Genomic DNA, 57,671 nt, shown 5'->3' on the forward strand with positions numbered 1-57,671 from the left:
AAGGGCATCACCAACCTGCATGTCCCGTCGGATGTGATCATCGACGCCTCGATGCCTGCGGTGATCCGCGCGGGCGGCAAGGGCTGGGATGAAACCGGCGCCAAGGGCGACACGAACTGCGTGATCCCCGACCGTTGCTATGCGCCCGTCTATGATGAGGCGATCAATTTCTTCAAGGCCAATGGCGCGCTGAACCCCGCCACCGCCGGTGCCGTGGCCAATGTCGGCCTGATGGCCCAGAAGGCCGAAGAATACGGCAGCCACCCCACCACGTTCCAGGCCCCTGCGGACGGGACCATCCGCGTCGTGCTGGCCAATGGCGAAACGCTGCATTCGCATGACGTCGAAGCGGGTGACATCTGGCGTGCCTGCACCGTGAAAAAAGCCCCGATTGAAAACTGGATTCAGCTGGCCATGGATCGTCAGCGCCTGACCGGGACCGAGGCGATCTTCTGGCTGGACGCAAACCGTGCGCATGATGCCGAGCTGATCAAGTACGTCACTCCGGTGCTTGAGGCAGCGGGCGTGGCAGACAAGTTCCTGATCATGGCCCCGCGCGAAGCAACCCGCCAGTCGCTTGAGACCATCACCGCGGGCAAGGACAGCATCGCCATCACCGGCAACGTGCTGCGGGATTACCTGACCGACCTGTTCCCGATCCTCGAGTTGGGCACCTCGGCCAAGATGCTGTCGATCGTCAAACTGATGAATGGCGGCGGCCTGTTCGAAACCGGCGCCGGCGGCTCGGCACCGAAACACGTCCAGCAGCTGGTCGAGGAAAACCACCTGCGGTGGGACTCGATGGGTGAGTTCTGCGCCCTGGGTGAATCGCTCAACTTCCTTGCCGATAGCCAAGGCAACGCCAAGGCAGGTGTTCTGGGTGCCGCAGCCGAGGCGGCAACGCAGGGCATTCTGGACAACAACCGTTCGCCCAGCCGCAAGGTGGGTCAGCCCGACAACCGCGACAGCCACTATTGGTTTGCACGCTATTGGGCCGAAGCGCTGGCCGCACAGGGTGATGACGCCGGATTGGCGGCTGAATTTGCCCCGGTCGCAGCCGAACTGGCCAGCAAGGAACAGCAGATCCTGTCTGAACTGGCAGCAGCGCAAGGTGCGGCGGCGGATCTGGGTGGATACTATCACACCGACCCGGCCAAAGCCGCGCAGGTCATGCGCCCCAGTGCAACGCTGAACGCGATCATCGGGTAACCGAACGACAAGGCCCGGCCGTAAAACCGGCCGGGCCTTTCAATTTTACCGCGACCAAGAATTTCACCGGCCCCCGGCCGCGCCCCGAACCGGTTTTCATTGCATTTCCCGTAACTTGTGATAACACGAGCCATGTTGGTTCGTATCATTTTAAGTTTTTGGTCATGAGTATTCCACGAACGGGTCATGCGTTTGCGACGGCACCCAGAGCCTGCCCGGGCCGGGTTGTCTTTCACGACACTGACGTTACGCAATTGGCGGGCCGTTTTGTGGCCTCCGTCATTGTAATGACACGAAGAATCTCGAACTATTGTCTGCAACATCTTCCCGAGGCGGAAGAGTAACACCCTGACGCCTGCGCTTTCTCTGCGCGGGTCAAAGGGCGTTTGCCAAAAGGATGTTAAGATGGGGAATACGAGGAAAGGCGGTGGTGCCGCGACGGTATTGTGCGTGCTGCCCGCGCTCTACCTGATCGCGATTGTCGCCTATGCGCTGATGAATTCCGCCGAATACGCATCGGGCACCGCGCGGTTGGCGCGGTATGTCGTGGTACCCGGCCTTCTGGGGCTCGGGCTGCTTTTTGCCGCGCTGCGGATGGGCCAGGAAAATCGTTTGGTTGTCGGCATTTGCGCCTCATCGCTGTTGGCGGCCCTGTTCGGGTTCGAAGCTTACCTGACGGTCAAATCCCTGCCGGGTCGGTTGGGAATGGTCGGCATCGTGGGCGAAGGGCAAGAGACCGATCGGTTTAGGCAGAACATCCCGCCAACCTATACCGTCAAGCGCCTGAATAACGAACGCGGCCTGACGTCGATGGATGCCGCCATGCTGTCGCCCCTGACAGGCAGCGACATTTTCCTGTGCGCGTTGAACGGGCGGCCGGTGTCCTATTCGCCTGACCGCTATGGTTTCCGCAATCCCGACGCGGTGCATGACCGGCCAACCGAGATTCTGTTGCTAGGGGATTCCTTTGCCGAAGGGTTCTGCCTGGAAGAGGGCGACGACCTGGCCAGCAAACTGCGCAATCATGTGCCGGGGTTGATCAATACCGGGCATCGCGGTGCCGGACCAATGTACGAGCTGGCAATCCTGGGCCGCTATGGGCCCAAGTTCCGGCCCGATGTCACTGTCATGGTGTTTTTCTCGGGCAATGACTGGAAGAACCTGGGCCGCGAACAGAATATGCCGTGGCTGGCAACCGCGCTGGACCCGGATACAGATTTTGGCCCGATTGACCGTTCGGACCCCGAAATCGACATTGCGCGGGACAAGTTCGCGCAATGGTGGGGTGGAACCACGCTGTCCTGGCGCGACTATCTGCGCAAGCAGCGGGTCGTGCGCAACTTTTTCGCATTGCAGAAAACGGCCGAGATCCTGGGCCTGCATTACCCCAAGGCGGCGGACCCGCTGCCGGTCTACGACGACGTTCTGAAACGGGCCGCTCAGATCGTTGGGCAATGGGAAGGTGAACTGGTCGTGGTGTTCATTCCGCCCGTCAGCCGCTATGTCGGTGTGTTGCCGCAGGACTTTGTCCACGACCCGTTGCGCAACCATGTCAAAAAGGCAGCCGATGCTGCCGGGCTTCAGGTCATCGACCTGACCGAGGTTTTCGAAGCGCAGGACAACCCCCGGTCCCTCTATGCGCCCGACGCGCATTTCAACGCCAAAGGTTCGGCGGTTGCAGCCGATGCAATCGTGGGGGTTCTGCGCGACCGGAACCTTGTCAAATAGGGGCGCGAGAATGGAACCGCAAAAGGCCAGTACAGACAAGAGCGTCCAGACCATCGCTGTCCTGTCCGATATTCACGGCAATGCCGATGCGCTGGCTGCGGCGATTGCCCAGATGGACCGCTCGGCGCCCGACCTTATCGTTGTTCTGGGTGATCTTCTGACCTATGGGGTGCAGCCGCACGCGGTTCTGGACGCGGTCGACCGGCTGGCGGCGCGGGGCAATTGCGTTTTCATCAGCGGCAATCACGATCAGTTCTATTTCGACCTGGACCGTGGCGCGCCCGATTTCTATGCGTCGATCCCGGAATTCGTTCTGGAATCGGTGCGCTGGACCCATGACCAGCTGTCGGATGCACCGGCGCTGGCGGAGCGGTACCCGTGGCAAGCGCGCCATGCGCTTGACGACATTCTGTTTTCCCATGCCAACCCCTATGACTACGGCGACTGGTCCTATGTCTCGAAACCCGACCAATGGGCGGATGCCGCCGAAACCCTGCGCGCGCAGGGCTACGGCATCGGCATCTTTGGCCATTCGCACCGTGCCTTTGCGGTATCGGTTGACCCTCAGGGCGCGGCGACGCCGGTCGAGCTGAACCAGTGGTTCACGCCAAGGCCCGACAGTGTACTGATCGCGAACCCCGGAACAATCGGTCAGCCGCGCGGCACCGGGTTCAGTTACCTGATGATCTACCGCGATGGTCCGAAAATCAGATTTGACCTTCCCAAGATCGATTTCGATCGGGCAAGGTTCTGCAAGGCTATAGAAAACGCCGACCTGTCCGCAGGCACCAGGGAAAAGCTTGTATCGTTTATGGAGAAGTGAATTGATCACGGTATTGGTAACAGGGGCAGGCGGCGGCGTCGGCCAGGGGATCATAAAATCGCTCAGGCTGATTTCGGATTTGCCGCTGCGGATCATCGGGGCGGACATGGCGGCGCAGTCGGCGGGTCTTTATGCCTGTGACAAGGTGTACCTGGTCGAAGGGTGCCGGTCGCCGACATACCTGGATTCGCTGGCCCGGATATTCGAGGCTGAAAAGGTCGATTACTATATTCCCGGCACGGATATCGAACTGGCGCTGTGCGCCAAACATCGCGACGAGATCGCCCGCGATTTTGGCACCCGCGTGGTCGTCAACCCGCTTGAGGCCGTCCTGATCGCCGATGACAAGGCGCGGACAGCCGCGTTTCTTGCTGAAAATGGCCTGCCCTATCCAAAAACCTGGCCGATGACCGAGGCGCTGACCCTGGACGATCTTCCCTATCCGGTCATTGCCAAGCCCGCCGTCGGATTCCGGTCGATCGGTGTCGAAAAGGTCGGCTCGGCGCAAGAGCTTGCGGCCTATCCTGGTGATCCGGAACTGACCATCGTGCAGGAACTGATCGGTGATGACACCCGTGAATTCACCTGTACGATCGTCGGGGTGAACGGGCATTTGTCCCCGGTTCTGGCCCTGCGCCGCACATTGCGGTCCGGCGATACCTATCGCGCATTTCCCGAACGCAATGCGGATGTCGAGGCCTATGTCACGGCCATTGCCGCGAAACTGGGGGTCGAAGGCGCATGCAATTTCCAGCTGCGGCTGGGGTCCGACGGTGTTCCGAAAGTGTTCGAGATCAACGCGCGGTTTTCCGGCACGACGCCGTTTTGTTCGCAGCTTGGGTTCAACCCGGTCGAGTTCTACATCAAGCATGATCAGGGCATCGGTTATGCACCGGAAATCGCCTGGGACCGCGCCGTTCTGCGATATTGGAGCGAGCTTGTTTTGCCGCGCGCGGCGCTGGATCAATTGCAGTCAACGGGTGAGCTTGCGCCCGAGCCCGGCGCGCAGTTCAGCCTGTATGGCGCGGGGTCATGAAAGTCGCGCTGACCGGCGGCAGCGGTTTGCTGGGCCGGCATTTATGTGCCCTGTTGTCCTCTCGCGGGATTGCGCAGGCGCGGATTGACCGCGCCGATTGGGACTTGCGCGACTGGAACAGCGACGCAAGGTTCGACACGGTGACCGATGGTGCAGATGTGTTCGTGCATTGTGCGGCCCTGATCCCCGGCGGTCACAGCGCCGACCCCAGCGCTGCATCGCGGGACCTGTATGACATCAATGTCAGGGCCACCGTGAATATTGCGCAATGGGCAGCGCGCCGGGATATGCACCTGATTTTTGTATCCAGCGGGTCCGTATACAGCGACCCCCACGCGACCGCGATACCCGAGACCGCACCGGTTGGACCGGGGCCGCTGGGCGGTGAATATGCAGCCACCAAGCGGATGGCGGAAATGGCGGTGGTGGAACTGGCTGTGTCGGCGGGGTTGCAGGCCACGATCCTGCGCCCTTCGTCGCTGTACGGATATGGTTTGCCGCAGGACAAATTCCTGATCCGCATGCTGGCCGATGCCGAGGCGGGCGCGCCGGTAACAGTGACCGGCCCCGATAACAGTATCGACTTTGTTCATGCCCATGACCTGAGCCGAGCGATCGTGCAGGCGGCCGAACACCGCGCAACCGGGGTATACAATATCGCCGGTGGCGGCGCGGTTCGGCTGCAGGACCTCGGCCAGACTATTGTCGCGCTTGGAACCGGCCAGCCGGGGCGCTTGATCATCCATCCGGGCAATGAGGCGCCGTTTACGCGGTTCGCCCTGGATGACAGCGCCGCGCGCGCCGCGTTTGGTTACAGCCCGGCCCTGTCCTTGCGGACCGGGTTGGAAATGACGCGTGGCCGGGCGGTCAATCCGCCCGCGCGCTGACCTGCCCGGTCAGTTGGTCAGGCTGGGCTCGGGGCAGGATACATTGTCCGGGGCAAACTGCATCTGGTCCACAAAGCTTTGTTCGATGTCGAACGTGCCTAGCCCGAGGTCTTGCAGATACCCGGCGACGGTCGAGGCAACGACATAATTGCCGATTTCCTGCAAGTGATGATCGGGGCTGCCGAACAGGTCGGTTACCGGTACGTCCATCCGGTCTGCAGCAGCCTGGATAGATGGTGCAAGATCGAACCAGGTGAATCCGTCGGCGTTTGCGGCCTGGTCAATCAGCCCCCGCACGGCGTCGCTGTACCCGACCGGGTCCGACCGGAAGGTCACGTAGTCTTCGCCGACGAATTCCGAGATGCTGGGCAGAGAAAACACGATCAACTGCGCGCCATTTGCCTGAACCGCATTGTTGAGGTCGCTCAGCGATGTCAGGAACAGGTCCGTTTCGGTTTCGGTTGGTTGCGACGGATACAGGTCCTGGTTCATCAGCATTGATTTGAAACGCATCATCAGCTTGCCGACATACAACGTCGCGACCTTGCGCATGACCTTGTTCGCAAAGGTCCCCCGCTGGCCCAGCGGCACGGGGTTTTCCTGCCATTTGCTGAACGTGACATTGTCGATCAGGTCGTTGCTGTTGAACACGAACAGCAAAACCGTGTCATGCGCATAGTTGCCCTGGAATTCCTGATAGGTCGCGCCGTGTTGCAACGTGCCATGCCCGCCAGTGCCCAGGTTCATGAACTGGTTGTCTGCTGACCAGCGGCTGAGAAAGGCAGGAATGGTCTCGGTCTCGTCGGACAGGGTGCCGCGAATGAAGGAATCCCCCAGGACCGGAACAGGCGCTTTGCCGTCTTGTGGCTCGGCAGGGCCTCGGAACCCAAGCTCGTTATAGGTATGATAGGACGCGATATCGTTGCGGTATTCGAAATAGGATTGCTGCGGGCGTTCGCGCGAGAAAACCCGTTCGTTCGCATCCAGCCGGTTGGGTCCACCGGTGCAGAAATAGACGCCCTGGCTTTGCAGCGGCACATTAGCAATCTTCCGGCTGGCATGTGGTTCAAGGTTAAGCGGGTCGAAGACCCGCAGGAATACCTCGATGCAGATCAGCCCGATAACGCAGCTGAACAAGACCAGGAACACGTTTTTGAGCACTGAGAACCACCCCTATTCATATGGTGTGCTTGATAGAAACCTAGATGTCGGTGGCCTGCGAGGCAACGCAAAGCTGCACCTGAAAAGATAGATGTTGCCTACACTGCATGCCTTGTCAGCACCAGCCCTGCCAGACCGGGGCGGGCGGGGGCCGCCGGACCTGGCACCAAAGCGGCGATCGGGGATCGGCAAGGATCGGCAGAAGGTGAATTAAGCATTTGGTGTCGCGGGGAAAACTTGGCATTATGCGGGGCGGGCCCATCCGCGCAAGCGATGCGATGGGCCCCCTGTTTGCCTTGGGTTTTGAGAGTGTCATGCGTTTTTCGAATTGTTCCCTTTCACGATACAATCACTGGATTTTTGCCGGTTTTCTGGGCGCATTGCTGACCGGTCCGGCTTGGGCGGAAAACCAGGGCGACACGGATGTCGCCTTTCCCGGTGCGCAAGGCTATGGCAAATATGCAACCGGATGGCGCGGCGGCGAGATCCGCTACGTCACCAGCATTGCTGATTCCGGCCCCGGCAGCCTGCGCGACTGTGTTCAGCACGATACGGCCGGACGGGTCTGCGTGTTTGCCGTGTCAGGCACGATCGAGGTCGATGAACAGATCAGGGTCTCGCCCAACACGTATATTGCCGGTCAAACCGCGCCCGGTCTGGGCGTGCAGCTCAAGGTGGGCAAGGTTGGCACCTCGGCGCTGATGATCTTTGAATCTCATGACGTTTTGCTGCGCTATATGAAATTCCGGCCCGGCCCCAGCCTGACCCGGTCGCCCTCGGTGGATGGGCTGATCATCGAAAGCAGCTCGAACGTCTATATCGACCATGCGTCCATCGCCTTTGGTGTTGACGAAAATATCAGCATCGGCACCGAAAAGATGGGCAGCGTGGATATTACCATCGCCAATACGATTGCCGCGTTCGGGCTGGACAAATCCTCGCATAATGAACGGCGCCATTCGAAAGGGGCGCTGATCTGCGCCAAGGACGGCCCGAATTCCGATTGCGGGCGGATCACACTGGTTGCGAACCTGTTTGCCCATAACAGGGACCGCAACCCCGATATTTCCGCGACGCCAGAGGGGCCTGTGGATGTCGTCAACAACGTGATTTACGATGCGACCTCGCAGTTTGGCGAATTCCGCAACCTGTATGGTCACAGCTGGATCAACTATGTCGGCAATGTCATCCTGCCGGGTCCCAGCACCCGGGACCGCAACCGCCCTGCCGCGATCGAGGCTTTTCCGGTCGAGCCGGGCAACAAGCTTGAGATTTACGAACACGACAACCTGTATCTGGACAATCGGCTGGACATATTGTGCGACCGCTCGGTCAAGGGGCGTATCGTCGACGAGGATGCGGTGAAGCAACTGGTCGACAGCCCGGCCTTTGACCTGTCGGTGGACCCGCGCCCGGCGTCGGATGTGCTGGATCACGTGCTGAACACGGTTGGCGCCCGGTTCGGACCGGACGGAGAACTGGACAGCCTGGACCGGCTGGTGATCGAAAATGTCCTTCGATGCGACGGTCACCGGATTGACCACCCCGACGAGGTCGGCGGCTGGCCGGACCTGCCCGAGCTGCGTGTCGAGAACGACCGCGACCTGGACGGGATGCCCGATGACTGGGAAACCGCGCGCGATGGGCTGGACCCTGACGATCCAACGGATGCGTGGCAGGACCGCGACGATGATGGCTGGTCGAACCTTGAGGAATACCTGAGTGTCCTGGCCGGGGATATTCAGGCCCAATAGGGCCGACCGGTCAGGTCATCCATTCCTTGTGCCAAAAGCTGTACATCAGCACGAACCACAGGTGGGGGCCCCAGTTGCGGTCTCCGTCCAGATGTTCGCGCCAGCGCCGCTTCAGCACTGTGGGTTCAAAAATTTCGGTGACGCTGTCATTGGTGTCAAACACGCTTTGGGCAACGTCCCGCAGCGGACCGCGCAGCCATTCATTCATGGGCACGCCAAACCCCTGTTTGGGCCGATCATAAAGCTGTTTCGGGATGCGTTTGTCCACCAGCTGCCGCAGCGCGACCTTGCCGACGGTCCCGTCATAGCGCAGCGCGCCGGGGGACCGCCACGCGGCGGCGACGACCCGGTCGTCAAGCAATGGCGCCCGCACTTCCAGCCCGACCGACATCGACGCCCGGTCGACCTTTACCAGAATGCCTTCGGGAAGATAGATGCCTGAATCCAGCATCATCATGGTGTTCACGTCCGTCAGCCCCTCGGGCAGGTCACGGGTCAGATAGGCCCCTTGGGCGTCGGGGCTGTCACACAGCCCTTCGGGGGGTGTCCACAGGCTGAACATCGAATTGTAACGGCTGCGCAGGTCGGGATGCTGGACGATATCGGCAACCTTGGACAGCCTGTCGGGCGTAAGCTGATCGCGCAGCGATGACGGCAAGACCGGTCGCAAAGCTGCCAGCACGGCCTTGCTGACCCCACCGGGCGCGGCGGCCAGCGCGGCGGCTGCGGGGCGCGGCAATTTGCGGGCCAGCCGTTGCATGGCCAGCATCCGCGCATAACGTTCATACCCGCCAAAGGATTCGTCGCCACCATCCCCGGACATCACGACCTTGAGCTGTTCGCGCGCCAGTTGCGAAACCAGCAGCGTGGGAATGGCCGACGGGTCGGCAAACGGCTCGTCATAGACCTGTGGCAGGCTGCCAAGCAGGTCAAAGGCCATGCGCGGCGTCGCGGTGACCTCGTGGTGATCGGTGCCCAGATACGAGGCGATGGCCGCGGCATGGTCGGCCTCGTTGGTCTGGTTGTCTTCGAAGCGGACCGTAAAGCTGGTGACCTTGGACGGGGCCAGTTCCTGCATGATCGCGGTGATCAGCGTCGAATCGATGCCACCCGACAGAAAGGTGCCCACGGGCACGTCGGCCACCATGCGATCCTGTACGGCGCGCGACAGTTCGGCTTCGATCGTGTCCAGCGCCTCGGTCGTGTTCGTGAACGGGTTGGCCAGGCCGTCGGCCGCGCATTGGCGCAGGTCCCAGAAGGTTTCAATGCTGTCGGTCAGGACGCTGGCCGAGGGCGGGGGGGCATCCAGCTGTATCTCGATCAGCGCACCGGCAGGCAGCTTGATGACGTCGGCATAGATCGACAGGGGCGCCGGGACAAAGCCGAACCGGACATATTGGGCCTGGGCCTTTCGGCAGGCCTGCGGCGTGCCGAAATCGGCATGCGCGCGCAGGGCTTTCAGTTCCGACCCAAACAGCAGCGTTCCCGATCTGAGACCGACATACAGCGGCTTTTTGCCAAGGCGGTCACGGGCAAAGACCACGCGGCGCAATTTGCGGTCATAGACCGCAAAGGCGAACATGCCATGCGCATGGGCCAGTGCCTCGCGGATGTCCCACTGATCCATTGCGGCCAGCAGAACCTCGGTATCCGACGTGCCGCGGAACGCGACCCCCATATCCTGCAGCTTTTGTCGCAGGTCGAGAAATCCGTAGATTTCCCCATTATAAACAATCGTATAGCGCCCGCTGGGCGATGTCATGGGTTGTGCGCCGGTCTCGGACAGATCGACGATGGACAGCCGTCGATGCCCCAGCGCAACGCCCGCGTCCGGGTCCACGAATAACCCTTCGGCATCGGGCCCGCGATGCAGGATGCTGTCGCACATGGTCTTGAGCATGTGACGGCCCTGGTCCGCTGCGACCGGTTGAAACGCGAGAAAGCCTGCAATGCCACACATGTTCGGGGTTCCTTATTCAGCTTTCACGGTGACGGGCTGCCTGTGATCGGCGGCGGCGCGGGCCAGGACCAGGTCATAGGCATCCGCGATGGCGGTCAGTGAATAATGCCGTGCGACGCGGTCCCGCGCGGCCTGGCTTTTTTGGCGAAACACGTCCTCGGGCCATTGGGCGGCCTTGATCATCGCATCGGCCAGGGCCTGCGGGTCCCGCATGGGCACGACATAGCCGCAATCATCCACGATCATGGCCGCGTCGCCGACATCGGTTGCAAGCACCGGCCTGCCAAAGCTCATCGCCTCGGCAACCACGTTGGGAAACCCTTCGGTGCGCGACGACAGGACCAGCGCGTCAATTCCGTTGTAGAACGCGGACATATCGCGCAGGTCGCCGCACAGGGTAACGCTGTCGGTCGGGATGCCGGCCTCGGCCATCATTTGGGTCAGCGCCGGGTTGTCTGCGCTGACGCCGTCGCCCGCAAGCACCGCGTGCAGGTCAGGGATGACGCGGCGCGCGCGGCTGAGGGCCTGAAAGAACGTGCCGAAATCCTTTTGCGCGTGAAACCGCGCCGCCAGTCCCAGGGTCCGTACCGGGCCGGGCCGGGGCTGCGGCGCATCCGGCAGAATGAACCCGTTCGGGATCACGACCGACCGGGTGTCCGAAAAGCCGAACTTTTCATGCTGGGTCAAGGCGCGGGTCGAGTTGTAGATGATTGCGTCGCTCAGGCCCGACAGGACTTTGGACAGCCAGACCGCTGCCCGCGTGCTGCGCGTAAAGGATGCCGGGTCATCCAGCGCCTGACGCACCGTCCAGACCACCGGCGGACGGCTCGGTGCCAGAAGGCCAGCAACCAGCCCGACGACCATGGCGTGATACATCCAGCACAGCACCACGTCGGGCTTGTGCGTCCGGATCAGCTTGCGGATTTGCCAGATCGCCCGTGGCAGTGATGCAGGCGACGTGGCCCGCAGCGAGATATATTCGACCTTGTCATTGGCGGCCATCAGGCGACAGCGGTCCGACACTTCGGTCAAGGCGATGACGACGGCGCGTTCTCCGGAATTGGCCAAAAGGCGCGCCAGCATCGCCTGCGCGCCGCCCTGCCCGGAAAAATCGGTGGTGACGTGCAGGATCATGACGCCTGGCCTGCCGGGTTCAGGGGGGTGCCGCAACGGCGGGGATATGCGGTCATGGCCGTCACCATCCTGTGCTTACTGGCCCGCAAGCCGGGTTGCGCTGGCCCGGTTTCCGACATCCACGACCGCCTGCGCCAGGCGGGCGACCTCTTGCTGCGACCGGGCGGGGTCGACCAGGAAGGCCAGGCTTGTTTCGCCAAGCTCATGCGCAACCGGCAATGGCGTGGCCGGGGCCAGCCCCCGATCATGAAACGTCTTTTCGCGGTACATTTCCGAACAACTGCCGGAAAAGGCCGGGAAACCGGCATCGCTGATTTCCGCGATGATGCGATCCCGGCTCCAGCCCGGGGCCAGGGCCTCGGGGCGCACAAAGGCGTAGAACCGGTAATAGGCATGGGTGATGTCATCGGAGGGCATCGGAACACGAAAGGCGGGGCAGGTCGACAGCGCGCCATGCAGCAGATGCGCATTGGCCGTCCGATGTTCGCGCCAGGCGTTCAGACGTTGCAACTGAATTCGCCCGATGGCCGCGGCCATTCCGTTCAGCCGCAGGTTGGTGCCCGGCCCGGAATCATGCAGCCAGCGGAAACCCGGCGGATGTTCCGTGTTGAACACCGTGTCATACCCCTTGCCGTGGTCCTTGTAGCTCCAGATGCGGGACCACAGGTCGCGGTCGTTGGTCACCAGCATGCCGCCTTCGCCGCCGGTGGTGATGATCTTGTCCTGACAGAACGAAAAAGACCCCACGGTGCCGATCGTGCCGACATGTGTGTCCCCGATCATGGCGCCATGTGCCTGGGCGCAATCCTCGATCACCCAAAGGTCATGGGCCTTCGCAAGATCCATGATGCCCTGCATGTCGCAGGGCCACCCGGCCAGGTGGACGGGGATGATGCCGCGGGTCTTTGCCGTGATCAGCGGTGCAATGGTTTCGGGGGTAATGTTCTGCGTGTCCGGGTCGATATCGGCAAAGACCGGGATACCGCCCCGCAGCATGACGGAACTGGCCGAGGCGATAAAGCTGCGCGGGGTAACGATAACCTCGTCGCCCGGTTGCAGGTTCAGCCCGTGCAGCGCCGCGTCCAGGGTCAGCGTCCCGTTGGCGATGGCAATCGCATGGGCGGCGCCGGTATAGGCGCTGTATTCATCCTCGAAGGCGCGAACATCGGGGCCGGTCCACGCGTTGACCTTGCCAGAGGCCAGAACCTGCGCAACCGCGTCGATCTGTTCCTGATCATATACGGGCCAAGACTGCATCATAAACCTCCTGCTAGAGTACCGAACGGACCAGGACGAAACCCTCGGCGGCGGCGCGGTGAACGGTTGCACCCCTTAGGGTGGCAAGCGCGCGCAGGCTTTCGACCGAGCGTTCATGCGGGGCCTGTTTCACCTGGCTGGCAAACAGGGCAAAGGCGTCCAGCTTGCGTTCCAGCGTGTCCGAGATGTCAACGAAGACATTCGGGACAAAGGCTGGCGTCAGGTAAGGCGCGTTCCAGTTTGTTTCCGACAGCGTTTCATAGGCCATGATCGTCGCGGGGTAATCGCTTTGATGGGGCCTGCTGGCGACCAAGGTGGACAGAAAGCTCAGCTGGTGGTCCATGTGGATGTCGCCGGGATGGGGCGCGAATATCAGGTCGGGGGCCAGTTCCGAGACCAGCCGGCCCAGCCCTGCGTTCAACGCGGAATGGGGCAGTTCCGTCAGTTCGGCGGCGGGGAACTCCAGCCAATGCGTCTGTGTCACGCCCAGCAGGTCGTGGGATTTGCGGGCCTCGGCGGCGATCATGTCGACCTGTTCCTGCGGGAACCTGGGCGGTTTGCCCCGCGTCACCACGGCGACATGTACCTCGCGCCCCGCATCGGTCAGGCGGGCGATGGTGCCGCCAACCCCCAGGACCTCGTCATCGGGGTGCGGGGCGACGACAAGAACAGGGCCCTTGCCCGCGCTGAACAAATCCGGAGTGATCATTGCTGGTTCCTTAGTTTCGTGTGCAGGGCAGGCGGTTTTTCCGCCCCGGACCATTCAAGAATATCGATGCAGCGCCCATCGCCGCATGCCACGGTGAACACCTGGTCGTCTATGGCCTGAATCTGGCCGGGCAGGCCGATGTAATACCCTTGGGGCTGCGTGTGGCGCACGCCTGTCATAACGATCCGCGTCCCGTCGGAGGCAAAGGTATAGGCCCCCGGATAGGGCGGACCCGAGGCGCGGATAAGGCGGTGAATATCTGCGGCGGGTTGGGTCCAGTCGATCTGACCGTCCTCGGGCCTGCGGCGGGCGCACAGGCTGACGCCCTGCGTCGATTGCGGCTCGGCCGGGATGTCGCCTTCGGCGATCTGGTTCAGCAACGGCGGCAACAGCCCCGACACCGCGCGCAGGGCGCGGTCATACAATTCGCGTGCGGTCACCGTTTCGGGGTCTACGGCATATCTGGCCTGGGCCGCGATCGGCCCGTCATCGGCACCTTCGCCCAGCCAGAAAAGCGATGACCCGACGCTGGATTCCTGCATCAGCACCGACCACGGAATAACGCCGCGCCCGCGCAGGCGGGGCAGGGCCGACGGGTGGAATCCGATACTGCCGATGCGCGGAATGGCGCGAAACTCGGGGCCGCAGATCTGCGACCAGCCGATAACCAGGATAAGATCGGGTTTGTGATCGGCAATCTGGCGCAGGGTTTCTGGCGCGTTCGTCTGTTCGGTGTACAGAACCGGCACGCCATATTTTTCGGCGGTCGGGGTCAGATCGACATAGTCGGAATGGCGTTTTCCCAGATGCGGCGGAACCGTCATCACGAGGTCCGGCACATGTCCGGCCGCGCAGATCGAGATCAGGGCCCCAAGCGAGGATTCAACAGCGCCGACAAATACAATCTTCACGCGGGTATCTCCTGCAAATCGAAACTGTGGGCGCCGCTGTCGCGCACCCAGCTGGTGGCGGCGTTGATCCGGGCCGTATCGCGCCGTTCGCCGCGAATGGCGACGCCCAGTGTCTCGGCCATGATCCGCAGGTCCAGCGCAAGCGACCGATGCGCGACATACCAAAGATCAAGACACAGCTTTTCGGTATCGCTGAGGTTGGTGTTGCCGCTGACCTGGGCCCAGCCGGTCAGACCCGGACGGACCGAACAGCGATACTGTCCGGCGGAGCCGAACCCGGCAATTGTTTCCGGCAACAGGGGCCGCGGCCCGACCAGGGCCATCTTGTTGCGCAGCACCAGGATCAGTTGCGGCAGCTCGTCGATGCGAAGCCTGCGCAACAGCGCGGTGGCGCGTGTCTGCCGGTCAGCATCCGGCAAAAGCACGCCATCAGCATCGCGCGTTTCCTTCATGCTGCGTAGTTTGAACAGCTGAAAATCTTGCCCGTTCCGGCCGGACCTGCGCTGTGAAAACATCAGCGGACGCCCGACGGATGTCAGAACGATCACGCAGCCGACCGCGAACATGGGAACGGCAACGACGCCCAGCATCAGGCAGATCAGAATCTCGAGGAACCTGTTCACAACACAATCCAACCAGCGCCGCCCTCAAAGACGGCATAACAGAAACTCAACAAATGCGGACGACAGCGCCCGGCTGCCAACTAAAATGCACTGCTTCGCGGGGGGAATACCAGCCCGGTCGCAGGGTATCGACCTCAATCTGTTCGAACTGTTTTCGTTTTGCAAGAATTCTACGGCACAAAGGTCGAATCAAGTGGAAACGGTTTTTACAATGGGCTCGGAGTCGGGATAATTGAGTGGTTGTTTTCAACGATTCGGGTGTTTTGTTGGTATTGTTGTAACTTTTGTCTTAATAGCGGTGCTATCGAGTGGTTGAGTAAAAAAGCAGGGCATCGGGGGCTGTGTGAGCCTTTTTGGCGTAAGCGTCGGACCGGTGAAAGTGCGTTGGCAGAATTTCACTTGAATTGTTGAGCGGGTTTTGACGGTATTGCCAGGAACCTGCACCACCGGAGACATGTGACCCCGGAGGTCTCGCGCCCTGCAATTCGGGGGCCGGGCAAGTGATGAATTAATACAGGGAAGCAAAAAGCGGTGGTGCGGAAAAAACAAGAACGGCAGGGGTCAGACAAGATCGGGATCCCCATGCTGTGGATGGCTCTTAGACGCCATATGCTTCTGATTGTCGGTATTGTGGCGCTTTTCCTTGTCGGGGCGACGCTGGTGCTGAACAACCTCGAACGGCGTTACAAGGCGCAGTCGACGGTGGTTCTGGCGCAGCTGGGGACCCGTGTCAGCACAACCGAGGTACAGCTTGAATCCTTTGAACTGTCGCGCGTCGCCATCGAGACAGAGCTGGACGTGCTGAAATCGCGGGTATTTGCGGCCGAAGTGGCGACCGCGTTGAACCTGTTCGACAATTACAGTTTCGTGCCCCCGTCGGACCCGGAGTCGGGCGAGCCACCGGAGCTGCGCAACGAGCGGGTCGTGGACAAGCTGCTGGCCGCGTACAGGGTGATCCGCCAGGGCGAAAGCCTGGCCATCAAGATCGAAACGGATGCAAATTCGCCCCAATTGGCGGCAGATATCGCCAATACGATTGCACGAACCTATATCGCCGAAAGCGACCAAGAGCGTCAGGCCGGCATCAGCCGGTCCATCGCGTTTCTGCGAACCAGCGTTCAGGAGCTGGGCGAAGAGCTGTCGACCGCCGAAGTGGACCTGGCGGCCTTTATCCGGGGCAATGACCTGGACGACGCCACCCTGCCAGAGCGTCAGCGTGCCGAGGTCGAGCGTCTGGAATCGATATTCGAGGTTGTCTCGGAAGACCCCGATGCCGCGCTTGAGGCCGAAGAGATACGCCAACAGCTTACCGATGCACGGGTCAGCCTGCTTGAGCGGTCCAAGGCCGAGTTGCGGCTGATGCGGATGGAGCGCGAGCTGGAGTTGCTGCGGTCCCGGTATCAAAGCTCGATCGAGCGGTTGAACGAGCTGGAAACCCAGTTGCAATTCGTGGCCGACGGTGCCCGGCAGGTGACCGTGGCGCGGGTGCCGACCGAACCCTACTGGCCCAGCACGACCGTCATTCTGGGGCTGGGGCTGGTCGCGGGGGTCATGGTTTCGGTCGTGGTGGTCGGCCTGATCGAGGCCCTGGACACCCGCATCTGGAGCGAAAGCCAGCTGTCGGGAACCCTGGGCGCCGTGACCTATGGGTGGCTGCCCAAAATCGGCCAGTCGAACCCGTTGAAGAAAAAGGAAAAGCACGATCCGCTGACCTATTTCAACGAAAACCCCAGATCACCCTATACCGAGGCGCTGCGCAATTTTCTGACCTTGTGGTTCAATCGCCAAAGCATGGGGCGCATCGTGATGGTGACGTCCGGTCTGCCCTCCGAGGGTAAGTCGACCGCCGTTGTCTCGATCGCGATTGCGGCGGCAAAAGAGGGCCTGAAGGTTCTTGTTCTGGACATGGATACCTATCGCAAGGGCGCGACTTTTGCGCTGCGGGCAACGGTGCCGGTTCATTCGCTTCAGGATGTGCGTGGCAAGATGCCCCGCCCCGAGGCCCTGTCGATTGAAGGTGTGCCCGAAGGCGCGGTTTCTCTGATGAGCGTGTCGGTGCGGGCGATTGACTCGACCAAGGAAGAAAAGCTGCTGCTCAGCGAATTGCGGGATTCCATCGACCCGTCCTATGACCTGGTGCTGATTGATACGCCGCCGGTTCTGGTGGTGAACGATGCCTGCCGGTTAGGGCCGCTGATCGACAACACGCTGTTTGTCGTGCGTTGGGGCCAGACGCGGGTGGAAGAGCTGAATGACGCGATCGACAAGCTGCACATGCATAATATTGATGCCACGGCCACGCTGATCAATGACGTGAACCTGAGCAAACAGCGCAAATATGGGTATGGCAGCTATTCGTACTACAGTTATTACGGCAAGTCCGGCTATTCGTGACGCGCGATGCCGGATGGCGGGGCCGGGGCCGGTTGCCCGGCGCTGTGCCAGCACGTCCCTGACCGTGCGGTTGCTTGTCAGGGTGGATGGCAGTCTCTATCCTTGAAAGCGACTGCCGGACGGGGCGAGATTGATTGAAACTCTCGCGCGCGTCGCCGCCCGCAGGGGCGAACGGCGGTCGCTGGGGGCAGATTGAAGAATTGGCGCGGGGGCCGGATGATATGGCCCCGCGGCCTTGGAATTTGAAGTAGGAGACAGAAACGTGCGGAACCGTTTCAAAGTTGCCATGACAGCGCTGGCCATGACCGTCATGGCGACCATGGCCCTGGCGGAAAGCTACCGCCTGTTGCCCCAGGACAGGATTTCCCTTCGGGCCATGCGGTGGGATCCGGCCACGTCGTCCTATCTTCAATGGGACGGGCTGTCGGGCGAATACGCGGTGGCCAGCGACGGGACGCTGATGATCCCGCTGGTTGGGCAAATTGCGGCCCAGGGGCAAACGACGGCAGATCTGGCAAATACGCTAGAGCTGAAGCTGCGGCGCCAGATCGGCATGGTCGAGCCGCCCAAGATCGCGCTTGAGGTGGTTGGCCACCTGGCGGTCTATGTTCTGGGCGATGTGAACTCTCCGGGGGCTTATGAATACCATCCGGGTATGACTGCGCAGCAGGTGCTGGCACTGGCCGGTGGCCCTGTGCGACCGCCGATCCAGATCGCCGCGGGCAACGAATTCCAGGTCCTCAGGATGGGTGGGGAAATTCGCCTGCTGTCGACCCAGATCCAGGAACTGGAACGTGAACGTCAGCGTTTGCTGGCCGATCTGGCGATTTTGGAAAATGCCGAGGTTGAAGACGCGGGCGAACAAGCGGCGCAACCGCCAGAGGGGCTGGAAGGTGAGATACTCGAAGCCGCCATCGTCGCCCGCGAAGGCATGGGGCAGCGCATTCGTGACCTTCAGGGTATGCTGAAGGAACAGATTTCCAGCCTGACGATCCAGTTGGAGCTGCGAAACACGCAGATCGAGAATGTCAGCAAAGAGTTGGACAACCTGAATTCGCTCAGGGAAAAGGGCCTGACGGTCTCGAACCGGGTCACAACCATGAACAACATGCTGAACGACCTGGAATCCAAGCGGCTGGACCAGGAAATCGCCCTGTTGACGGCCCGGCAACAGTTGAACCGTGCAGAACGTGACGAGCTTGAACTGGATGACAACGCCCGCTCGGATGCGCTGACCCAGCTGAACATGGTCGAAAGCGAGCTGACCTCGTTGAAGACCCGGTTGGACACGGCCACGAGCCTGCACGGCGAACTGGCTGCGGCCGGTTTCCTCAGCGAAGATGACGTGGCCAGCGAAACCATTATCGCGTTTGCCGTGACCCGCGAGGGCCAGCCGCAGGCGCGTCGCGTCAAGGCCACCGATGTGGTGCAGCCCGGCGACACGATCGAGGTGATACGCTCGATCGTGCTGACCTCGAATTAGGGTCCCGGTATGTACGGCCCGTTGGTTTTTTGTTTCCCGTGTTTTTCCTAGGTAAAGAGTTTTTCCATGCCCCTTCCATCGGATCGTGATGTCGATTTCCTGATCATTGGCGCTGCGAAATGCGCCACGACCTGGTTGCAGCAATCGCTGTCGCAGACACCGGCCATTTTCATGCCCGGCCCTGAGTTGCACTTTTTTTCCCGCGAGTTTGACAGGGGGATGGGATGGTACCGCGACCAGTTCGAGGGTTGGAACGGCGAGGCGCTGATCGGCGAAAAATCGAATTCATACCTGACCGAACCTGATGCCGCGCAGCGCATTCGTGACCATTTTCCCAATGCAAAGCTGATCCTGCAGATGCGCGATCCGGTTCAACGGGCCTATTCCGACTATTGCATGCTGTATCGCCGGGGCGAGGTGTCAAACCGGATTCAGGACCACCTGGATCCGGCGCGCGCGGCAGAACAGCGGTTCCTGTCGGATGGCCGCTATGCCCATCATCTTGAGCGGTTCTATGATCTGTTCCCGGCCGAACAGATCCTGCTGTTGGCCTATGAGGATGTGCGCCGTGATCCGGCAGGCAACCTGGACAAGGTCCGGACCCATATCGGGTATGACGGACAGCTTGAGGCGCCGGTTCAGAAAAAGGTAAAGGACAAGAACACCCCCATGGTGCCGTTGCCCCTGCGCAAGCTGTTGGCGCCGGTGCGGGGCGTTCTGGACCCCGTGCGTCATACCTGGCCGGTTCGGTCGCTGCGCAATGCGGTGGCCAAATCGGTCGAATACCCCGATCTGTCCGATGCGCTGGCTGGTAAGATGACCGAGTTCTATGCGTCGGATATCGCGCAGCTGCAACGCAGATCGCCGGGCGTGTGCGGGTCCTGGGCCGCCGCAAAAACGCTGGAAAAGGCCCGAATCGATTAAAATCCTGTGAAGAATCCGCCGTTTTGAGTTTCCAGCCTGGAAACAAAACGGGTGTGTGGCCCAGTGCGTTTACACGCTGTGGTGGGTGTGGCGACCGGCCAGGGGCACGGGCTGATCGTGGCAAGCGCTGCGAACAAAGCAAAATCGGGCATTTCTGGGGTGGAAACACGGTTCTGAGATGAAAAAAGGATTTTGATCCGCAGGTTGGTGTGTTAGCTTGACGCCATTGATGCGCCATTGGTCAGACTCGCTGGCCGCGCAGTATTTGACGTGTGAGAAGTACGAGTGAAAAGGGGTTCTGGGTTTCGGGTGTGAATTGCGTCACATCGGAACCATCCAGGGGGTCTTATAAGATAAATAGGTAGGTTCCTGCGTGTGGTTTACGCAGGTGTTATGATGAGGCTTTAAGGCTTCGGGCAATCTGTTCTGCCCGGTCTTTGGGTCGAGTGGTTTGGGGCAATTTACGCCGGAGTTCTGAGTATGTACGATCAAGAGTTGGTTAAGCTCAAAGGTGGACTTGACAGAGAAAACCTGGTGGAGGCGGATCGCCTGTTCGGCGAAGTTCGGCCCCGGATCAAGCAGAAGTTCAACGAGCTGAGCGCCAACTGGCGTCTTGTGGTCGGCGACGTCGTGGCCGCGGCCGGTGCCGTGGCTGTTGCGGTTGTCCTGGCTAATGGCGGGGCGCTGCCGGAACAGTTCGGGTCGGTGCTGCTGCCGCTCATGTTCATGTCGTGCCTTGTCTCTCTGAGCCTTCTTCCGATGTCCGGAATTTACAAACGGCACACGCGGTCGACCTCGTTGCGCGATGTTACCCTGATCGTGCGGGCCGCGGGTCTGTCGGTTGGCGCGCTGGCCCTGATGGCTTCGGCGTTCCAGATCACCGCGCAGGTGCCGCTGGCGGTATTCCTGATTCAGTTTCTTCTTGTCGTCCCGGCATTCGGTACCCTGCGGGTGCTGGCGCGCAGCACCGAGCTGACGCGCAAGGCAACATCGCAATCCGGCGATGCGGATGGCAAGATCCCGGTCATCCTTGTCGGAACCGGTGCAAGCTGTGACCTGTTCGTGCGGTCGCTGCGCAATTCGGATTCCAAGTACAAGCCCGTCGGCATCATTGACGATGCCCGCAACACGCAGGGCCTGTATTTCCATGACGTCAAGATCATCGGCTCGTTGCTGGACGCCGATGTGGTGATCGAACGTCTGAAATATTATGATGAACTGCCTCAGCGCCTGCTGCTGACCGAGCCGGTCACGCATTTCGAAAGCGACGGCATCCGCAAGCTGACCCGCTGGGCCGAGGCCAACAGCATCACCGTGTCCCGTCTGACGGGCCTCGAAGAGCTGGGCACCGAAAGCACCGACATCCGCACCGTCAACCCCGAAGACATTCTGGATCGTCCGCAAAAAGCGGTCGAGCGGTCGATGCTGCGCGAAATGTTCAAAGGCCGCCGCGTGCTGATCACTGGCGCCGGTGGGTCCATCGGCAGCGAGCTGACCCGTCAGATCGCCTCGTTCGAGCCGGCCGAGCTGGTGATGATCGAAAACTGCGAATACAACGCCTATTCGATCGACATGGACCTGAGCCAGAACTTCCCGGATGTCGCCCGTCGCATCTATGTGGCCGATATCCGCAATGCCGGGCGCGTGCATTCCATTTTCGAACGTCACCGCCCCGAGCTGGTGTTCAACGCCGCCGCGCTGAAGCATGTGCCGATGGTCGAGCTGAACCCCTGCGAAGGTGTACTGACCAACGTGATCGGCACCCGCAACGTGGCCGATGCCGCGCGGAATGTCGGTGCGATTGCCATGGTCCAGGTCTCGACCGACAAGGCGGTCAACAGCACCAACGTCATGGGCGCAACCAAGCGCGTTGCCGAGTTCTATGTTCAGGCACAGGACCGTGTGACCAATGAAACAGACGAGGAAACCCGGTTCTTCTCGGTGCGCTTCGGCAACGTTCTGGGCTCTTCCGGGTCTCTGATCCCGCTGTTCCAGCGTCAGATTTCCGAAGGCGGCCCGCTGACGATCACCGATCCCAAGATGGAACGGTATTTCATGACGATCCGCGAAGCCGTGCAGCTTACGCTGGTTGCCGCCGCGCGGGGTCTGAACCTGGAAAACAGCCATGGCGAGATCTTTGTTCTGGACATGGGGCGCCCGGTCAAGATCGTTGATCTGGCCGAACGGATGATCCGCCTGGCGGGTCTGGTTCCCTACGAGGATGTCGATATCAAGTTCATCGGCAAGCGTCCGGGTGAAAAGCTGTTCGAAGAGCTGTTCGACGTCACCGAAGACCACCGCGAAAGCGGTATCCCCGGTGTGTCCTCGGCCATCCCCGAAGGCGTATCCGCCGCTCGTTTGCGCGCGACGATCCTCAAGCTTGAGCAAGCCGCCCATGAAGGCAACGATCTGGGCGTGAAAAAACTGCTCAAGGACCTTGTGCCGGGCTATGGCGTCAATGGTCTGCGCTCGATCGACGTCAAAGAGCTGACGGCGCGCCCGACCAAGCCCAAAATCAAGGCGGTTCCGACCGAAAGCCTGGTTGGCGGGTATTCCAAGGAAAACACCCTGGAAACCATCAACGCCGGTCGCTAAAATTTTTGACTAAGTTGTTAAAACGCGGGGCGTATCGCCCTGGTACCGAGTGTCGTGTTTAATAAGGGCTCTACGGAGCGTGTTTGAAATGACGGGTTCAAGCCAGTCTGGCATTGCCAATTTTGCCCGCGCCCATCGCGACCGGATCATCCGGTTTCTGGGGGCGGGGGTCGTGAATACGCTGTTTGGTTATGCGGTTTTCTCGGCCCTGGTTCTGATCGGAGCGCATCCGCAGGTTGCGTTGGCGGTGCAGTTCGTCGTTGGTGTCATGTGGAACTATCGGGTCCACGGGCGGTTTGTTTTTGCAGTCAGCGGGTATGACCGGTTGCCGCAATACGCGGTATCCTACGTGGTGATCTATGTGTTCAACGCCGTTCTGCTGGCGGCGTTGCTGCGGCTTGGTCTCAGCGCTTATGTGGCGCAGGCGCTTGCCTTGGCGCCGACGGTCGTGTTGTCCTATGTCCTGATTTCCCACGTGTTGCGATCCAGACCAGACGGGTTGGCGCGATGACCTTGGGCGCCGACGATCTTGGGAATGAACCGGTCATGGGCGCATCGACGGAGAAGACCGTGACCCGAAACGGCTCGGCAATTTTGCGCATTCTCGCCGGGATTGTCCTGATCGTGATCTTTGCCGCCATTTTTGGGCGGATCATGGGCTATGGGCTGCGTAGGGACGAGTTGATGTTCGTCCCTCCGGCGGCGCTTTTGGGGGAATGGAGCCTTTACAGCGACTTCTTCTACAACCATGTTCCAAACTCGGCGTGGTATTACCGCATCTTCTATGTGTTGACCGGTGACAGCGGAGTGTTGGGCTCGGCCCGGATCGGCCTGTTCTGTGCGTGGGTTCTGATGTCGGCGGGCGTGGGATGGGTGACCTATGCGATTTCGCGGTCCGGTCCTTTGGCGGTTTTCTTCGTGGTGTCCCTGGCCGTCAATGAAACCCTGCTGGCGCAATCGGGAATGGCGGCAAGCAACAATCTGTTACCGCTGGCCTTTGCGGTTTGGGGGCTTGGCCTGTTCGTGACCGAAACCCTGCGTGACGCGCCAAGGCCCGTCATATTCGCTCTGGCCGGAGTTTTGCTGAGCGTCGCCGCCGGGCTGAAGGTCAGCGCGTTTATGTTTATCCCGCCGGTTGCCGTGGCTGCTTTCCTTTTGCCAGGGCACCTGCCGTTTGCCGCGCGATTGCGGGGCGTGGTCCTGCCGGCGCTGGTGGGCGGCCTTGTCGGTGCGCTTCCGCTGTTTGTATATCTTGCCTCCGATCCCGGCAGTTTTGTGGCGCATGTGTTTGCCTTTCATACCGGTCCGCATGTCGCCTATTGGCAGGCCAACGCGGCCAGCGAACCGGGGCTGGCGTTGGGGCTAGGGGGCAAAATCCAGCTGGCCTATGCCGCGTGGTTTGCGGGTGCGGCGCTGGTTGGCGCATTGATCCTGATCTATCTGGTTGTGGTTTCGGGCAGCTTTGACCGGGCCGAGCGCGCGCCCATCGGTCAAATCATGCTAATGCTGGCGGTGCTGGCCCTTACTGCGGCGTTCAGCTTTGTCCCGACACCGGGTTTTCCGCAATATTATATTCAGCCCTTGATCGCGCTGCCGATCCTTGCCGCGTTGATCTTTCGTGTGCTGGGGGTCGGGCCGCGATTGCAGGCCCTGCCGGTTTTGTGTGCCGGATTTGCCATTCTGTTCATTCTTGGCGCGCCGCGGCTTGCGCCGGGGCTGATGTCGCTGGCCAATCCCGCGGGGTTCACCTCGGCGCGTATCGCTCAGGGCGGGCAGGTGCTGGCCGAACGGGTCGCCGAAAGCGAATACCCCGACGGACCGGTTGCGACTTTGATGCCGATCTATCCGCTGGAAGCGCAACTGCCGGTCTATCCGGAACTGGCCACCGGGCCCTTTGCATACCGGATCGCCCCGTTCACGGATTCGGCCCTGGCGCAGGCCTATCGCATGGCCGGGGCACAAGACCTGGCGGCCATATTTGATTCCAACCCGCCATCGGCTTTCCTGCTTGGATATGATTCCGCGCTGGAAGAGCCATTGTTGCGCTATGCGGAAACAAACGGCTACGCACCTGCAGAAATTTCAGAGTTGGATAACCGTTACGGTCAGGGTGTGGTATACTTGAAACGCAAGGAGGCGGCGAATTGACGATGACCTTTCGCCAAATCCTGCTTGCGTGTCGATCAAACGTGCGCACATTTACGGCGCATATGTGCAAATTTGAGTAATAGGTTTTTTGAGGGAGTGGCACAAATGAAGACGGTACTTCTTGCAGGTGGTCTGGGGTCGCGACTGGCCGAGGAAACGGTTTCCATTCCGAAGCCGATGGTCGAGGTTGCCGGCCGCCCCATCATCGCGCGCGTCATGGATATCTACAGCCATTTCGGGCATCGTGATTTTGTTGTGGCAGCCGGGTACAAGGCGCTGCTGCTGAAACAGTTCTTTGCCAATTACCATCTGATCGCGAACAACATTTCCGTATCGCTGGATACCGGAGAGTTGAAGCTGGTGCCTTCGGCGCCGGGCGGGTGGAACGTATCGGTGGTGGACACCGGGGCGCACACGATGACAAGTGGTCGTATCCGCCGGTTGAAAGAATGGCTGGACCCTGGCGAGACGTTCATGTGCACTTATTCGGACGGTGTCGGCAATATCGACATCAACGCCCTGATCGACTTTCACAAATCGCATGGCAAACTGGCGACGGTAACGGCTGTGCAACCACCCGCGCGTTTCGGGAATATCGAACTGAAAGGCGACCGGGTCGATGCGTTCACCGAAAAGGTGCGTCGCCGTGAAACCTGGATCAATGGTGGCTTCTTCGTGTTCGAGCCGGGCGTGATGGACTATATGGTCGATGACAACGAGCCGCTGGAGCAATCGCCACTGTCGCAGATGGCCCGCGACGGCGAATTGATGGCTTATCGTCACGACGGGTTCTGGCACCCGATGGATACGATCCGGGACCGCAACGCGCTGAACGCGCTGTGCGAGGACGAAACGCCCCCGTGGCTGAAATTCGGCGGCAAACCGTCGGCGGACTATCCGGCGATTGCGATCTGAGGCGGGCATGACTGGCCTTGCGGATCACGTTTTCGGCGGCCGTTTTTCCGGCCGCCGCGTCCTTGTAACGGGGCATAGCGGTTTCAAGGGCGGCTGGATGTCCCTTTGGCTGAACCGGTTGGGGGCGCAGGTCACCGGCCTGTCTTTGCCGCCCGAGCCGGGCGCGTCCTTTTACCAATCCTGTGATCTGGGTGGGTCGACGGACAGCCGGTTTGCCGACATTCGCGACTTTGACGCGTTAACGGATCGTTTGCAGGATGTAGATGCCGAAGTGATTTTCCATATGGCGGCCCAGCCGCTGGTGCGGAAATCCTATCGTGAACCGGTTGAGACCTTTGCGACCAATGTTCAGGGCACCGTCCATGTGCTTGAGGCCGCGCGGCGGATGCCGTCGCTGAAGGCGGTGGTCGTGATCACCAGCGACAAATGTTATGACAACCGGGAATGGGTCTGGGGCTATCGGGAAAACGATCCGATGGGCGGCAAGGATCCCTATAGCGCATCCAAAGGCGCGACGGAGCTGGTGGCGCAATCCTATGCGCATTCCTATTTTTCCGATCCCGCCGGGCCGCAACTGGCGACGGTGCGGGCCGGGAATGTGTTCGGGGGCGGCGATTGGAGCGAGGACCGCCTGGTTCCCGATATCATCCGCGCGTGGCAAAACAACGAACCCGTGGTTATTCGCAACCCCGACAGCGTGCGGCCCTGGCAACATGTGCTGGAACCTCTGTCGGGTTATTTGCAGGTTGCCGACCGTATCCTGGCCAAGGGCGCGCCTTTTGCCGGGGCCTGGAATTTCGGGCCGGATGTGTCGGGCACCGTCGATGTTCGGGACCTGGCAGATATGATCCGGTGCGCCTGGGGGGCAGGCGCACCCGTGTTCCGGTTTCCCGAAGATCAGCCGCCTTCGTCGTCGGCGTCGGCGCTGCACGAGGCGGGGATTCTGCGCCTGGACAGCACCAAGGCCCAAACCGGCCTGGGCTGGCGCCCGCGCCTTGAATTGCAAGACGCTATTGGCCTGACGGCGGATTGGTACAAGGCCCATGCCGAGGGTCAGGACATGGTGCGGACCACGCAGGCGCAGATCGCGCGATACGAAGATTTGATGACATCAGGAAAGGCCGGCCATTCCACGGTCGCAGCGCAATAATGCGCAATTTAGGAGTTGGTTTTATGAGAGTGAATTACGGGCAAACGGTACACGGCCAGGAAGAAATTGATGCTGTTGTCGAGGTTCTGAAAACCTCGACCCAAATGGGCCCCAAAGTGCGCGAGATGCAGGAACAGGTCGCGGCGCTGTTTTCCAAATCGCACGGGATCATGGTCAATTCCGGTTCTTCGGCCAATTACCTGGCGGTCGAGATCCTGGACCTGCCCAAGGGCAGCGAAGTGATCACGCCTGCGCTGACATTTGCCACGACGGTTGCCCCGCTGGTGCGGCAGGGGCTGGTGCCGGTCTTTGTAGATGCGGCCGAAGGGACCTATAACATCGATGTCGATCAGATCGAACGGATGATCACGCCCAAAACCTCGGCCATGATGATCCCCTCGCTGATCGGAAACCTGCCCGATTGGCGCCGGATTCGCGAACTGGCGGATGCGCATGGGCTGAAGGTCATCGAAGACAGCGCCGACACGCTGGGCGCCACGATCGACGGCGTCAGCACCGGGGTCTATTCTGACGTTTCGACCACCAGTTTCTATGGCAGCCACGTCATCAATGGTGCGGGCAATGGCGGCATGCTGTGCGTCAACGATGACGAACTGGCGCGCAAGGCCTTGCTGATGCGGTCATGGGGGCGCAGCTCGTCGCTGTTTGTCGAATCCGAGGCTATCGAGAACCGCTTTAACGTTCAGCTGGACGGTATCGAATACGACGCCAAATTCCTGTTCGAAGCCCTGGGATACAACCTTGAGCCGTCGGAAATCAGCGCGGCCTTTGGCTTGGTGCAATTGGGCAAGCTGGACAACAATATCAAGGTCCGCAGCGATGCCTATGACGCGCATCGCGCCTTTTTCAAGCAGTTCGAAGAATGGTTCATCCTGCCGAAACAGCTTGAGGGGTCGCATACCGCCTGGCTGGCCTTCCCGCTGACCCTGCGTGAGGGCGCGCCATTCACTCGGCGCGAATTGCAGATCTTCCTTGAACAGGCAGATATTCAGACGCGCCCCGTCTTTACCGGCAATATCCTGCGCCAACCGGCGATGAAAGACGTCGAATGCCGGACCGATCCCGCCGGGTACCCTCGGGCCGATGCGGTGATGCGCGGCGGTATTCTGCTGGCCTGCCACCACGGTCTGACGCAACCCCAGATCGACTATATGCATGAAAAGGTGACGGAATTCCTGCGCCCGCATATGGCGGGTCTGTCGCGCGCGGCGTCCTGATCGGCCCCTTGGTTCGGGGCGACCTGCGCGCGCCCCGGACATTGGAATTGTCGCTTTTTTAACGCGATTTGGGTTTAGCTCCGTGGGCAGGCTATCCCCGGCTTTGACAAGGCCGTTAGACTGGGCTGCATGTGCAGCACCGGCCCGGATTAAAGGAAATGGCATTGCGTGAAAATATGTGCAGGCAGGCGATTTCGGCCTTTGCGGCCCCGGTTCGGCGGCGATCCGGGGGCAGGGGTTTGTGATGGCACGGGTACTTGTGACCGGTGCAACCGGGTTTGTTGGCTCTCATCTGGTTCGCGCGGCCCTGAAACGGGGGGATCGCGTTGTGGCGCTGGCCCGGCCGACCTCGTCGGTTGCCAAGATCGAGGATGTTTCGGGTGACGTGGCGTTGGAACGCGCCGAATTTACCGATGCGGATGCATTGCGCGCGGTTCTGGACAGGCACAGGCCGGACCTGATCTTTCATTCCGCCGCCGCCACGCGCCTGCCGGTCAGCGAAGCGCTGACGGATCTCCGCGACAGCGTGGCCGAGAATCTGACGCCGTTGCTGGGCGTGCTGACGGCGGCGGCCACCTGCAAGTCGCCGCCCCGCGCCCTGATCCGTCTGGGAACGATCGCGGAATACGGTGATTGCCCGGTCCCATATGCGGAATCGAGCAATGCCAGCCCGCGCGACAGTTATGGCGCGTCAATGCTGGCGGGGACCAAATACCTTGAAATGCTGCGGCCGCGCTTGCCCTTTGCGGCCATGACGGCGCGTTTGTCGCTGACCTATGGTCCGGGGCAGACGGGGGCGCAGTTGGTTCCATATCTGATTGACAGGTTGATGTCCGGCGAAACGGCGCAGATTGGCCGCCCGGACGATGCGCGGGATTTCCTGCATGTCGATGACGCCGTGCGCGCGCTGCTTTTGCTGGGCGATGCGCCGGATTCGGAAATTCCGGTCGTCAATATCAGCACCGGCATCCCGACCCGCGTGCGGGAAGTTGTCGCGATGCTTGCCGATCTGACCGGCGCGCGGCCGGATCAGGTTCAGCTTGGCTCCGCCGGTGCGGCCATCGACCTGGTCAATGACCCGGCGCTGATCAAGTCCCGCTACCCTTGGGCGCCGCAGATACCCTTGGCAGACGGCCTGAAGCAGACCGTCGCGTGGGTTCGAAAATCCAAACAGCTTGCAAGTGTGACAGGACAGGACGCATGACAGTCGTATCGATCCTTATCCCGGCTTTTAACGAGGAAGATAATGTCCAGACGGCCTATGACCGGGTTCTAGCCGTGTTCGACGGGCTGCCGGATTACGAGCCCGAGATCATCTTTACCGACAACCATTCCGAGGACCGGACGTTTGAGATTCTGTCCGACATTGCCAAGGCGGATACCCGCGTCCGGGTGATCCGGTTTTCCAAAAACATGGGATACCAGGCCTCGGTGCTGACTGCGTACCGGTCGGCAACGGGGGCCTGTGCGGTTCAGATGGATTGCGACATGCAGGATCCGCCCGAGCTTATCCCGCAGATGCTGGACCTGTGGAACCAGGGGCATCACGTGGTCTATGGAATTCGGCGCAGCCTGCCCGACGGTCCGGTTGTGGCCGCCGCGCGGCGCAGTTTTTACGCGTTGATCGACATGATCAGCAACGATCACCTGCCCCGGAACGCGGGTGAGTTCCGCCTGACCGATCGCCGCATCCTGGACGAGCTGCGCCGCGTTGATGACCGTTCGCCATATGTGCGGGGCCTGATCAGCGGCATGGGGTTTTCACAGGTCGGGTTCGAATATGACCGGATGGCAAGGACGGCGGGCGAATCCAAGTTCCCGGTGCGGGCGATGCTGTCGCTGGCCGTTGACGGGTTGATCAACCATTCGTTGCTGCCGCTGAGGCTGGCCTCGATGATCAGCCTGACCGTGGGTCTGAGCATGTTTCTTTTGATGGTCGGATACCTGATCGGCAAAATGTTCTTTGGCCAGGACTGGCCGGCGGGTTTTGCCACCACGACCATCCTGCTGTTGCTGTCGATGACGCTGAACGCAATGTTCCTGGGTATTCTGGGCGAATATGTCGGCAGGATTTTCCTGCAGTCCAAGGATCTCAACCGGCCTTTGATCGAACACGATCTGAACCGGCCCGGTGATGCGGGCCGTGTGCCGATGGCGGATGTCACGTCCGGGTCACAGCCGCCCGCCGAAACCGTATCTCGTTCGGGGCAGTCGCAGTGAAGATACTGATCGTTCAGGGCGGTTTTGGCGCGGGCGGGGCGGAAAAGATCGTGTCCATCCTTGCCGCGCACAGGGTCGACAAAGGCGATCAGGTTTCTGTGGCCGGATTGACGATGCCCGAAGGCGGGTCGTATTTCCCCTTTCCCGATGGGGTCAGCCTGTTGACCAGGGCCCAGGGGCCGGGGGCGTCAGGCGGCGGCCAAAGGGCGCGGTTGCAGCATATCCGCCAGGTCATCAGAGACGAAAACCCTGACGTGATCGTCGCGTTCCTGACCAAGATAAACGTGCTGACGCTGACCGCCGTTTTGGGACGGCGGGTGCCGGTGATCATATCGGAACGCAACAATCCGCGGGCCCAGAACGCGCATCCGATCTGGCGCCATGCGCAAAATATCCTGGCGCACCGGGCCCGGACCATCGTGATGCAAACCGAACGTGCCGCCGAAGACCTGCCGCGGTCGCTGCGCCGCCGGGCGCGGGTTGTTCCCAACCCCTGTGCGCCGCTGGCTGGGGTGCGTGACCGCCTGGGCCGGGGGTCTGACCGGCTGGTGGCCGTCGGGCGGTTGGACCGGCAAAAGGGATTTGACCTTTTGATCGCCGCCATGCCGCAGATATTGCAGGCAAATCCCAAGGCCAAGCTGACGATTTTCGGCGAGGGTCCCGAACGCCGCGCGCTTGAGGATCAGCGGGACAGGCTTGGTCTTGGCGAGGCGGTGTCCCTGCCGGGGTCCAGCGCAGCCCCCGGTGCGTGGATGTCAGGGGCGGATATCCTTGTCTTTCCTTCGCGGTTCGAAGGTTTCCCCAATGTCGTGGCCGAGGCGACCGTGTCCGGATTGCCCACCGTTTCCTTTGATTGCCCCTACGGCCCGCGTGAACTGATCCGGCACGAGCAGAACGGGCTGCTGGTTGCCCCCGAAGACACAGACGCCCTGGCCCGCAACGTTGCGCGCCTTTCGACCGACCCGGAGCTGTTGCAAAAGATGCGGCAATCCTACACTGAGAACCAGACATGGCTGGCGCCCGACAACATACTTGCAGAGTGGGACGAAGTCATTGAGGATGCCAGGAACGGATAGGATGGCCTGACCATGCAAGTTGAGGCACAGGATGCAGACGGGGACGTCGGCGGTCAGCTTATCGAGGATCAGGTAGAGCGTCTGGGCCTGGTCGGTGTCCGTGCAATTCTGCGCCGGAACCTGCGGCTTTTCGCGTCGGTGCTGATTGCGATCATGGTCATCGCGGCGCTGGTTTTGATTTTCAAGGAACGTGTCTATACCGCCGAGGCGGTGATTGTCCTGCAGGACCGCAAGGTCACGATCCGCTCGGATCTGCGCCCTATTGCCAACCTCGAAGTAACGCCCGCCGAAATCATGACCGAGGTCGAGATCATCCGATCCCGGAACTTTGCCCGCAAGGTGGTTGAAAAACTGGGGCTGGTCGATGACCCGACCTTCAACCCGGCAGCGGGCGATGCGACGGTCCCGCGTGATCTGCAAGTGGCCGAGGCCACGACAAAGCTGTTGCAAAGCTTTGTCATCACCCCTTTTCGGGGCACTTTGGGTATCGGCATCCTGGCCCATGACACCGACGCCGCCCGCACGGCGCTGATCGCCAATGAAATCGCGCGGGCCTATATCGATGAGACCGTCGAACTTCAACGGCTCTCGGTGCTGGAAAAGGTCGACCTTATCAGCGCCCGGATCGCCCAGGCCGATCACCAGATTTCGGAAACCGAAATTGAGCTGTCGGCCCTCATCCTGGAACATGATCTTGACGATGATCGTCTGGGGGATGAACTGTCGGCGGAAATTCAAAACGGGATGGCGCGGCTCGAATTCCTGAGCCAGCTTGATACCGCCGAGGGCGAGGTCGAGCGGCTTGAAGCTGACCTGGCGGCTGTAAAACTGCGGTTGGAACAACGGTTGAAGTCGGTACAGGAAAGAAAGACGCTGGAACGGCAGTTGGAAGACCTGCACGCCCGCCGCGAGCTTTTGTACCAACGTTCAAGCGACCTTGTCGTTCACGAAGGTCTGCTATCGCCGCTTGCGCGCCAGATCAGCGAAGCCCAGACACCGGTTGTCCCTACCTTGCCCAACAGGAACACCATCCTGGTTGGCAGTTTCGTCAGCGCCCTGGTCATCGGCTTCATTGCCGTTCTGGTGCGGGAAATGCTGGACAGCAGACTGTTTATCCGGCGGTCCGTTCACCCGGCGCTGGGTCTGCATGGCGCCTTGCAGGTGCCCCGTTTCCCCCGCGCGTCACGGTCCGATATGCCGCAATTCTTAAGCCTGTTTGCCGCCAAACTGCCGCCGGATACGCGCGCCGAGGCCGTGCGCCATGTGTTCGCCGTGCTCATGTCCCGGTTTTCCGCTTCGGCGCCGACCAGTTTTCTGGTCACATCGTCGGATGAAAACGACCGGTCGGCATTCATGGCCCTGTGCCTTGCGGTTTCGGCGGCCGAAGAAGGTCTGAAAACCCTGATTGTCGATCTGGATCCGCAATCGCACCAGACTACGGGTGCCGTGATCCCGGCTGAAACCTCGCAATACGGTTTGCCGATCCTTTTGCGCAACGCGACACTGATGGCCCAAGAGGCCACAGAGCTTGCCAATGGCGTCGAATATATCCGGCCATCGACCGATTTTCAGATCCCTGTGGCATTGCTTGATCAGCAAGGCGACCGGCAGGTAATAACCGCGCTGGACAAGCTGCATGACCTGATCCTGTATAACGTGCCGCCTGTTGGCGAAAACGCGGCGCTTGGGCGGCTGCTGCCGCTCAGCCGGAATGTCGTGTTCGTGGTGCGTGATCAGGCGTCGGATACCAAAGAGATCGCCAGATCGATCGAAAAGCTGCGACAGCTTGGGATCGAACCGGAAAAGATCGTGAATCTGGTTTAGGGGCGGCATAGGTGAACGACATGAGCCAGCACACCCTGACCGGACCGCACGACGCCCCGCACAAGGATGCGGGGGCCCGTCTGGAGTTTGCGGTCGTCGCCATTGCCGTTTTCCTGTCGCCTATGAATTATTTTCGGCCGGGGTTCATCTATTTTACGCTTGGTGATTTCTTTATGGTCCTGGCCTTTGGCGTGATGCTGGTGCGCAACCGCGTGCCGCTGCGCCCCTTGGGGGCCGCAACCGGGCTTTGGTTTGCTTCGACACTGGTATTTCTGCTGGGCTTTACGATCAGCTCGGTGGTGAACGGAAACGCGGTCGATGGCTCGGTCGGTGTCCTGCAATATTGTTTTTCCTTTGTCATTCTGCCGTGCATCCTGTTGCGCCGCACCATGGAAGAAACGCAGAAACTGCTGTTGATCTTTGCCATCGCGATCACGCTGGCGATGATCCACGGGTCCTATTACGTGAATGTTTCCAAGGGCCTGAACGAGTTTGCCAGCGCAACGGGCCGCCTAAGGGGCGTTTTCGAACGCGAGAACGAGGCCGGGGCGCTTGCGGCCTATTCCATCGTGTTTCTGCTGTGGTTGCGGGCGACGCACAGTATTGGCCTGATCGTCTTGTTCCTGTTGGTGCCGCCGCTGCTTTACGGGTTGCTTCTGACCGGGTCGAACTCGGCCTTTTACCTATTGATCCTTGGCGTGGGGTTGTTTGTCATCCTCACCGGGTCGGTCCGGGCCACGGCGGGGATGTTCATCGGGGTCACGGTCTTTTTCGTGGCCGCGATTTTGTTTGGCGAGCATTTCCTGCCCGAAGTGTTCCTGAATCGTGTGTTTTCCGCTGTCCAAGACGGCGACCTGAGCGAATCCGGCACGCTGGATGAACGGGTTTTCCTGATTTACGAGGCGTTGGGTGTTGGCAACAGGACCGTCTGGGTCGGGCTGGGTATGGACCAATATGAACACCAAAGCTCGTTGGGGGCGGCGGTCCACAATGTGTACCTTCTGACGCTTACCGAAGGTGGAATGATGTCGCTGATCGGATTGGCGGGGATATTCTGCGCCTGTTATTTCGTGATCTGGCGGTATCGGATGTTCTTTGGCAACGCCAAGAATACGGCGCTGTCGCTGACCGTTCTGGTGATGATGCCGCTGATCCTGAACACCAGCCCTCATTTCTATGGCCGGTTTTGGTTCGTGCCGTGGATGCTGGGACTGTCGGTCTGTCTGACAGGCCGGGTCATCGCAAAGCCGCAGGCCGATGCCGATGAAGCCCCCGAGCAGGCAGTCCCCTGGCGGAATGATCCGGACCTGATGGGTGCCGGACACAAAATGTTATGAGTGTTGGCGGCTGTCCGCGTGACGGGCGCGCCAAAAGGAGTTTGTGCGATTGCAAATGATGAATGATCCCAAGCCATCCAGGCCGGGCGTACGCCCCCGGATTGCAGTTGTCGCAAATCTTACTGCATCTTTGTTGAATTTTCGGTTCGACCTGCTCAGGGAATTGTCTGCGCGGGCCGAAGTGATCGCCTGCGGGCCGGAACGGCATGAACGGACCGAAGCCGCGCTTGCCGAAATCGGGGTGCGGTTCGTGCAATACCCGCTGTCGCGTGCCGGGATGAACCCGATGGAAGATGTGCGAACCCTGCGGGCGCTTTTGCGGGTCTTTGACGAGTTCAAGCCCGATATCATGTTCGCCTATACGATGAAGCCGATCATCTATGGGTGTCTTGCGGCCCGAATGAAACGCGTGCCGCGCATCTATGCGATGAATACAGGTCTGGGATATGTTTACAGTTCGCACAACCTGACCCTCAAACGCCGGATCGTACGCAATGTGTCATCCATGCTGTACCGTATCGCGCTGCGGGGCGTTGATGAGGTTCTGGTCTACAACAAGGCGGACGAGCAAGAGTTTCGCGCCCGTCGGTTGATGGACCCTGACACCAAGCTGAGCATCGTTCCCGGATCGGGCGTGAACCTGGATTCCTATGCGTTTTCGGTGCCACGCAGCGCGCCGCCGGTCTTTTTGATGATTTCCCGTCTGTTGCGGGAAAAGGGCGTGTTCGATTTTGTCGAAGCGGCACGCAGCCTGAAGGCGAAATACCCGCATGTGCGATGTCAGTTGCTGGGGCCGATTGATGCCAACCCGGATTCCATCGGCCAGCCCGAGCTTGACGCCTGGGCGCGTGAAGGCGTGATCGAATATCTGGGTGAGACCGCGGATGTGCGGCCCTATCTGACGGATTGCTCGGTCTTTGTTCTGCCATCCGCCTATCGCGAGGGCATTCCGCGCACCATTCTTGAGGCGATGTCGACGGGGCGGGCGGTTGTCACCTCGGATGCGCCGGGCTGCGCTGATCCCGTGATCGAGGGAAAGACCGGGTTTGTCGTCCCGGTTCGCAGCCCGGATGAGCTGAGCACCGCCATGGCGCGTTTCGTCGAGAACCCGGATCTTGTGGCGCGCATGGGGCAGGCGTCCCGAGAAAGGGCCGAGGCCGCGTTTGATGTGAAAATCGTGAATACGATTCTGCTGCGCAAGATGGGGTTGCTGGGGGCCGACGAAACCGTGTGATGCAGGCAGGGGGCGCGACCGGGCAAGAACCAAAAGATCATTTTGTGCTAATTGATCGAAAATATGAACGGACTTTTCCCAAATACAGGCGCTAATGCGCAGATATTAAAGAATTTCCCTACGGGAATTCCCTAGGGGCAGCGGGAATACGGGAATCCCCTAATACTCAGGCGTGATTTGGTCGGTTAGCTTGAACTCAACTGAATAACGACCGGTGAGGCCCAGTGCCTGACCACTCACTCGGCAAATGACCAGCATATGGGGTGCTGGTCATTTTGTTTTTCAGGGATTGGGTTTGGATGGTCTGCGATTGATGCAGGCGCGTCGCCGTGATGCGGGTCTAGTTGCCCGGCACCTGGTACCCGTAGCTGCCCAAATCAAGCCCGCTGAGCTGTTCAAGCTGCGCGTTGGATTCCGCGAATTCGCCGTCGAACCGTTCGGCGATGGTCCGTTTCAGCCGCGCGCCAAGCATGCGGTCCAGCTTGTCCGGGAACAGGCGACCGATGGGCCGGCTGAGTTTTCCGAACCGCCGAACAGCATTCGGAATTGGCAACAAAGCACCGGCACTTAGCTGATTGTCGCTAAGGGTGCGATTCGCAATCCGCTGAAGAATCTGAAAACTCTCGGACCGTTTCCGGTTTGTCTTGTCAAATTCGCGCGCATGGTCGGTGACCCCGGCAAAGCCGCAGAGCTGCGAAACGAAGGAATCCGAGTCCTGGATGAACTGTTCATAGGTCAGCCCCAATACCCGATCTTTGCCAAACAGGTTCTGGTAGTATTGGAACAGGTGGTGATATTTGTAGAAATCCGGTGAAAAACCCGGCATCCGACGCAGGTTCGGCTCGGTCTGGGCAAGGTATTTTTTCAGCGATTTGTGCCCGCCATCGGTCACGTATTGGCTGTACATGGACAGGATGCTGGACCGTTGTTCACGGAATACGACCAGAACGCAGGCCTCGGGGAACGTATCATACAGGCGGTTGGCAATCAGCGTGCTGTCAAACCCGCCAGAAGCCGGATAGCCCGAGAAACGCTCGTGCGAGAAAACCGGCACCTTGCCGCTATCTTGCGATTTTTTAATGAAATTTTCGTACTGCCCGCGAACATCACCCGCGTCATAGAGCATCGGCTTTGGAAGCACGACCTTGTTTGAAAAGACGTATTTCTGTTCGTTCTCGGGGCTGCAAAACGGCGAGTCGGGCGCCGTGAACAACTGTTGTTGCAGCGACGATGTGGCTGTCTTGTGATAGCCGATGTGAATGAGTACGGGTGCTTTGTCCATTTGGGGCCGTCAGACTGAAACCAACTTGGACTGTACAGGCCCGGGTTGCCGGGATAGGGCCCGCAAGGGTGTCGGCTTTTCGGTCCGGCCCCTGCAATATGATGAAGAAAACACTCGCAACTTCGACAACCCTTTCGAATTCAATACTGGATTTCGTATTCAATCTACGCTTTCGTGCAACGATACAATCCAAGAATACAAAATGATAGGAATAGAAGCGACAAGAGTCGTCGAGTGGCGCGATTTCAGAACAGGAAAGGTATTTGTGCGATTGCGAGTTTTAGGGGGGTTGTTTGCCCCAGGATCACGGAGACCGGATTTGGCCGATCTGCCGGGCAGCGCGTGAAAATATGACGGGACGAAGTTCCAGGTCCCTGATGCGGCGACTGGCCAAGAACATGTCATGGATGTTCTTGTCACAGATCCTTGTGGCCTTTTTCGGCCTGGCCAGCCTGGTTGTCACGGCGCGGGCGCTTGGCCCGGCGGCCGTGGGCGTGCTGGCGCTGGTGGATGCCTATGTGCAGATCATGGACCGGCTGTTTAGGCTTGAGCCCTGGCAGGCGGTGATCAAATACGGCAGCGATGCCCTGACCCAGGAAGATTCTGTGCGGTTCCGCCACCTGGTCAAGCTGTCGGTCGTTATCGACATTCTGGGGGGAATAGTGGCCGGTGCCGTGGCCATCCTGCTGGCGCCGCGACTGGCGCCCTTTATCGGGCTGCCCGATGGCCTGGGCGCGGCCTATATCACCCTGGTTGCGATGGGCCTGTTCCTGTCGCTGCGCCCCACCGGGATCGCGGTGTTGCGGATATTTGACCGCTTTGACGTGCTGGCGATTTCCGACATGGTTATCGCGGGCCTTCGTTTTGTCGGTATCGTCATCGCCTATGTACTGGACCTTGGCATATGGGCGTTTCTTGGCCTGATGCTGATGCACCAGGTCCTGACCGGGCTGGTGGCCTATTTTCTTGCGCTGCAAGAGCTGCGGCGCCGTGGCCTGCTGTCGTTCCTGGGGCTTAAGCTGTCGCGCGCCCTGTCCGACAATCCCGGATTTCTGCGGTTCCTGTGGAATTCGAACTTTAACGTGGTCCTCAGGCAGTCGACGCAGCGGCTGGACATCCTGGTTGCGGGCGCCTTGCTGGATGTGACGTCGGTCGGGTTTTACCAGGTCGGCAAGCGCATCATGACCAGTGTTGTCCGGATCGGTGGCCCGATCCGCCAGGTTCTGTACCCCGAGATGACCCGTCTGTGGGCCGCGCAGGAGTTTGGCAAGTTTTGGCGTCTTGTGCGCATTGTCTCTTTTGCGATGCTGGGGGTATCATTGCTGATTTCAATTCCGCTGGCCTGGAAGATGCCCGAATTGTCGGTGATGCTGTTCGGTCCTGACTTCCGCGCAGCGGCCCCGGTAATGACCATTCTGATGTATGCCGCGATCCTGTATCTTGGCGCGCTGGTGCTGAACCCCGCTTTGCTGAGCATGGGGTTGGACAGCGCGCTGGTCAGAACAACGATCCTGTCCACGGCGATTTTCGCCGCATCTTTCCTGCCGCTGCTTTACGGGCTGGGAATAGAAGGGATCGCGCTGGCGCATGTGCTGTTCAACCTGGTCTGGACCATTGGCTGCATTTTGGCGATCCGGTCATACCTGGCCAAGAACCGGGACACATGACAAGCCGGACAACAGCAACACCCGACAGACATGATTTCAACCGACCTTAACCGAGACGGATAATGCCGAAACGAATTCTATTTCCCTTTGAAGGCGACAACGTGATTGGCGGCAGTCATGTATCGGCGATGAAACTGGCCGCCGCGCTGGATCGTTCAAAGTATGAGCCATATATCCTGGTCCATTACGAGGCAGGCCCCGCCGCGGATTATGCCCGCTCGTTGGGGCTTGAATACGAAGTGCTTGAACAACCGCGGCTGATGTCTCCGGGGGGGCTCAGCTATCCGCGTGATTGCGGGCCGGGCGGCTATCTTTTGTCCAGTGTCCGCGGTTTTGCCTCGGTCCTGTCGCGGATCGGGGCCGATATCGTGCACACCAACGAAGGCCGGATGCATGCGAACTGGGCCCTGCCCACGCGTCTGGCTGGCCGCAAACACATCTGGCATCACCGGCAGGACCCCAGCGCATTCGGGATCAACAAGCTGGCGCCGCTGCTGTCCAACCACATCATCAGCGTTTCGCATTTTTCCAAGCCGAACAAGCCTGTGCGATCGGTGGATGACAGGTTTACCGTGGTCCGCAGCCCCTTTGACTTTAACCCGAACCCGCCGGATCGCGCGGCAAGCCGCCAACAGGTTCTGCAGGAACTGGGTTTGCCGGAGAATGCCATGCTGCTTGGGTATTTCGGGAATTTCGTCACCAGAAAGCGCCCTGATCACTTTGTCCGGGTCATTGCCGCTGCGCAAAAGGCGATGCCGGATGTCCCCGTGCACGGATTGCTGTTCGGCAGTGTGGCCGAAAGGGACGAGCCGCTAAAGCAGGCGTGCATCGACATCGCGGCGGATGAAGGCATCAGCGACAGGATACATCTGATGGGCTTTCGTCAGCCAATCGACGGTTATATGGCCGGGATGGATGCCAATCTTGTGACCGCGCTGGACGAGCCATTCGGGCGGACGTTGATCGAGGCGATGTATCTTGGAACCCCGGTGGTCGCCACGCGCCACGGGGGCAATGTCGAGGCCATTACCGAGGGCGAAAACGGTTTTCTGGTGGACCCGTTCGACCCCGAGGCCTTTGTTGCGCCGATTCGAACCTTGCATGATGACGCCGAAACCCGCGACCGGATATCCGCTGCGTCGCATAAATATGCCAGCACGAATTTCGGCCTGTCCATCCATGTGGAAAGCGTGTGCCGGATCTACGATCAGTTGCTGTCGTGATCCAGGCAACGCAACCGCCGGGGCCTGTTTGGCAGGCCCCGGTCGTAATTGTCACTTGGCGTCGATCCTGTAGAACGTGTTGCCCGCGACAAAACCATCCAGGCCAACCAGCTTGGCGTAATGGGCCAGATCGCTGGTCTTGTTGATAAAGCCCGAATTCTTGAAGTTCAGCGACGTATTGCACAGGACACCAACGCCCGAGATTTCCTTGAACTCTTTCAGCAGGTCATAGAAAAACGGGTTCTGATCCCGCGTCACCGTCTGCACACGGGCCGATCCGTCCACATGGGTCACTGCCGCCAGGCTGGGGTCTTTGACCGCGTGGAAATCCAGCATATAGGGCGCAGGGCCGGACAGGTCGAAATGAATTTCGGCGTCTTCCTGCAGGCAGGACGGGGCGACCGGGCTGTTGCTGGCCCGCCCTTTGATCCGGTTCAGCTGCGCGCGGGTTTCAGCCGTGAAAGGCGCGGCCAGAATCGAGCGGTTGCCAAGGGCGCGCGGCCCGATTTCGCAATTGCCACGGGTCCATCCGATGATCTGACCATCCATAAGAGCCTGCGCAACCTCGGACAGGTTCAATTCAGACACGCGCAGCCCGTCCGTCTCGACCTTGTCGTCGATGAACGCCTGGCCGGAATAGACCGACCAGTCCAGCTTGGCCCGCCCGGTAAAATGGCGCATCGCATCCACGGCGGTGCCGATGGCACAGCCCGAATCACCCGTTGTCGGGGGAATGAACACCTCGCGGAACAGGCCGCTTTCCTTCCAGCCCGTGTTCCAATGCCCGTTCAGACCGCATCCGCCCGCAATAAGAAGCGGGTAGTTTTCGTGCAGGTTTTGCTCGGCGAATTGGCGGAATTTCTGGAAAATCGCGTCTGACAGCTTGGTGGCCAGGTTTTTCAGCTTTTGGCTGTCGGTACCGATATTGAAGAACGGCGAGTTGACGTAAGAGCTTTTGCGCAGGGGGTCCGTGGACATGTTCGTTGACAGGATCTGGTCGATCAGCGCCTGTTCGTCGTCGTCTGCGGGGCCGTTTTCGCCAAAGGCGCAGGCCGCCATCAGCCGGCCGGGGTCTTCGGGGCGCAACTTGCCGCCCGAGATCGGAAATTCCGGGTCGGCCAGCGCATAGAGAAATGCAAACCGCGCCCCCGGAGCGGTCATGACCTGGCCCCGGTGGTGGATATTCAGGTCGCGGTCGATCTCGTAGAAATCACCCAGCGCGCCTTCCCACAACAGAACATAGCAAGGCTCGCCCTGCTGAAAGGGCGACAGGGCATAGCTGCACCAGATATGCGCCCGTTCATGGGTCGAGGAATAGTAATCGACGGTCTTGCCGAAAAAGGTCCGCTTGCCGATGTTTTCCGACCCGGCGCCGGTTCCGAAATATCCCGCGCCCGACGTGGTCACATGGTCCACACCGCTGGCGGACCACCCGCTCAGGGCGAGGATGTCGGGCAAATCCTTGAACCACAGGCTTGCGTCGATGAACGTGTCCGGCGTGACCGGGGTATATCGCGGAAAGCTGTTCTTTTCCGCCTCATAGGAAAACAACAGCGAATTCGACGTGCTGTCGATACCGGCGACCGTGCCGTCATGCCCTGATTTGAACGACAGGATTTTCATGTTCTGAACCTCAATACACAGACCTGTTTACCACTTACCAACCCCGCAGCCGAAGGGCCCGGCACCCGAATCTGATGTGGCTCGCAGAGATTGCCCGCTGGTACGAACCCGGTGGGTGCGAATCGACCGTAATCTTTCAATTGCCAGTATAATTTGGCCGCCGGAAAACGGGCGTCTTGGACAATCATGCAAACCTAAAAACGAATACCGAACCAAAAGTCGCGTTGATCCCTTGCAGCCTAACAGAAGGCAATCGGGCCGGGTAGATTATCTTTGCCCGCAGCGGCAAGTCCGTTCGGTCAGGCCTTAACCAGTCAACGGAAGGGCCAAATCGGCGGGATTGTTCACGGCGCGGGGTGGTGCGAAAGGACTGGCTGCAAGGCCGCGCATAGGGCCAAACCACTGGCAAGGGGCACGAATTCGGCCAATATCCGGCATTGTGATCGCGGTGTTGCAAATTTTTGGCAAGGCGCAGGGGTCAATCGGCTTGCACCGACAAGCCTCTGACCGTTAGTCTGTGCGCGTTATAGGCAGTTATTTTGGCCAAGGGTGTTTCAAGTATGTCAGTGGTTTTGGGTTTGGCAACGATGAGCAACAGCGCAGCGGCGCTGTTTCGTGACGGTAAGTTGATTGCCGCAGTCGAAGAAGAGCGTTTGACGCGTGTCAAAAATGACGGCGCGTTCCCGCATAACGCGATCAACGAGGTGCTGCGGATCGGCGGGCTGACGTTTTCGGACGTCGACGAAGTCGCCGTTTACTGGCAACCCTGGCGCATGGTCGGACGCGGTGTCGGAACGGTGCGCAAGATCCTCAAACGTCCGTCGGCCGCCAAAAGCGTGACCTCGCGCGTGGGGGCGTTGTTCGCAATGGACAACACGGCCGAGGCGTCGACCGATAGCGGCTGGATGGACCTTTTCCGCATCCGCAAGATCCTGACGTCGGAACACGGCGCTGCCGAATTCAAGCTGCGCTATATCAATCACCACCTGACCCATCAGCTATACGCCGAGGCGATGCGGGACTGGGACAGCTTCGTGTCGCTGTCCTATGATGGCGGGGGCGAGGAAAGCTCGACCATCATCACCACCGTCCGCAACGGCAAGCGCGACGCCATCGCCGACCACCGCTGGCCCAACTCGCTGGGTCATTTCTATTCCGCGTTTACCGGTTTTCTTGGCTTCAAGATGCTGGAAGGCGAATACAAGATGATGGGGCTTGCCCCCTATGGCAAGCCGATCTACCGCGACGCGATCTTGCGCGAGGTTCTGATCCTTGAGGATAATGGCGGGTATCGGCTGAACACGGCGCTGTGTGATTACCATTCCGCGCTGCGCGGCGAGTTCCATCCCCGTATGGAAGAATTGTTTGGCCCGGCCCGTGAGCCCGGCACCGCGCCGGATGAGCGCCACATCGACCTGGCCGCCTCGGTTCAGGCCGCGTTCGAGGATGCGCTGCATCACATCCTTGCGCCGGTGCGCAAGGCCAACCCGGACCTGCGCAAGCTGGTGATCTCGGGCGGGTGCGCGTTGAACGTGACCGCGAACGGTACCTTGATCTCGGACGGGACATTTGACGAGGTGATCATCCCGCCTGCACCGCATGACGCGGGATGCGCGGTGGGTGCGGCCCTGGCCTGTATCCCGACCGGACAGATTGATCTGGCATCGGTTCGCAGCCCCTATCAGGGCGCAGAGTGGAGCGATGAGGAAATCACATCGGCCCTGAACGCGACCTGCGAAAAGCCGCAGACGGCGCTTGAGCCGGACGCCTTTATTGACCGTGTGTCCGACCTGCTGGCCGAAGGGCGCATCATTGCCTGGTTCCAGGGGCGGGCAGAATTCGGTCCGCGCGCACTTGGAACGCGGTCTTTCCTTGCCGACCCGCGCAAGGACAGCATTCGCGATGACCTGAATGCCAAGATCAAGAAACGCGAACATTTCCGGCCCTTCGCCCCCAGCGTCGCCGAAGAAGCCGCGCCCGATTTCTTTGAGATTGAACAGACCAGCCCGTATATGAACATCGTCGCGCGGGTTCGCGATGACCGGGCGGCGGATATTCCGGCGATCACCCATACCGACCAGACGGCGCGGGTACATACGGTGTCGCAAATGGCGAACCCGATTTATCACGCGTTGCTGACGCGGTTCGGAGAAAAAACCGGCGTGCCGGTTTTGTTGAACACGTCCTTCAACATCCAGGAACCGATCGTTTATTCGCCAAAGGATGCCTGTGCCACGTTTGCGGCATCCGGCGTCGATGCGTTGGTGATCGGAAACTATGTGGTCCTCAGAGAGGCGCTGAGCGAGGAAAGCCAGGGCAAGACGCAGGCGGTGGCATAGCCCCGGTGTTTCTCAGCATCGACTTCGAAGATTTCGCGCATGACCTCAGGCGGGTTTTGGGTGTCTGGGACACCGGCCCGCTGCGGGTTGATGCGTTGTGGCGCAGCTTTGAAACCATCGACGCGTTCCTGCGTGCGCGGGGCGGGCCGCAGGGCAGCAAGGCCACGTTTTTCTGCACCGGTGTCATTGCGGATCAGGCGCCCGACTTGATTGCCCATATCGCGGGGCAGGGGCACGAAATCGCCTGCCATTACCATTTTCACGACAGCATGACGACCCAGCCACCGCATGAGGTCGACAGGATGCTGGCGCGCGCCAAGGATGCGCTGGAAAAGGCCGCGAATGCCCCTGTCCGGGGGTTTCGGGCACCGCGGTTCCATCTCTACCGCGAGCAACCAGAGCAATACAAACTGATCGAGCGGCATTTCAGCTATGACAGCTCCAGCTTTTTCAGCTCGGCGGATGCGTGTGCGCGGTTTGCGCGCAAGATGGCCCTGACCGATCTGAAACTTGTTCCGCTTTATGCGGCGCGGTTCCGGGGGCGGGGGCCAAAGGTGCGGCTGGGCGGCAGTTACCTGAAATTCGCACCGGGGTCCGTGGCGCGTGATTTGATCCGCCAATCAGGCATGGTCGGCATTGCCCCGCATGTCTATTTGCACCCTTACGAATTCTCGGAAACTGCCGATTTTCAGGTTTCGCGGGCTGATCTGGGGGCCCTGGGCCCGGTCAAATCCGGGTACTGGGCCCTGCGTCAGAATCAGTGGCTGCGGTTCGGCGGAGACCGGCTGCTGGAAAAGGTTGCCGCCCTTGTTCCGCCCGAAGGGCTGGATGGGCGTCTTGACGACTGGATCCTGCATTCATGAAAAAAGGCCGGTCCCCAGGACCGGCCTTAGTCTGTCGTGGAACCGAGGGATCAGTTCGACGCTGCGTTCAGCTTTTCGTTCTGCTCGCGTAGGGTGTCGGTGATGATCGCGTACCATTCACCGGATTCGCGCATTTCGTTCAGGCCCTTGTTCATCATTGCGATGTACTGACGCGCATAGGGGTTGGTCCGGTGCGCCAAAAAGCTCATGGATGACAGGGTCGACACGAACGGGTTCTCGACGATGTCGGTCGAGGTCAGGCCCATTTCGTTCATGGTTGCCGCGAACAATTCAACTTCGAATGCGGCGACATCCGCAGTGCCCGTCAGAACGGCATCCAGACATTCACGCGCCGATTTCGGTTGCACGACGGTCGAGTTTTCGCGGTTGATGCCGACCTCTTCGAGGACAACCATGCTCCACCCTTCCATCCGGCAGATGGTCGCGCCAACCAGGTCGTTGAAATCGGTTGCGCCGGCATAACTGCTGTCGGGCAGGGTGTAGAAGCCGCCAACGACGTCGTAGACGGGGACCGAGGCCACGAACTGGCTACAGCGGGCTTCGGTTTCGGGCGACCACTCATAGGTACGGTTGGCGCAATCCGGGACGGTCCAGGCAATCGAGATGTCGAACGCGCCCAGCGGCAGCAGTGTTTCGAGGTGCGAGTTCCAGTCGTCCACAAAGCTGACCGAATAGTCGCGGTTGTTGCCGGCACGCTGAAGGCTGGTCGTCGCCAGGCGGGTCATGATACCGCCGCCGCTCAGCGTTTCGGTGGTAAAGGGTTCCCATCCGTTGCCTGCAACCATCTTGATCGGCGGCGCGTAGACATTCGAGCGTTGTACGCTGGCCGCGCGCTTTTCTTCAGCGGCGATAATGTCTTGCGCGGATTGGCCGTTTGGCAGGCTTCCGTCTTCACAGGGCAGCGCAAGGACCAGCCCGGGCTCAAGCGCGTTCGGGTTGGAAATGACGTTCCTGTTTGCGTTGAAGATCGGCTGATAGTTCGACGTGCCGTAGGCCGCAATGGCGATGGTCGCCATCGTGTCGCCATCAGCGACGGTATAGTTCGAACAAGCCTCCTGTGCTGCGGCGGCTCCGGCGCTTAGGGTGGTGACGGCCACTGCCGACGTCATGACTTTCTTAAGGTTAAATTCCAACATGTCCACTTCCTCCAGACTATTGTTTTGTCAGGCCGATTGGGGCCTTAGCCATTTTCCATTTGATGACGTAGGGCGGTCGACACGATGTCGCGCCATTCGCCCGATTGCTGCATGATTGCCAGACCCTGATTGAGTGTCTCAAGGATCGCTTTCCCGTCGGGATTATCCTTGTGGGTCATGATGTTAAGTGACTTGATCGCCGCCAGGTTCGGGTTCTCGATGATCTGGTGTTCATAGCCAAGGCGCCGGATGGCCTCGATGGCCAGGTGCGCTTCGATGGCTACGATATCGGCCTCGCCGGTCTTGACCGCGTGAAAGCAATCGTCCGGCGAAACCAGACGCAAGACCGAAACTGCCGGTTCATAAAGGCCAACCGAATCCATATGCGAGGTCGACCAGCCTTCGGGGCGGCAGATGGTTGTTCCGGCGAAATCGGCATAGGTCATTGTCGTTTCGTATCCCGACCCATCAAGGGCAAAGAACGTATCCACGACTTCGTAGAACGGATCAGAGAAGTCATAGGTGTCGCAACGGGAACGATCGCTTTCAGACAGCGCCTCGGGCTGTTCACAATTGGGCTGGGACCAGGGGAAGGTTCCGTCAAAGGCCAGTGTCGGCATGAGCAGGTCCAGGTGCGACGACCAGTCGTTGACGAACTGGATCTTGTAGGCCTGTTCGGGGGCTGCACGCAGCAGCGCGGTTTCCACAAGGTTGGTGTACAGCCCGCGATGGGGCAGCGCCTCGTCCGTGAAGGGGGCATAGTTGCCGCCGGTGATCAGCAGCAACTGACGGTCCGGCATCGCTGCGCGCTCATCTTTTCCGGCGTCGCGGATCAGCGCGGCACCTTCGGCGCGTGCGGCCTCAATTTCGGCTTTTGCGGCGGTGCGGGCCTCGATCACGGCGGTTTCGCTGGCTTTCTTGGCCTCTGCCTCGGCTGCGGCGACGCGCGCCTCGGCCTCGGCAATGGCGGTGGCGGCGCGTTCTTCGGCGGCCTTGACCAGTTCAGCGGCCATCTCTGCTGCCATGCGCTCGGCCTCGGAATCACCGATGGGCTGTGTCAGGCCTGCATCTTCGAGACAGGGGAAAGTCAGCAGGTCGCCCACACGAATGATGTTGGGGTTTGATCCGATGACGTCCCGGTTTGCATCGTAAATGAACCGGTAATCCTCGGTCCCGTAGGCGTGAATGGCCAGCTCGCGCAGGCTGTCGCCGCGCTGGATTTCATAGGTCGAACACGCCTCTTGCGCCGAGGCCGCCCCGGCCGCCGCGGCAAGTGCAAGGCTGGATATGATCAGGTGTTTTCTCATGGGCTCTGCTTTTTTGACTTGGTTCATTGTCTTGTCGGTTTGACGACGGCGATGGAAACGTTGTCCTGATCGGGGTCCGCCTTGGTCTTTAGCGCCCGCAGCAGGGCGTCGGCGATGTCGCGCGCCAGCGATTGCGGATGGTCGTCCAGGATTGTCCCGATTTCCGCGTCGCTGAGATATTGCAACCCATCGCTGCCCAGCAGCAAAAGGTCGTCACCCCGCAGTTCCAAAGGCTGTTCCGGGCAGTCGACCTTGGGAATGGCCGCACCCATAATGACCGACGTCAACTGGTTGCGGTCGGGATGTTGCCTGGCCTCGGCCTCGGTCAGGGTGCCTGCGGCAACCTTTGCGTCGATTTCAGGGGCAAGGGAATGGTCTTCGTTGATCTGGCGCAGCACACCGTCGCGATACAGGTAAAGCGGGCTGTCGCCGATCGAGATCCAGTAGACACGCCGCCCCAGCATCAGAACGCCCAGCATGGTCGATCCCATCCGGAACCCGTTGCCCTGCGCCGCGCCATGGCTGGCAACGGCGGCATTGGCCTGCATCGCGGCCAGCGGCAAACAGTCGGCCAGTGCGGCCTCGGCGGCCCCGGTTGCCTCAAGCTGAGCGTCCAGCGCATCCCGCCAGGCCGTGATGACCAGGTCCGAGGCGACCTCGCCAGCATCGTGGCCGCCCATTCCGTCCGCGACGACGACATAGCCTGCATTTGTCGCATCAAAAACGTGGGCCGCTATCGCGTCCTCTTGCGTGTCACGCTGGCCCGGGTCGAGGACCAGCGCGATGTCATATGCCGGTGTTGCCAGCATCCGTCAGGAATCCCGCCAGTCAAAGCCATCGTCGCAGAAGGCAGTGAACCGGATCGTCGTTTCGCTGATGCGGATGAGGTCTCCGCCGGACAGGGCAACGGTGCTGAGAACGGGCTTGCCGTTCAGGCGAACCAGGTTCGCCTTGCCGCCATGGCCCAGATAGCATTTGCGGTCCTCGGGGTCATAGGCGATCACGGCGTGGTTGCTGCGTGAAATACCGGTGTCGCCGAAATCCAGCTGGATGGCCTGATCGTCGTTGCGGCCGATTTGCATCAGGCCTTCGGTCAGGGTGATGCTGGCACCACGTCCGGGTCCGCTGGTGACAACCAGCCAGCCGACGGGGAAGGTTTCCGGCGCAGTTTCGCCCTTGGCAATCGGTTCCGCGGTTTCGATCATGTCCTGGACATGCGTATCGGCGCGTTCAAAACCCAGAAAGGTTGTTTTGACCCGCGATTTGCGGTCGCTGGCGGGCGCGGATGAGGTCGCAGGTGCAGGGGTGGGAACCTGCGCTGCCGGTTGCTGATCCTGCGGTGCCTCGGCCTGTGCGACCTGAGGCGCGGGTTCGGGGCTTTCTTCGACCACGTCGTCGACCGGCGCAGGTGTGTCTACGGGGGCCGAGGCCTGGGCCACGGCGGCCAACATGCCGTCGTCATCATCCGCGTCAGGTTTGGCCGCATCGGAGGGGGCCAGGCGCAGGGTTACGACCTGATCTTCATCTGTGGTTTCGGTGTCTGCCTGCGGCGCTTCGTCCGTGGGTTCCCCGCTGTCGGGCGCGTCGTCCTGAACGTCTTTTGGCGCGGTGTCCTCGTCAGAGACCGCGTCAGGCGCGTCGCCTTGCGGGAATTCCGGCATCTTTTCTTCGGGAATAAGCTCTTCGGTTTCCTCGTAAGCTTCCGTTGCCATGTTGCCACCGGCAAGAGCCTCGCGCAGGGCATTGAAATCGGCAATTGGTTCGGCCTTGGCCACTTCGGGTTCCGCAGCGTCCTGTGTTTCGGCTTCTTTGGCTTTGCCGGCACCTTCGAGAAGCCGGCTCAGTGGGCTTTTGTATTTAAACATGGTGACGACACCTTTTTGAATTCTATGCACGGGGATGCATTGTCCCGTGGGGCTGCTGGACACCGCTGCGCAGTTGCGCAGTGGCACTGATGAAAAGGGAAACCAGGGAACTCTTAATCTTCCGCGACGGGCCGGTCCCCGTCAGGCTGGCGGTCTTGGGCGCCAGCCTCAGCAAACACACGCAGGCGGAATTCACACGAACCGGTCAGATCACTCCTGTGCAAGCTGCATGACCGCAGCCGTTTCGGCCCCGTTGCGCAGCACGGTCAGCTGCGCCTGGGGTTTGTCTTGGGACACGAGCGTGTCCAGCACGGCATCGAAACTCTCGACCCCGTCGATATTCATCTCTGTCTGCGCCTCACGCAGCAGGACATCACCCATCTGCAGACCATCGGCGCCGGTATCCGGCAGACCCGTAACCACGGTTTGCCAACCGGCCCCGTCGGCGTTGCGCGTGGTCAGCGAATAGCCGTTCGCCAGCCCGAACATCCGAACAACCGGCAGCGCCAGCAGCCCGTTTTCGGGCCGGGTCTGTCCCAGCGGACGGTACCGCGCGGCCACACGGGTATAGCCGTCTGGGTCAACCTTCAGGTTGGCAAGCACCTGCGTGGCCAAAGTTGCATCATCCGGGATCGGGCTGCCGTTCAGCGTATAGATGACCGCGCCGCGCGCGACCCATTCGCCGATGATCCTGGTATCCAACGCGGGATCAACCCCCGTGACCGCGATGACCGTGCCGGTGGGAACCCGGCGCCGGGCGGTGGAAAACGGGATGTCGACATCCCAATGCCCAAAGGCGATTTGGGTTTCGGCAATATTAGCCGCTGTGGCGGGCTCTGGTTCCGTGGTGGCTGCAATCTGGGCCTGCTCTTTGCCCGCATCGGATGCGGCGGCAGTATCGGCTGTTGCGGGTTCGGCCGGGATCACGTCCGGCTCTTGTTGTTGTGCCTGCTCGACAGGCGGTTGCTCTGCGGCCTGATTATCCTGGGTCGGCGCGCTGGTTGGTTCCGGCGTCGCGGGTGTGGCCCCGGCCGTTTCGACGACCTGTTCGGCGGGGGCAGTAATGGTATCGGTTGTTGCTTCTTGCTTGGGCGCATCACCAGTCATCACGACATAGCCGCCCGCAGCCAGTGCCGCGATTACGGCCAGGGCGGCCACGCCCATTTTGCCGCCGCTCGACGAGCTGCTTTGAACAACCGTGTCAACTGCGGCGGGGGTCTCATCCTTGGGAGTCAAACCGGGGACCGAGGCGTCCTTGGCCTGGTCATCGCCCAGAACCAGGTCTGAATTTCCTGCCAATAGCGCGGTAACCACGGCCTCGGCATTTTCGCTTTCGGCCTTGATGCGGGCCTTTTCCTCTTCGTCATCCTTGCGATCCAGCGCGACGATGACCGACACCGGGCGATAGGCGAAAGTGTCAAATTCCACATCGGGGCCCCGGAACATGCGCAGCCAGTCCAACGCCGTTTGCAAACGGTCCGTTGCGTGGACTTCCATCGCCTTGTCAATCGCTTCCAGAAAGCCAAGCGGATAGCCGGCAAACCGACCCGCAAGCGGCGCGTATGGGTCAGTCTGGCCATTGTTGAACGCGTTCAGGCGCGTCTGGCCGTCAACGGGGCGTTCCCCGCAAATGGCGTGGTACAGGGTAGCGGCCAGAACATACAGGTCGCTGCTGGGCCCCTGTTCGGCACCGCGGACATAGAATTCATGCGGCGAATAGCCATCCTTGATGACGCGCAGGGTCAACAGGGCCGCAGACTTGTGCGCCGCCTGTTCACGGGCCGCACCAAAGTCGATCAGGATCGGTTCGCCATTTTCGTCGATCAGGATGTTGTCTGGCGAGATATCCCGGTGCAACATGCCGCTTTGGTGGATGAAAGACACCGCTGACAACATCTTTTCCGTGACCTGAACGATAAAGTCGGGGCCGGTCTTGTTGGCCTTGTCTTCAACATAATCCAGCAGGTCGCAGCCGCGGATAAGGTCCATGGCGATATAGGCGGTGTCGTTGTCTTCAAAGACCTGGTGAACGTCGACAATATTGGGGTGGACCAGGCGCGCATGGTTGCGGGCCTCCTGGATGAACAGGTCGATGATGGCGCGCAGGTCTTCCTGGTGCGCGGGATCATTCGGTTCGACCAGATCGCCATTGCGGCGGCAAAGCGCGCCCGGATAGCATTCCTTGATGACGACATCGCGTTCCAGGCTGTCACGCGCCAGATAGGTGATGCCGAATCCGCCATTGCTTAGGAAGCTGATGATCTCGTACTGCCCGCGCAGCAGTTTGGCGCCCGGTTGCAGCCCTTGGATTTGTGGTTCGTCGTGCGATGCACCGACAGCCTGGTTGTGGCTCATTTCTACCCGCCCATATTACTCGATTTGCGGTATTGATAACCGGGCGACAGCCCACGAACTCACAACCAAATACAACCGCAGGACACTTGAGAACGGTTAGACGGTTCAAATTTGACTTTAATGGGGCCGCCTCATGGCTTCACTAAGGATCGTTTTCGGCGGGTATCAACATGTAGTGATCTTCATTAGGTAGGTCGCTATATATTGATTAACTGGGGTGAAAATTCGGGGGCAGTCCCTGGCAATATCAGGGGTTGGTCAACGAAACAGAAACAATGGGGAATCGAATCCTGCCGGTCCGATTCGGCGTTTCAGTCGATCAATCTATGCGAGAAAACCCTCAGGTGCCGGTCCGGCTGTGCCCCGGATCGACGCTGCTGCCGGCCCAGGCCAGGCTGTCGCTGAGCTGGGTCAGGATGTTGATGGCGTCCTTGACCGGGGCGTCACCGGTCTCGAACTGAAGCAACAGCAGCAGGTCAGTGGCCTTTTCGAATTCGGATGGAATCCAATCGCCCTCGGGGTCGATTTCGGACCCACCATCCAGCCGTTCGGCAAAATCCTCGACGATTTCCTGGCAGCTTTGCAGGAATGCGGCGGGTTCGATCTGGGATGCCTCACGCAGGTCTTCGCGGATGCTGGCGATGGCGGCAAGCCAGTCTTCCAGGATGGGGTTGTTCAGGGGCGGAAGGCCCGTTTCAGCCGTGGCAAGGCTGTCGCTTTCAAGGCCCGGGGCGCCATCGGGTTCGGTCAGGGCCTCAAGGCGCGGCAGAAAATACTCGGCAAGGTCGGCACGGGCGGCGTCCAGATCGCTTTGGCGCCGGGCCGATGCGGCCTCAAGCACATGCTCCGCCAGCTTTTGCCCGCCGCAATTTTCCCAAAGGTCGAAATCCGGTTCCGGTTCCTGTGCCATCGCGCGCACGGCGACCGGGGTTCCGATGGGAACAACCGCGCGGAACATGCCCGACTTTTCCTTGTTCAGCCGCGACAGAACCCGGTCCAGCGCGTCGCGCACCGGCGGCAGGTCGGTATGGGTTACGGCCAGGATGCTGTTGTCGCGCAGCTTTTGCGGCACTTGTGACCACAGATGCCGTTCGGTTTCCCGCCAGGCATTGGTACCGTTCGAGCACCAGATCGCGCAGTCGACGAATTTCAGCAGATCGAGGGTTTGCTTGTACGTGTCGTCCAAAGCACCCGATCCCGGCAGGTCAAACAGGGAAATGTCGCGCAGGGCAGGGGTGTTTATTCCGACCGAGATGAAATCGGGGTTGTCGGCGGCGGCCTTTTCCAGAACGATCCCGGAATAGGTGACGGGTTCGCGGTTCCACCAGCCGACCGTGGTTTCGGGTGTTTCCGAAAAGGCGACGATGACCAGTGGCAGTTTCAGATGCTGCGGCCCAGTCGGCAGGATATCGGCCCCGGCCAACATGTTGGCAAGGCTGGATTTTCCCGCCCCGAACTCTCCGGCGAAGCCGATAGAGACAGCATTTGACAGCCGTTCGGCATGGGCCAGGGCGCGCTCGCGCAATTCGTCCAGGTCCGGCGAGGATGGCAGCGCCTCGGTCGCGGTCAAAAACCGCTCAAGCTGCCGCACTTCCTTTTCGGTTCCTGGAAAATCAATCATTCCGCAGCCTCGGCCTGTCTTTCTGTCTCGCTGTCCGACCCGTAGATGCTTGCCAGTTCGTCAGCGATACGGCGCGCCCGGTCGAAATCGGCCTGCGCCTGGGTTCGTTCGCATGTTTCACCGGTTCCGGTCCGGTTTTCAAGATGGCCCGCAAGCAGCGCCATGTAGTGGTCCAGCACGGTCGTCAACCGTTCCAGCATGTCATTGCGCGCAGTGTCGACCAGATCGTCGCCGATCATCTCGAACTCTTGCACGATCATCCTTTCGGCGCGCGAAACCACGCTTTTGCGCGAGATCAGGCGCGACAGCCACGACACCCGCAATTCGACGGTAATGCCACGGGTCAATGCGGTTGCGTCCGGGCGGAACCAGCGCACGGCGCTGGTATTCATGCGGCTGTCCACCGGGTCGTTCCAACCGGGCAGGGCGCGCAGCGCCGCGTTGCTTTGCATGTCGATGGCGTAAAGCTCGCTGAGCATACGCTGACGCACGACCTGCGTTGCGCCTTGCACCAATTCGCGCATCCGATCGCGCAACGGGGTGAAATTCAGCTCGGTTTCGCCGCCCTTGGACAACAAAGGAGACTGCCCGTCCGGGCCGCGGACAACCAAAGTGACCGCTTCGGCAACCGTATCATCCATGACGCCGCGCAGATTGGCCAGGACATCGTCCATGTCCTGGGTGATCTCGGCCGTTTTCTCGGCGACAAGATTGCGCAGCGACGTCAATGTCTGGTCGTTCTCATCGGCATTGACCGTGGCGCCCTCGGTGCTGTCCCGCAGCGCGCTCAGGCGGACCTTGCTGCGTTCCAGCTCGCCCTGGGCAAAGCTGTTGAGATGTTGCCAGGCCATGCGCATTTGCGCCCCGCGCGGGCCCTCGATCAGGGCCGAGGTCACGTGGCGGCGCAGGTCCGGCAGCCCCGAAGCGACCATGGCGGCATAGCGCAACACCGCCTCGCGGCTGATCGGGCCGGGGCCTTGCTTGATCTCTTGAACGCCGTCCAGATATTGCTGCATCTGTTCGGGATGCGCGCGCAGCCAGGCCAGAACGTCGTCATGGTTGACGCCGGTCTCATCGCCGGTCAGGGCGAAATGGGCCCATTGGGCGCTGCCCATCAACACGTCGATATCCGAATTGCCAAGCGCCTTGTGCAACCCGTCAAGGACATCGGCCTTGACCTTGTGGCCGTCCTCGGCCCCACCGCCCAGTTCATCAACGCGGTTGATGAAAACGACGATCTGGCCCAGTTCCAGCGCCTGCATCAGCCGGAACAGTTTCAGGTCGGCGCGCGACAGCGCCTGATGCGCAGAAAGCACGACGACGAAAAAGTCGGATTCCTTGAGATACTGACGCGAGATTTCCTCGCGGATCAACAGCGGGTCATTGACGCCGGGCGTATCCGTGACCGTCAGCGGAAAGGGGAAATGGCCGATGTCGAAATAGACCTCGGCCTTGCGGGTGATGTCGCTGTACAGACCGCGATCAGAACCGGGGTCGTGGCCGTCGGGATCGGTCGGGTCGTCGCCCGCGCAGACATAGCGCGCAAGATCGTCGGTGGTCAGGTCTTCCAGGTCATGATGTTGGCCCAGCAGATGCTCATAGCTGTCACCAAGGCGCAGGCGGGCGCGGGTCTTCATCGCCTCGACCTGCTCTTCGATCATCTCGCGCTTATAGCTGTCTTCGTCATCCGGGAACATGTTGCGCAATTCTTCGCCCTCGGCGATCAGCGCCTGCCACTGACGGTTGTCGAAGAAATGGAACTCTGCCCCGTCGGTCCGCCCCGAAGGGTGGCCGAAATGCATGTCGGTGATCACCGTCGTCCACGGGTTCACATCTGATGGAAGAAACTCTGCCTGTCCGGTGAAGCCATTGATAAGGCGCGATTTCCCGGCCTTGATCTGACCGACAAAGGCAATCGAGGGTTTGAGGTTCGACAGATCGTCCTGAATGCGCGAGATGAACTGACGGGTTTCGTCATTGCTGATCTCGTTCATGTCCGCCGCTATGCGGATCAATTCCTTGCGGTTGGCTTCGCTCATACTCTTTACCCTGACTACTTAAACGCGATGATTATAGAAAAATTTGTTTCAATAATGACGGGAACGCTCATTCCTTTGCTCCCGCGATGGAATTCCAGGCCGAGATGACAGCCCCCAGCTTGCGCGACTGGTGAACCACGGCGGTTGTGCCGGACCCGTCGCGCAACAGGGCAAGTGCCGCGCCCGTACCGCCGGCGGGTCGCATGACGATAAGCTGAGGATGGCCAAGCGCGGGCGCAGTGTCGGCGTCCCATCCCGACAGGTCTGCGCTCAGGCGGTCAAGCAGCGGTTGATCGGGGTGCAGCGGCTGCCCCTGGTCGCAGGCCCCGTCGGTTTCCGGGGGCGTTCCGTCCCCCTGGTCCAGGACGCGGCCCAACGCGAACTTTCCGGCCATGTCATAGAACTGGCGCAGCAACAAGGGCTGGTCTGCTTCGGCCTGGGGCCGGGCGTCGGCCGTGTCGGATACGACCGCGATAACCGGTTCCGCAGGCGGGGCGTCGGGCAGGTCGATCTGCGCGCAGGCGGCCGCGATTTCGGAATAGGTGACCCCGACATCGTCGGCCTCCAACGCGGCATCGGGGCGCCGCGACGTCATGTGCAACGGTCCCGGAGCGGTTGAGAGGTTCGACACAAGCTGCGCCACCTTGTCGGTCAGATCTTCACGGGATTCCGTTTCGAAATCCGGCACCGCACCGGTACTGGCCGCAAATACATCTGTCACGCGCGAGCTGTTGACCTCGATCGCCATGCACGTGCCATCGGACGCGTTGAAGTCCAGCCGACGGGGCAGGACGGTTCCGCGAATGGCGCGCAATATGTCCTGCCTGCGGTCTGCGGCGGTTTCGCCGGGCAGTTGAACTGCCGGTGACAGCCGCGGCGTCGCGGCGCGCCCGATGTTTTCGAGCATATCCACAATGTCTGCACTTGTCATGCCGTGACCCCCTCTGGTCCCGTCTAAACTGCTGCGGTTATCGACCCCAGGCTGAGATGTGATTTCGTCAGCGCCAACCCGACATTGGCGCTGTCCCGACAGATGTAGCAAACCACATGTTCGGGATAGTCCGCGGTTCGCAAGAAGATGTAGAGATGGTCATTCGAAAACACCGCGATTTCCCCAAATCCGGTTGTTTCACCATCCTGTATACCGCTTTCGTTCAGCAGGGTTTCAAAGGCCCTGACCCCGTGACCCTGAAACAGGTTTGCCACCGCAATCGCCAAGGTATCCAGCGGTGCGCCGCTGGTGTCGCCGGTGGTTACCGTTCCCAGCAACATCCCGGTTTTCATGTCCACATACCCGCCTGCGATGCAGCCGGGTATCGTATCCATTACCGCGCCTATTTCAGTTTCGATCGTCATCCGAGCTTCTGCTCTTTCTGTAAGTTATTGGCGCAACGGCTTGGGGCCGTCGCGCCAGATCCTGCTGCCGGTCACTTCGGCCCCTGTGCGGCCGTTACAAGACCAGCCATTCTGCGCTGCCGTTGGCCTTGGTGCCGGGAATTGCCTGCGGCGTTTGCCTTGCGCCACGTTCGTGATGTTCCCGCGCGATCTGGTCGAACTCTTCAAGGAAGGCCTGAAACACTGCGGCCAGCGCGGTTGCGTCATTGGGCAGGTCCTCGCTTGCGGAAATCTCGCGCCACATGGCGGCCGCGCTCAGCGGGCGGTCCGAGGGCACATCCAGCAGATCCTCAAGCGCCGTTGTCTCGGGCTGTGATGGCTGGTCCGCTTCCGCTTTGGCATCCGCGTCTGCGACCATGACCACCTGCGGGCGGGTCAGCGCGTTGCTTTCGGGTTCGGGCTCGTATTCATCAGTTCCGGCCCCGGCCTGTTCGGCCAGAAGCGACGTGATAGACGAGACTGAAACCTCGATATCGGGGCTTTCCTGCGTGTCTTCGGTTGCTGTTTCTTCCGGGGTTGTGGCAAGCGTATCCGACAGCGATGCAATCATCGTATCGGGGTCTTCCACCTGTACGTCATCCGTGTCCAGCTGGGCTGCGACCGAGTCCTCGGCTGCGGCGTCACCCGTGTCCATGTCCGGCTGGGCAAGCGCGGACAGTTCCAGCGGTTCGCTGGCCGTGTCGCGGAAAAACGCCCTGAGGTCGTCATCTTCGGTCTCGGCAGGCGTTTCGGGAACCATTTCGGCGCGCAGACGCTCGGCCTCATCGGCGTCAATGCGTGACCTTTCCTCGGCCTCTTCGGTGCGGCGTTCCACGCGCGCGGGGCGGACCGGAAAGTTGGTGACGACATCGTCGTCGGAACCCCGTGCCGCATCCTGCGGATCAAGCGGGTTCAGCAATTGCAGCGGGGCGCTGTCTTCGCGCGACTCGTCGGCTGCAGCGCTTTGTCTGGGCGGGCGCACAGGCATTACCTTTGCGCCACCAGACGCTGAATCATCCTGTTTGTAACGCGCCAGGTGATCCGCGCGCGCGTCCATGATCTGTTCGGTGATCTCAAGGAAACTGTCGACCATCTTGCCGCCACCGCTGCGCGACCACAGCTCGGCATCACCGGTCTTGTCCCGCGCGGTAATGGCATCACGGGCGGAAAACAGGATCGAGCGGTTGAACAGGTGGCCCGCCTCGCGGTTGACCCGGCGCAGGACC

44 protein-coding genes (2 of these 44 running past the window's edge) are annotated in these 57,671 nt (G+C 60.6%); 25 read left to right on the top strand and 19 right to left on the bottom strand.

The genetic code is table 11. From position 1 onward, the window contains the following. From ACXAG8_RS08195 to ACXAG8_RS08215, 5 genes are all read left to right on the top strand, one after another. A protein-coding gene (locus ACXAG8_RS08195) for an NADP-dependent isocitrate dehydrogenase (RefSeq protein WP_475223354.1) crosses the window boundary here: on the top strand, nucleotides 1-1,209 show its 3' portion. Its footprint begins 1,005 nt before the window's first position; the window shows 1,209 of its 2,214 coding nt (coding positions 1,006-2,214); the start codon falls outside the window, past its left edge; it ends in the stop codon at nucleotides 1,207-1,209. A 405-nt stretch (nucleotides 1,210-1,614) separates the two neighbouring features. Then, the gene (locus tag ACXAG8_RS08200) at nucleotides 1,615-2,937 is read left to right on the top strand and encodes an SGNH/GDSL hydrolase family protein (RefSeq protein ID WP_475223355.1); all 1,323 of its coding nucleotides are present in this window, start codon (nucleotides 1,615-1,617) and stop codon (nucleotides 2,935-2,937) included. A gap of 10 nt (nucleotides 2,938-2,947) precedes the next feature. Then, the gene (locus ACXAG8_RS08205) at nucleotides 2,948-3,760 is read left to right on the top strand and encodes a metallophosphoesterase family protein (RefSeq protein ID WP_475223356.1); all 813 of its coding nucleotides are present in this window, start codon (nucleotides 2,948-2,950) and stop codon (nucleotides 3,758-3,760) included. Between the two features lies 1 nt (nucleotide 3,761). Further along, a complete protein-coding gene (locus ACXAG8_RS08210) occupies nucleotides 3,762-4,796 on the top strand; it encodes an ATP-grasp domain-containing protein (protein ID WP_475223357.1) in 1,035 nt (344 codons plus the stop codon). Continuing rightward, nucleotides 4,793-5,683: an NAD-dependent epimerase/dehydratase family protein gene (locus ACXAG8_RS08215; protein WP_475223358.1), complete on the top strand. Its 891-nt coding sequence runs from the start codon at nucleotides 4,793-4,795 to the stop codon at nucleotides 5,681-5,683. The genes ACXAG8_RS08210 and ACXAG8_RS08215 overlap by 4 nt, the downstream gene beginning before the upstream one ends. Before the next feature lie 9 nt (nucleotides 5,684-5,692). On the opposite strand, the gene ACXAG8_RS08220 is transcribed toward ACXAG8_RS08215, so the two are convergent. Further along, entirely contained in the window at nucleotides 5,693-6,844 is a 1,152-nt protein-coding gene (locus ACXAG8_RS08220; protein WP_475223359.1) for a hypothetical protein, read from the bottom strand. A 314-nt stretch (nucleotides 6,845-7,158) separates the two neighbouring features. Between ACXAG8_RS08220 and ACXAG8_RS08225 the strand changes: the two genes are divergently transcribed. Then, a complete protein-coding gene (locus ACXAG8_RS08225; protein WP_475223360.1) occupies nucleotides 7,159-8,598 on the top strand; it encodes a pectate lyase family protein in 1,440 nt (479 codons plus the stop codon). Nucleotides 8,599-8,608: 10 nt separating this feature from the next. On the opposite strand, the gene asnB is transcribed toward ACXAG8_RS08225, so the two are convergent. The 6 genes from asnB to ACXAG8_RS08255 all read right to left on the bottom strand — a co-directional run bounded on the left by asnB (nucleotide 8,609) and on the right by ACXAG8_RS08255 (nucleotide 15,192). Beyond that, entirely contained in the window at nucleotides 8,609-10,558 is a 1,950-nt protein-coding gene (gene asnB / locus ACXAG8_RS08230) for an asparagine synthase (glutamine-hydrolyzing) (RefSeq protein ID WP_475223361.1), read from the bottom strand. Nucleotides 10,559-10,570: 12 nt separating this feature from the next. Then, nucleotides 10,571-11,692 carry a glycosyltransferase gene (locus ACXAG8_RS08235; RefSeq protein ID WP_475223362.1) on the bottom strand — a complete coding sequence of 374 codons (1,122 nt, stop codon included), beginning with the start codon at nucleotides 11,690-11,692 and terminating at the stop codon, nucleotides 10,571-10,573. Between the two features lie 75 nt (nucleotides 11,693-11,767). Next, nucleotides 11,768-12,952 carry a DegT/DnrJ/EryC1/StrS family aminotransferase gene (locus ACXAG8_RS08240; protein ID WP_475223363.1) on the bottom strand — a complete coding sequence of 395 codons (1,185 nt, stop codon included), beginning with the start codon at nucleotides 12,950-12,952 and terminating at the stop codon, nucleotides 11,768-11,770. A gap of 10 nt (nucleotides 12,953-12,962) precedes the next feature. Further along, nucleotides 12,963-13,658 carry a PIG-L deacetylase family protein gene (locus tag ACXAG8_RS08245; protein ID WP_475223364.1) on the bottom strand — a complete coding sequence of 232 codons (696 nt, stop codon included), beginning with the start codon at nucleotides 13,656-13,658 and terminating at the stop codon, nucleotides 12,963-12,965. Continuing rightward, nucleotides 13,655-14,569 carry a methionyl-tRNA formyltransferase gene (locus tag ACXAG8_RS08250; protein WP_475223365.1) on the bottom strand — a complete coding sequence of 305 codons (915 nt, stop codon included), beginning with the start codon at nucleotides 14,567-14,569 and terminating at the stop codon, nucleotides 13,655-13,657. The genes ACXAG8_RS08245 and ACXAG8_RS08250 overlap by 4 nt, the downstream gene beginning before the upstream one ends. Further along, the gene (locus ACXAG8_RS08255) at nucleotides 14,566-15,192 is read right to left on the bottom strand and encodes a sugar transferase (RefSeq protein WP_475223366.1); all 627 of its coding nucleotides are present in this window, start codon (nucleotides 15,190-15,192) and stop codon (nucleotides 14,566-14,568) included. Before ACXAG8_RS08255 ends, ACXAG8_RS08250 begins: the two co-directional genes overlap by 4 nt. Before the next feature lie 609 nt (nucleotides 15,193-15,801). Here ACXAG8_RS08255 and ACXAG8_RS08260 point away from each other — a divergent pair. From ACXAG8_RS08260 to ACXAG8_RS08330, 15 genes are all read left to right on the top strand, one after another. Further along, the gene (locus tag ACXAG8_RS08260) at nucleotides 15,802-17,586 is read left to right on the top strand and encodes a GumC family protein (protein WP_475223367.1); all 1,785 of its coding nucleotides are present in this window, start codon (nucleotides 15,802-15,804) and stop codon (nucleotides 17,584-17,586) included. A gap of 262 nt (nucleotides 17,587-17,848) precedes the next feature. Next, nucleotides 17,849-19,069 carry a polysaccharide biosynthesis/export family protein gene (locus ACXAG8_RS08265; RefSeq protein ID WP_475223368.1) on the top strand — a complete coding sequence of 407 codons (1,221 nt, stop codon included), beginning with the start codon at nucleotides 17,849-17,851 and terminating at the stop codon, nucleotides 19,067-19,069. 66 nt (nucleotides 19,070-19,135) lie between these two features. Continuing rightward, a complete protein-coding gene (locus tag ACXAG8_RS08270) occupies nucleotides 19,136-19,993 on the top strand; it encodes a sulfotransferase family protein (RefSeq protein ID WP_475223369.1) in 858 nt (285 codons plus the stop codon). Nucleotides 19,994-20,527: 534 nt separating this feature from the next. After that, entirely contained in the window at nucleotides 20,528-22,588 is a 2,061-nt protein-coding gene (locus ACXAG8_RS08275; RefSeq protein WP_475223370.1) for a polysaccharide biosynthesis protein, read from the top strand. Nucleotides 22,589-22,676: 88 nt separating this feature from the next. After that, entirely contained in the window at nucleotides 22,677-23,099 is a 423-nt protein-coding gene (locus tag ACXAG8_RS08280) for a GtrA family protein (RefSeq protein WP_475223371.1), read from the top strand. Beyond that, the gene (locus tag ACXAG8_RS08285) at nucleotides 23,096-24,736 is read left to right on the top strand and encodes a hypothetical protein (protein ID WP_475223372.1); all 1,641 of its coding nucleotides are present in this window, start codon (nucleotides 23,096-23,098) and stop codon (nucleotides 24,734-24,736) included. The genes ACXAG8_RS08280 and ACXAG8_RS08285 overlap by 4 nt, the downstream gene beginning before the upstream one ends. Nucleotides 24,737-24,841: 105 nt before the next feature. Then, nucleotides 24,842-25,651, top strand: a complete 810-nt coding sequence (gene rfbF / locus ACXAG8_RS08290; protein WP_475223373.1) for a glucose-1-phosphate cytidylyltransferase — start codon at nucleotides 24,842-24,844, stop codon at nucleotides 25,649-25,651. Nucleotides 25,652-25,658: 7 nt separating this feature from the next. After that, nucleotides 25,659-26,801, top strand: a complete 1,143-nt coding sequence (gene rfbG / locus ACXAG8_RS08295) for a CDP-glucose 4,6-dehydratase (protein WP_475223374.1) — start codon at nucleotides 25,659-25,661, stop codon at nucleotides 26,799-26,801. Between the two features lie 23 nt (nucleotides 26,802-26,824). Then, nucleotides 26,825-28,039: a DegT/DnrJ/EryC1/StrS family aminotransferase gene (locus tag ACXAG8_RS08300; protein WP_475223375.1), complete on the top strand. Its 1,215-nt coding sequence runs from the start codon at nucleotides 26,825-26,827 to the stop codon at nucleotides 28,037-28,039. Nucleotides 28,040-28,283: 244 nt separating this feature from the next. Beyond that, nucleotides 28,284-29,243, top strand: coding sequence for an NAD-dependent epimerase/dehydratase family protein (locus tag ACXAG8_RS08305; protein ID WP_475223376.1), 960 nt, complete (start codon nucleotides 28,284-28,286; stop codon nucleotides 29,241-29,243). Continuing rightward, on the top strand, nucleotides 29,240-30,259 hold the full coding sequence (locus ACXAG8_RS08310; protein WP_475223377.1) for a glycosyltransferase family 2 protein: 1,020 nt from the start codon (nucleotides 29,240-29,242) through the stop codon (nucleotides 30,257-30,259). The genes ACXAG8_RS08305 and ACXAG8_RS08310 overlap by 4 nt, the downstream gene beginning before the upstream one ends. Next, nucleotides 30,256-31,335 (top strand): glycosyltransferase family 4 protein, encoded by a 1,080-nt coding sequence (locus tag ACXAG8_RS08315; RefSeq protein ID WP_475223378.1) that lies wholly within the window; start codon nucleotides 30,256-30,258, stop codon nucleotides 31,333-31,335. Before ACXAG8_RS08310 ends, ACXAG8_RS08315 begins: the two co-directional genes overlap by 4 nt. Before the next feature lie 12 nt (nucleotides 31,336-31,347). Next, complete coding sequence (locus tag ACXAG8_RS08320; RefSeq protein ID WP_475223379.1) at nucleotides 31,348-33,159, top strand: GumC family protein; 1,812 nt, start codon at nucleotides 31,348-31,350, stop codon at nucleotides 33,157-33,159. Nucleotides 33,160-33,179: 20 nt separating this feature from the next. After that, nucleotides 33,180-34,496, top strand: a complete 1,317-nt coding sequence (locus ACXAG8_RS08325) for an O-antigen ligase family protein (protein ID WP_475223380.1) — start codon at nucleotides 33,180-33,182, stop codon at nucleotides 34,494-34,496. A 133-nt stretch (nucleotides 34,497-34,629) separates the two neighbouring features. Further along, nucleotides 34,630-35,730: a glycosyltransferase family 4 protein gene (locus ACXAG8_RS08330; RefSeq protein ID WP_475223381.1), complete on the top strand. Its 1,101-nt coding sequence runs from the start codon at nucleotides 34,630-34,632 to the stop codon at nucleotides 35,728-35,730. A gap of 340 nt (nucleotides 35,731-36,070) precedes the next feature. Here ACXAG8_RS08330 and ACXAG8_RS08335 read toward each other — a convergent pair whose 3' ends face one another. Then, nucleotides 36,071-37,012 (bottom strand): sulfotransferase, encoded by a 942-nt coding sequence (locus ACXAG8_RS08335; protein ID WP_475223382.1) that lies wholly within the window; start codon nucleotides 37,010-37,012, stop codon nucleotides 36,071-36,073. A 350-nt stretch (nucleotides 37,013-37,362) separates the two neighbouring features. Here ACXAG8_RS08335 and ACXAG8_RS08340 point away from each other — a divergent pair, with 350 nt between their 5' ends. Beyond that, a complete protein-coding gene (locus ACXAG8_RS08340; protein ID WP_475223383.1) occupies nucleotides 37,363-38,679 on the top strand; it encodes a lipopolysaccharide biosynthesis protein in 1,317 nt (438 codons plus the stop codon). A gap of 62 nt (nucleotides 38,680-38,741) precedes the next feature. Further along, on the top strand, nucleotides 38,742-39,902 hold the full coding sequence (locus ACXAG8_RS08345) for a glycosyltransferase family 4 protein (RefSeq protein WP_475223384.1): 1,161 nt from the start codon (nucleotides 38,742-38,744) through the stop codon (nucleotides 39,900-39,902). 51 nt (nucleotides 39,903-39,953) lie between these two features. On the opposite strand, the gene ACXAG8_RS08350 is transcribed toward ACXAG8_RS08345, so the two are convergent. After that, nucleotides 39,954-41,525: a carbamoyltransferase C-terminal domain-containing protein gene (locus ACXAG8_RS08350; protein ID WP_475223385.1), complete on the bottom strand. Its 1,572-nt coding sequence runs from the start codon at nucleotides 41,523-41,525 to the stop codon at nucleotides 39,954-39,956. 560 nt (nucleotides 41,526-42,085) lie between these two features. On the opposite strand from ACXAG8_RS08350, the gene ACXAG8_RS08355 reads away from it, so the two are divergent. Continuing rightward, the gene (locus ACXAG8_RS08355) at nucleotides 42,086-43,864 is read left to right on the top strand and encodes a carbamoyltransferase family protein (RefSeq protein ID WP_475223386.1); all 1,779 of its coding nucleotides are present in this window, start codon (nucleotides 42,086-42,088) and stop codon (nucleotides 43,862-43,864) included. Nucleotides 43,865-43,869: 5 nt separating this feature from the next. Then, on the top strand, nucleotides 43,870-44,727 hold the full coding sequence (locus ACXAG8_RS08360; RefSeq protein ID WP_475223387.1) for a polysaccharide deacetylase family protein: 858 nt from the start codon (nucleotides 43,870-43,872) through the stop codon (nucleotides 44,725-44,727). A 50-nt stretch (nucleotides 44,728-44,777) separates the two neighbouring features. Here ACXAG8_RS08360 and ACXAG8_RS08365 read toward each other — a convergent pair whose 3' ends face one another. From ACXAG8_RS08365 to ACXAG8_RS08410, 10 genes are all read right to left on the bottom strand, one after another. Then, nucleotides 44,778-45,884, bottom strand: a complete 1,107-nt coding sequence (locus ACXAG8_RS08365) for a peptidoglycan-binding protein LysM (protein ID WP_475223388.1) — start codon at nucleotides 45,882-45,884, stop codon at nucleotides 44,778-44,780. A gap of 44 nt (nucleotides 45,885-45,928) precedes the next feature. Further along, on the bottom strand, nucleotides 45,929-47,191 hold the full coding sequence (locus ACXAG8_RS08370) for a type 2 periplasmic-binding domain-containing protein (RefSeq protein WP_475223389.1): 1,263 nt from the start codon (nucleotides 47,189-47,191) through the stop codon (nucleotides 45,929-45,931). A gap of 23 nt (nucleotides 47,192-47,214) precedes the next feature. Further along, complete coding sequence (locus ACXAG8_RS08375) at nucleotides 47,215-48,000, bottom strand: PP2C family protein-serine/threonine phosphatase (RefSeq protein ID WP_475223390.1); 786 nt, start codon at nucleotides 47,998-48,000, stop codon at nucleotides 47,215-47,217. Nucleotides 48,001-48,003: 3 nt separating this feature from the next. Then, nucleotides 48,004-49,056 (bottom strand): FHA domain-containing protein, encoded by a 1,053-nt coding sequence (locus ACXAG8_RS08380; protein WP_475223391.1) that lies wholly within the window; start codon nucleotides 49,054-49,056, stop codon nucleotides 48,004-48,006. 210 nt (nucleotides 49,057-49,266) lie between these two features. Beyond that, nucleotides 49,267-51,411 carry a serine/threonine-protein kinase gene (locus ACXAG8_RS08385; RefSeq protein ID WP_475223393.1) on the bottom strand — a complete coding sequence of 715 codons (2,145 nt, stop codon included), beginning with the start codon at nucleotides 51,409-51,411 and terminating at the stop codon, nucleotides 49,267-49,269. 340 nt (nucleotides 51,412-51,751) lie between these two features. Continuing rightward, entirely contained in the window at nucleotides 51,752-53,032 is a 1,281-nt protein-coding gene (locus ACXAG8_RS08390; RefSeq protein ID WP_475223394.1) for a dynamin family protein, read from the bottom strand. Then, nucleotides 53,029-55,071, bottom strand: coding sequence for a dynamin family protein (locus tag ACXAG8_RS08395; protein WP_475223397.1), 2,043 nt, complete (start codon nucleotides 55,069-55,071; stop codon nucleotides 53,029-53,031). Before ACXAG8_RS08395 ends, ACXAG8_RS08390 begins: the two co-directional genes overlap by 4 nt. Nucleotides 55,072-55,138: 67 nt before the next feature. Beyond that, nucleotides 55,139-56,002, bottom strand: coding sequence for a hypothetical protein (locus tag ACXAG8_RS08400; protein WP_475223398.1), 864 nt, complete (start codon nucleotides 56,000-56,002; stop codon nucleotides 55,139-55,141). 23 nt (nucleotides 56,003-56,025) lie between these two features. Next, on the bottom strand, nucleotides 56,026-56,427 hold the full coding sequence (locus ACXAG8_RS08405; protein WP_475223399.1) for a hypothetical protein: 402 nt from the start codon (nucleotides 56,425-56,427) through the stop codon (nucleotides 56,026-56,028). A gap of 94 nt (nucleotides 56,428-56,521) precedes the next feature. Continuing rightward, nucleotides 56,522-57,671: the 3' portion of a dynamin family protein gene (locus ACXAG8_RS08410; protein WP_475223400.1), read on the bottom strand. It continues 557 nt past the right edge of the window; only the last 1,150 of its 1,707 coding nucleotides appear in the window; the start codon falls outside the window, past its right edge — the gene reads right to left on this strand; the stop codon is at nucleotides 56,522-56,524.

The sequence above is a fragment of the Ruegeria sp. ABD4_443 genome (assembly GCF_056160865.1).

What these genes read in the sequence shown, in the direction of transcription:
- ACXAG8_RS08310 (WP_475223377.1), top strand. Translation starts at nt 29,240, where the DNA reads ATGACAGTCGTATCGATCCTTATCCCGGCTTTTAACGAGGAAGATAAT.
- ACXAG8_RS08365 (WP_475223388.1), bottom strand. Translation starts at nt 45,884, where the DNA reads ATGTTGGAATTTAACCTTAAGAAAGTCATGACGTCGGCAGTGGCCGTC.
- rfbG (WP_475223374.1), top strand. Translation starts at nt 25,659, where the DNA reads ATGACTGGCCTTGCGGATCACGTTTTCGGCGGCCGTTTTTCCGGCCGC.
- ACXAG8_RS08285 (WP_475223372.1), top strand. Translation starts at nt 23,096, where the DNA reads ATGACCTTGGGCGCCGACGATCTTGGGAATGAACCGGTCATGGGCGCA.
- ACXAG8_RS08240 (WP_475223363.1), bottom strand. Translation starts at nt 12,952, where the DNA reads ATGATGCAGTCTTGGCCCGTATATGATCAGGAACAGATCGACGCGGTT.
- ACXAG8_RS08280 (WP_475223371.1), top strand. Translation starts at nt 22,677, where the DNA reads ATGACGGGTTCAAGCCAGTCTGGCATTGCCAATTTTGCCCGCGCCCAT.
- ACXAG8_RS08270 (WP_475223369.1), top strand. Translation starts at nt 19,136, where the DNA reads ATGCCCCTTCCATCGGATCGTGATGTCGATTTCCTGATCATTGGCGCT.
- ACXAG8_RS08300 (WP_475223375.1), top strand. Translation starts at nt 26,825, where the DNA reads ATGAGAGTGAATTACGGGCAAACGGTACACGGCCAGGAAGAAATTGAT.
- ACXAG8_RS08335 (WP_475223382.1), bottom strand. Translation starts at nt 37,012, where the DNA reads ATGGACAAAGCACCCGTACTCATTCACATCGGCTATCACAAGACAGCC.
- ACXAG8_RS08305 (WP_475223376.1), top strand. Translation starts at nt 28,284, where the DNA reads ATGGCACGGGTACTTGTGACCGGTGCAACCGGGTTTGTTGGCTCTCAT.
- ACXAG8_RS08380 (WP_475223391.1), bottom strand. Translation starts at nt 49,056, where the DNA reads ATGTTTAAATACAAAAGCCCACTGAGCCGGCTTCTCGAAGGTGCCGGC.
- asnB (WP_475223361.1), bottom strand. Translation starts at nt 10,558, where the DNA reads ATGTGTGGCATTGCAGGCTTTCTCGCGTTTCAACCGGTCGCAGCGGAC.
- ACXAG8_RS08215 (WP_475223358.1), top strand. Translation starts at nt 4,793, where the DNA reads ATGAAAGTCGCGCTGACCGGCGGCAGCGGTTTGCTGGGCCGGCATTTA.
- ACXAG8_RS08200 (WP_475223355.1), top strand. Translation starts at nt 1,615, where the DNA reads ATGGGGAATACGAGGAAAGGCGGTGGTGCCGCGACGGTATTGTGCGTG.
- rfbF (WP_475223373.1), top strand. Translation starts at nt 24,842, where the DNA reads ATGAAGACGGTACTTCTTGCAGGTGGTCTGGGGTCGCGACTGGCCGAG.
- ACXAG8_RS08405 (WP_475223399.1), bottom strand. Translation starts at nt 56,427, where the DNA reads ATGACGATCGAAACTGAAATAGGCGCGGTAATGGATACGATACCCGGC.
- ACXAG8_RS08350 (WP_475223385.1), bottom strand. Translation starts at nt 41,525, where the DNA reads ATGAAAATCCTGTCGTTCAAATCAGGGCATGACGGCACGGTCGCCGGT.
- ACXAG8_RS08340 (WP_475223383.1), top strand. Translation starts at nt 37,363, where the DNA reads ATGACGGGACGAAGTTCCAGGTCCCTGATGCGGCGACTGGCCAAGAAC.
- ACXAG8_RS08320 (WP_475223379.1), top strand. Translation starts at nt 31,348, where the DNA reads ATGCAAGTTGAGGCACAGGATGCAGACGGGGACGTCGGCGGTCAGCTT.
- ACXAG8_RS08385 (WP_475223393.1), bottom strand. Translation starts at nt 51,411, where the DNA reads ATGAGCCACAACCAGGCTGTCGGTGCATCGCACGACGAACCACAAATC.
- ACXAG8_RS08395 (WP_475223397.1), bottom strand. Translation starts at nt 55,071, where the DNA reads ATGAGCGAAGCCAACCGCAAGGAATTGATCCGCATAGCGGCGGACATG.
- ACXAG8_RS08355 (WP_475223386.1), top strand. Translation starts at nt 42,086, where the DNA reads ATGTCAGTGGTTTTGGGTTTGGCAACGATGAGCAACAGCGCAGCGGCG.
- ACXAG8_RS08260 (WP_475223367.1), top strand. Translation starts at nt 15,802, where the DNA reads ATGCTTCTGATTGTCGGTATTGTGGCGCTTTTCCTTGTCGGGGCGACG.
- ACXAG8_RS08390 (WP_475223394.1), bottom strand. Translation starts at nt 53,032, where the DNA reads ATGATTGATTTTCCAGGAACCGAAAAGGAAGTGCGGCAGCTTGAGCGG.
- ACXAG8_RS08400 (WP_475223398.1), bottom strand. Translation starts at nt 56,002, where the DNA reads ATGACAAGTGCAGACATTGTGGATATGCTCGAAAACATCGGGCGCGCC.
- ACXAG8_RS08325 (WP_475223380.1), top strand. Translation starts at nt 33,180, where the DNA reads ATGAGCCAGCACACCCTGACCGGACCGCACGACGCCCCGCACAAGGAT.
- ACXAG8_RS08225 (WP_475223360.1), top strand. Translation starts at nt 7,159, where the DNA reads ATGCGTTTTTCGAATTGTTCCCTTTCACGATACAATCACTGGATTTTT.
- ACXAG8_RS08345 (WP_475223384.1), top strand. Translation starts at nt 38,742, where the DNA reads ATGCCGAAACGAATTCTATTTCCCTTTGAAGGCGACAACGTGATTGGC.
- ACXAG8_RS08205 (WP_475223356.1), top strand. Translation starts at nt 2,948, where the DNA reads ATGGAACCGCAAAAGGCCAGTACAGACAAGAGCGTCCAGACCATCGCT.
- ACXAG8_RS08370 (WP_475223389.1), bottom strand. Translation starts at nt 47,191, where the DNA reads ATGAGAAAACACCTGATCATATCCAGCCTTGCACTTGCCGCGGCGGCC.
- ACXAG8_RS08245 (WP_475223364.1), bottom strand. Translation starts at nt 13,658, where the DNA reads ATGATCACTCCGGATTTGTTCAGCGCGGGCAAGGGCCCTGTTCTTGTC.
- ACXAG8_RS08235 (WP_475223362.1), bottom strand. Translation starts at nt 11,692, where the DNA reads ATGATCCTGCACGTCACCACCGATTTTTCCGGGCAGGGCGGCGCGCAG.
- ACXAG8_RS08375 (WP_475223390.1), bottom strand. Translation starts at nt 48,000, where the DNA reads ATGCTGGCAACACCGGCATATGACATCGCGCTGGTCCTCGACCCGGGC.